This is a genomic window from Paramesorhizobium endophyticum (assembly GCF_014640615.1).
GTDB classification, from domain to species: Bacteria; Pseudomonadota; Alphaproteobacteria; order Rhizobiales; family Rhizobiaceae; genus Paramesorhizobium; species Paramesorhizobium endophyticum.
In genome coordinates, this window is record NZ_BMHH01000013.1 from 1,820 (window position 1) to 51,085 (window position 49,266).

The 49,266-nt window shown below is 58.5% G+C and carries 74 protein-coding genes, 1 tRNA gene and 1 pseudogene (1 of these 76 running past the window's edge); 37 read left to right on the forward strand and 39 right to left on the reverse strand.

Going from position 1 to position 49,266, the window contains the following annotated elements:
• From IEX53_RS15070 to IEX53_RS15080, 3 genes and pseudogenes are all read right to left on the reverse strand, one after another.
• Nucleotides 1-404, reverse strand: a pseudogene (locus tag IEX53_RS15070) (hypothetical protein); the annotation flags it as partial.
• A gap of 868 nt (nt 405-1,272) precedes the next feature.
• Complete coding sequence (locus IEX53_RS15075; protein ID WP_188825007.1) at nt 1,273-2,625, reverse strand: hypothetical protein; 1,353 nt, start codon at nt 2,623-2,625, stop codon at nt 1,273-1,275.
• Nucleotides 2,626-3,012: 387 nt separating this feature from the next.
• Nucleotides 3,013-4,896, reverse strand: a complete 1,884-nt coding sequence (locus tag IEX53_RS15080) for an ATP-binding protein (RefSeq protein WP_188825008.1) — start codon at nt 4,894-4,896, stop codon at nt 3,013-3,015.
• Between the two features lie 309 nt (nt 4,897-5,205).
• On the opposite strand from IEX53_RS15080, the gene IEX53_RS15085 reads away from it, so the two are divergent.
• The 7 genes from IEX53_RS15085 (at nt 5,206) to IEX53_RS15115 (ending at nt 10,992) form a co-directional block, all read left to right on the forward strand.
• Entirely contained in the window at nt 5,206-7,014 is a 1,809-nt protein-coding gene (locus IEX53_RS15085) for an acetolactate synthase 3 large subunit (protein ID WP_188825009.1), read from the forward strand.
• A gap of 111 nt (nt 7,015-7,125) precedes the next feature.
• Entirely contained in the window at nt 7,126-7,533 is a 408-nt protein-coding gene (locus IEX53_RS15090; RefSeq protein ID WP_188825010.1) for an endonuclease domain-containing protein, read from the forward strand.
• Nucleotides 7,530-8,102 carry an acetolactate synthase small subunit gene (gene ilvN, locus IEX53_RS15095; protein ID WP_188825011.1) on the forward strand — a complete coding sequence of 191 codons (573 nt, stop codon included), beginning with the start codon at nt 7,530-7,532 and terminating at the stop codon, nt 8,100-8,102. The genes IEX53_RS15090 and ilvN overlap by 4 nt, the downstream gene beginning before the upstream one ends.
• 60 nt (nt 8,103-8,162) lie before the next feature.
• Nucleotides 8,163-8,465 (forward strand): AbrB/MazE/SpoVT family DNA-binding domain-containing protein, encoded by a 303-nt coding sequence (locus IEX53_RS15100; protein WP_188825012.1) that lies wholly within the window; start codon nt 8,163-8,165, stop codon nt 8,463-8,465.
• Nucleotides 8,462-8,794 (forward strand): type II toxin-antitoxin system PemK/MazF family toxin, encoded by a 333-nt coding sequence (locus IEX53_RS15105; protein ID WP_188825013.1) that lies wholly within the window; start codon nt 8,462-8,464, stop codon nt 8,792-8,794. The genes IEX53_RS15100 and IEX53_RS15105 overlap by 4 nt, the downstream gene beginning before the upstream one ends.
• A 46-nt stretch (nt 8,795-8,840) precedes the next feature.
• On the forward strand, nt 8,841-9,803 hold the full coding sequence (locus tag IEX53_RS15110; protein WP_188825014.1) for a threo-3-hydroxy-L-aspartate ammonia-lyase: 963 nt from the start codon (nt 8,841-8,843) through the stop codon (nt 9,801-9,803).
• A 61-nt stretch (nt 9,804-9,864) separates the two neighbouring features.
• Nucleotides 9,865-10,992 (forward strand): ATP-dependent DNA helicase, encoded by a 1,128-nt coding sequence (locus tag IEX53_RS15115; RefSeq protein WP_188825015.1) that lies wholly within the window; start codon nt 9,865-9,867, stop codon nt 10,990-10,992.
• A 167-nt stretch (nt 10,993-11,159) separates the two neighbouring features.
• Here the strand turns inward: IEX53_RS15115 and IEX53_RS15120 are convergent, their stop codons facing one another.
• Entirely contained in the window at nt 11,160-11,561 is a 402-nt protein-coding gene (locus tag IEX53_RS15120) for a SpoIIAA family protein (protein WP_188825160.1), read from the reverse strand.
• 91 nt (nt 11,562-11,652) lie between these two features.
• Between IEX53_RS15120 and IEX53_RS15125 the strand changes: the two genes are divergently transcribed.
• The 4 genes from IEX53_RS15125 (at nt 11,653) to ilvC (ending at nt 16,608) form a co-directional block, all read left to right on the forward strand.
• Nucleotides 11,653-12,399 carry a pyridoxine 5'-phosphate synthase gene (locus tag IEX53_RS15125; protein WP_188825016.1) on the forward strand — a complete coding sequence of 249 codons (747 nt, stop codon included), beginning with the start codon at nt 11,653-11,655 and terminating at the stop codon, nt 12,397-12,399.
• 253 nt (nt 12,400-12,652) lie between these two features.
• Nucleotides 12,653-14,587 (forward strand): potassium transporter Kup, encoded by a 1,935-nt coding sequence (locus IEX53_RS15130; protein ID WP_188825017.1) that lies wholly within the window; start codon nt 12,653-12,655, stop codon nt 14,585-14,587.
• A gap of 262 nt (nt 14,588-14,849) precedes the next feature.
• On the forward strand, nt 14,850-15,476 hold the full coding sequence (locus tag IEX53_RS15135) for a TetR/AcrR family transcriptional regulator (RefSeq protein ID WP_188825018.1): 627 nt from the start codon (nt 14,850-14,852) through the stop codon (nt 15,474-15,476).
• A gap of 112 nt (nt 15,477-15,588) precedes the next feature.
• The gene (gene ilvC, locus IEX53_RS15140; protein WP_188825019.1) at nt 15,589-16,608 is read left to right on the forward strand and encodes a ketol-acid reductoisomerase; all 1,020 of its coding nucleotides are present in this window, start codon (nt 15,589-15,591) and stop codon (nt 16,606-16,608) included.
• Between the two features lie 96 nt (nt 16,609-16,704).
• Here ilvC and IEX53_RS15145 read toward each other — a convergent pair whose 3' ends face one another.
• Nucleotides 16,705-17,061 (reverse strand): BA14K family protein, encoded by a 357-nt coding sequence (locus IEX53_RS15145; RefSeq protein WP_236016217.1) that lies wholly within the window; start codon nt 17,059-17,061, stop codon nt 16,705-16,707.
• Between the two features lie 95 nt (nt 17,062-17,156).
• Between IEX53_RS15145 and IEX53_RS15150 the strand changes: the two genes are divergently transcribed.
• The 3 genes from IEX53_RS15150 to IEX53_RS15160 all read left to right on the forward strand — a co-directional run bounded on the left by IEX53_RS15150 (nt 17,157) and on the right by IEX53_RS15160 (nt 19,005).
• Nucleotides 17,157-17,879 (forward strand): NUDIX hydrolase, encoded by a 723-nt coding sequence (locus IEX53_RS15150; RefSeq protein WP_188825021.1) that lies wholly within the window; start codon nt 17,157-17,159, stop codon nt 17,877-17,879.
• Entirely contained in the window at nt 17,879-18,784 is a 906-nt protein-coding gene (locus IEX53_RS15155) for a PhzF family phenazine biosynthesis protein (protein WP_188825022.1), read from the forward strand. The genes IEX53_RS15150 and IEX53_RS15155 overlap by 1 nt, the downstream gene beginning before the upstream one ends.
• A gap of 145 nt (nt 18,785-18,929) precedes the next feature.
• Nucleotides 18,930-19,005: transfer RNA gene (locus tag IEX53_RS15160), tRNA-Lys, on the forward strand.
• Nucleotides 19,006-19,073: 68 nt separating this feature from the next.
• On the opposite strand, the gene IEX53_RS15165 is transcribed toward IEX53_RS15160, so the two are convergent.
• The 30 genes from IEX53_RS15165 to IEX53_RS15310 form a co-directional block, all read right to left on the reverse strand.
• Nucleotides 19,074-20,258: a site-specific integrase gene (locus IEX53_RS15165; protein ID WP_188825161.1), complete on the reverse strand. Its 1,185-nt coding sequence runs from the start codon at nt 20,256-20,258 to the stop codon at nt 19,074-19,076.
• A 267-nt stretch (nt 20,259-20,525) separates the two neighbouring features.
• Nucleotides 20,526-20,792 carry a hypothetical protein gene (locus IEX53_RS15170; RefSeq protein ID WP_188825023.1) on the reverse strand — a complete coding sequence of 89 codons (267 nt, stop codon included), beginning with the start codon at nt 20,790-20,792 and terminating at the stop codon, nt 20,526-20,528.
• Nucleotides 20,789-21,022, reverse strand: coding sequence for a hypothetical protein (locus IEX53_RS15175; RefSeq protein ID WP_188825024.1), 234 nt, complete (start codon nt 21,020-21,022; stop codon nt 20,789-20,791). The genes IEX53_RS15170 and IEX53_RS15175 overlap by 4 nt, the downstream gene beginning before the upstream one ends.
• Nucleotides 21,019-21,288 (reverse strand): hypothetical protein, encoded by a 270-nt coding sequence (locus tag IEX53_RS15180; protein ID WP_188825025.1) that lies wholly within the window; start codon nt 21,286-21,288, stop codon nt 21,019-21,021. Before IEX53_RS15180 ends, IEX53_RS15175 begins: the two co-directional genes overlap by 4 nt.
• Nucleotides 21,285-21,539, reverse strand: coding sequence for a hypothetical protein (locus tag IEX53_RS15185; RefSeq protein ID WP_188825026.1), 255 nt, complete (start codon nt 21,537-21,539; stop codon nt 21,285-21,287). Before IEX53_RS15185 ends, IEX53_RS15180 begins: the two co-directional genes overlap by 4 nt.
• Nucleotides 21,526-21,939 (reverse strand): hypothetical protein, encoded by a 414-nt coding sequence (locus tag IEX53_RS15190; RefSeq protein WP_188825027.1) that lies wholly within the window; start codon nt 21,937-21,939, stop codon nt 21,526-21,528. Before IEX53_RS15190 ends, IEX53_RS15185 begins: the two co-directional genes overlap by 14 nt.
• Complete coding sequence (locus IEX53_RS15195) at nt 21,932-22,282, reverse strand: hypothetical protein (RefSeq protein WP_188825028.1); 351 nt, start codon at nt 22,280-22,282, stop codon at nt 21,932-21,934. Before IEX53_RS15195 ends, IEX53_RS15190 begins: the two co-directional genes overlap by 8 nt.
• Nucleotides 22,279-22,488 (reverse strand): hypothetical protein, encoded by a 210-nt coding sequence (locus tag IEX53_RS15200; RefSeq protein ID WP_188825029.1) that lies wholly within the window; start codon nt 22,486-22,488, stop codon nt 22,279-22,281. Before IEX53_RS15200 ends, IEX53_RS15195 begins: the two co-directional genes overlap by 4 nt.
• Nucleotides 22,488-22,775, reverse strand: a complete 288-nt coding sequence (locus IEX53_RS15205) for a hypothetical protein (protein ID WP_188825030.1) — start codon at nt 22,773-22,775, stop codon at nt 22,488-22,490. Before IEX53_RS15205 ends, IEX53_RS15200 begins: the two co-directional genes overlap by 1 nt.
• A complete protein-coding gene (locus IEX53_RS15210) occupies nt 22,775-24,202 on the reverse strand; it encodes a dATP/dGTP pyrophosphohydrolase domain-containing protein (protein ID WP_188825031.1) in 1,428 nt (475 codons plus the stop codon). Before IEX53_RS15210 ends, IEX53_RS15205 begins: the two co-directional genes overlap by 1 nt.
• Nucleotides 24,203-24,213: 11 nt before the next feature.
• Nucleotides 24,214-24,447 (reverse strand): hypothetical protein, encoded by a 234-nt coding sequence (locus tag IEX53_RS15215; RefSeq protein WP_188825032.1) that lies wholly within the window; start codon nt 24,445-24,447, stop codon nt 24,214-24,216.
• Entirely contained in the window at nt 24,437-25,501 is a 1,065-nt protein-coding gene (locus IEX53_RS15220; RefSeq protein ID WP_188825033.1) for a hypothetical protein, read from the reverse strand. The genes IEX53_RS15215 and IEX53_RS15220 overlap by 11 nt, the downstream gene beginning before the upstream one ends.
• Nucleotides 25,494-25,799 carry a hypothetical protein gene (locus IEX53_RS15225; RefSeq protein ID WP_188825034.1) on the reverse strand — a complete coding sequence of 102 codons (306 nt, stop codon included), beginning with the start codon at nt 25,797-25,799 and terminating at the stop codon, nt 25,494-25,496. Before IEX53_RS15225 ends, IEX53_RS15220 begins: the two co-directional genes overlap by 8 nt.
• Nucleotides 25,786-26,070: a hypothetical protein gene (locus IEX53_RS15230; RefSeq protein WP_188825035.1), complete on the reverse strand. Its 285-nt coding sequence runs from the start codon at nt 26,068-26,070 to the stop codon at nt 25,786-25,788. The genes IEX53_RS15225 and IEX53_RS15230 overlap by 14 nt, the downstream gene beginning before the upstream one ends.
• Nucleotides 26,060-26,431, reverse strand: coding sequence for a hypothetical protein (locus IEX53_RS15235; RefSeq protein ID WP_188825036.1), 372 nt, complete (start codon nt 26,429-26,431; stop codon nt 26,060-26,062). The genes IEX53_RS15230 and IEX53_RS15235 overlap by 11 nt, the downstream gene beginning before the upstream one ends.
• A complete protein-coding gene (locus tag IEX53_RS15240) occupies nt 26,428-26,700 on the reverse strand; it encodes a hypothetical protein (protein ID WP_188825037.1) in 273 nt (90 codons plus the stop codon). The genes IEX53_RS15235 and IEX53_RS15240 overlap by 4 nt, the downstream gene beginning before the upstream one ends.
• Complete coding sequence (locus IEX53_RS15245) at nt 26,687-27,148, reverse strand: hypothetical protein (RefSeq protein ID WP_188825038.1); 462 nt, start codon at nt 27,146-27,148, stop codon at nt 26,687-26,689. The genes IEX53_RS15240 and IEX53_RS15245 overlap by 14 nt, the downstream gene beginning before the upstream one ends.
• A 3-nt stretch (nt 27,149-27,151) precedes the next feature.
• Nucleotides 27,152-27,361 carry a hypothetical protein gene (locus IEX53_RS15250; protein ID WP_188825039.1) on the reverse strand — a complete coding sequence of 70 codons (210 nt, stop codon included), beginning with the start codon at nt 27,359-27,361 and terminating at the stop codon, nt 27,152-27,154.
• The gene (locus IEX53_RS15255; RefSeq protein ID WP_188825040.1) at nt 27,358-27,759 is read right to left on the reverse strand and encodes an HNH endonuclease; all 402 of its coding nucleotides are present in this window, start codon (nt 27,757-27,759) and stop codon (nt 27,358-27,360) included. The genes IEX53_RS15250 and IEX53_RS15255 overlap by 4 nt, the downstream gene beginning before the upstream one ends.
• Entirely contained in the window at nt 27,759-27,962 is a 204-nt protein-coding gene (locus tag IEX53_RS15260; protein ID WP_188825041.1) for a helix-turn-helix domain-containing protein, read from the reverse strand. The genes IEX53_RS15255 and IEX53_RS15260 overlap by 1 nt, the downstream gene beginning before the upstream one ends.
• Complete coding sequence (locus tag IEX53_RS15265) at nt 27,959-29,080, reverse strand: recombinase RecT (RefSeq protein ID WP_188825042.1); 1,122 nt, start codon at nt 29,078-29,080, stop codon at nt 27,959-27,961. The genes IEX53_RS15260 and IEX53_RS15265 overlap by 4 nt, the downstream gene beginning before the upstream one ends.
• 211 nt (nt 29,081-29,291) lie before the next feature.
• Nucleotides 29,292-30,299, reverse strand: coding sequence for a PD-(D/E)XK nuclease-like domain-containing protein (locus IEX53_RS15270; protein WP_188825043.1), 1,008 nt, complete (start codon nt 30,297-30,299; stop codon nt 29,292-29,294).
• The gene (locus IEX53_RS15275) at nt 30,296-30,469 is read right to left on the reverse strand and encodes a hypothetical protein (protein ID WP_188825044.1); all 174 of its coding nucleotides are present in this window, start codon (nt 30,467-30,469) and stop codon (nt 30,296-30,298) included. Before IEX53_RS15275 ends, IEX53_RS15270 begins: the two co-directional genes overlap by 4 nt.
• Nucleotides 30,466-31,140 carry a helix-turn-helix domain-containing protein gene (locus tag IEX53_RS15280; RefSeq protein ID WP_188825045.1) on the reverse strand — a complete coding sequence of 225 codons (675 nt, stop codon included), beginning with the start codon at nt 31,138-31,140 and terminating at the stop codon, nt 30,466-30,468. The genes IEX53_RS15275 and IEX53_RS15280 overlap by 4 nt, the downstream gene beginning before the upstream one ends.
• On the reverse strand, nt 31,137-31,496 hold the full coding sequence (locus IEX53_RS15285) for an XkdD/Y8K6 family phage-associated protein (protein ID WP_188825046.1): 360 nt from the start codon (nt 31,494-31,496) through the stop codon (nt 31,137-31,139). The genes IEX53_RS15280 and IEX53_RS15285 overlap by 4 nt, the downstream gene beginning before the upstream one ends.
• Nucleotides 31,497-31,581: 85 nt before the next feature.
• A complete protein-coding gene (locus tag IEX53_RS15290) occupies nt 31,582-31,821 on the reverse strand; it encodes a hypothetical protein (protein WP_188825047.1) in 240 nt (79 codons plus the stop codon).
• Entirely contained in the window at nt 31,821-32,156 is a 336-nt protein-coding gene (locus tag IEX53_RS15295; RefSeq protein WP_188825048.1) for a hypothetical protein, read from the reverse strand. The genes IEX53_RS15290 and IEX53_RS15295 overlap by 1 nt, the downstream gene beginning before the upstream one ends.
• A 61-nt stretch (nt 32,157-32,217) precedes the next feature.
• The gene (locus IEX53_RS15300) at nt 32,218-32,553 is read right to left on the reverse strand and encodes a hypothetical protein (protein WP_188825049.1); all 336 of its coding nucleotides are present in this window, start codon (nt 32,551-32,553) and stop codon (nt 32,218-32,220) included.
• A 64-nt stretch (nt 32,554-32,617) separates the two neighbouring features.
• Nucleotides 32,618-32,935, reverse strand: coding sequence for a hypothetical protein (locus tag IEX53_RS15305; protein ID WP_188825050.1), 318 nt, complete (start codon nt 32,933-32,935; stop codon nt 32,618-32,620).
• 680 nt (nt 32,936-33,615) lie between these two features.
• A complete protein-coding gene (locus IEX53_RS15310; RefSeq protein WP_188825051.1) occupies nt 33,616-33,837 on the reverse strand; it encodes a hypothetical protein in 222 nt (73 codons plus the stop codon).
• Nucleotides 33,838-34,005: 168 nt separating this feature from the next.
• On the opposite strand from IEX53_RS15310, the gene IEX53_RS15315 reads away from it, so the two are divergent.
• Nucleotides 34,006-34,413 (forward strand): winged helix-turn-helix domain-containing protein, encoded by a 408-nt coding sequence (locus tag IEX53_RS15315; RefSeq protein WP_188825052.1) that lies wholly within the window; start codon nt 34,006-34,008, stop codon nt 34,411-34,413.
• A 199-nt stretch (nt 34,414-34,612) separates the two neighbouring features.
• On the opposite strand, the gene IEX53_RS15320 is transcribed toward IEX53_RS15315, so the two are convergent.
• Nucleotides 34,613-34,948 (reverse strand): helix-turn-helix domain-containing protein, encoded by a 336-nt coding sequence (locus IEX53_RS15320; protein WP_188825053.1) that lies wholly within the window; start codon nt 34,946-34,948, stop codon nt 34,613-34,615.
• Between the two features lie 85 nt (nt 34,949-35,033).
• Here IEX53_RS15320 and IEX53_RS15325 point away from each other — a divergent pair, with 85 nt between their 5' ends.
• The 9 genes from IEX53_RS15325 (at nt 35,034) to IEX53_RS15365 (ending at nt 40,203) form a co-directional block, all read left to right on the forward strand.
• Complete coding sequence (locus IEX53_RS15325; RefSeq protein ID WP_188825054.1) at nt 35,034-35,279, forward strand: helix-turn-helix domain-containing protein; 246 nt, start codon at nt 35,034-35,036, stop codon at nt 35,277-35,279.
• Between the two features lie 33 nt (nt 35,280-35,312).
• The gene (locus IEX53_RS15330; RefSeq protein ID WP_188825055.1) at nt 35,313-35,561 is read left to right on the forward strand and encodes a hypothetical protein; all 249 of its coding nucleotides are present in this window, start codon (nt 35,313-35,315) and stop codon (nt 35,559-35,561) included.
• A 1,011-nt stretch (nt 35,562-36,572) separates the two neighbouring features.
• Nucleotides 36,573-36,980, forward strand: coding sequence for a hypothetical protein (locus IEX53_RS15335; RefSeq protein ID WP_188825056.1), 408 nt, complete (start codon nt 36,573-36,575; stop codon nt 36,978-36,980).
• 30 nt (nt 36,981-37,010) lie between these two features.
• On the forward strand, nt 37,011-37,529 hold the full coding sequence (locus IEX53_RS15340; protein ID WP_188825057.1) for a hypothetical protein: 519 nt from the start codon (nt 37,011-37,013) through the stop codon (nt 37,527-37,529).
• Nucleotides 37,529-38,113, forward strand: a complete 585-nt coding sequence (locus IEX53_RS15345; RefSeq protein ID WP_188825058.1) for a helix-turn-helix domain-containing protein — start codon at nt 37,529-37,531, stop codon at nt 38,111-38,113. The genes IEX53_RS15340 and IEX53_RS15345 overlap by 1 nt, the downstream gene beginning before the upstream one ends.
• A complete protein-coding gene (locus IEX53_RS15350; RefSeq protein WP_188825059.1) occupies nt 38,110-38,472 on the forward strand; it encodes a hypothetical protein in 363 nt (120 codons plus the stop codon). Before IEX53_RS15345 ends, IEX53_RS15350 begins: the two co-directional genes overlap by 4 nt.
• A gap of 107 nt (nt 38,473-38,579) precedes the next feature.
• Nucleotides 38,580-39,344 carry a methyltransferase gene (locus IEX53_RS24405; protein ID WP_373288666.1) on the forward strand — a complete coding sequence of 255 codons (765 nt, stop codon included), beginning with the start codon at nt 38,580-38,582 and terminating at the stop codon, nt 39,342-39,344.
• Nucleotides 39,341-39,631: a hypothetical protein gene (locus IEX53_RS15360; protein WP_188825061.1), complete on the forward strand. Its 291-nt coding sequence runs from the start codon at nt 39,341-39,343 to the stop codon at nt 39,629-39,631. The genes IEX53_RS24405 and IEX53_RS15360 overlap by 4 nt, the downstream gene beginning before the upstream one ends.
• Nucleotides 39,622-40,203: a RuvC family protein gene (locus IEX53_RS15365; RefSeq protein ID WP_188825062.1), complete on the forward strand. Its 582-nt coding sequence runs from the start codon at nt 39,622-39,624 to the stop codon at nt 40,201-40,203. Before IEX53_RS15360 ends, IEX53_RS15365 begins: the two co-directional genes overlap by 10 nt.
• A 2-nt stretch (nt 40,204-40,205) precedes the next feature.
• Here the strand turns inward: IEX53_RS15365 and IEX53_RS15370 are convergent, their stop codons facing one another.
• Nucleotides 40,206-40,949: a DUF8453 domain-containing protein gene (locus IEX53_RS15370; protein WP_188825063.1), complete on the reverse strand. Its 744-nt coding sequence runs from the start codon at nt 40,947-40,949 to the stop codon at nt 40,206-40,208.
• A 65-nt stretch (nt 40,950-41,014) separates the two neighbouring features.
• Between IEX53_RS15370 and IEX53_RS15375 the strand changes: the two genes are divergently transcribed.
• Genes IEX53_RS15375 through IEX53_RS15405 form a run of 7 tightly spaced genes read left to right on the forward strand, consistent with a single transcriptional unit; the run spans nt 41,015 to nt 45,631 of the window.
• Nucleotides 41,015-42,142: a DNA cytosine methyltransferase gene (locus IEX53_RS15375; RefSeq protein ID WP_188825064.1), complete on the forward strand. Its 1,128-nt coding sequence runs from the start codon at nt 41,015-41,017 to the stop codon at nt 42,140-42,142.
• Nucleotides 42,139-43,575: a DnaB-like helicase C-terminal domain-containing protein gene (locus tag IEX53_RS15380; protein WP_188825065.1), complete on the forward strand. Its 1,437-nt coding sequence runs from the start codon at nt 42,139-42,141 to the stop codon at nt 43,573-43,575. Before IEX53_RS15375 ends, IEX53_RS15380 begins: the two co-directional genes overlap by 4 nt.
• Nucleotides 43,575-43,874, forward strand: a complete 300-nt coding sequence (locus IEX53_RS15385) for a hypothetical protein (protein ID WP_188825066.1) — start codon at nt 43,575-43,577, stop codon at nt 43,872-43,874. The genes IEX53_RS15380 and IEX53_RS15385 overlap by 1 nt, the downstream gene beginning before the upstream one ends.
• Nucleotides 43,871-44,362, forward strand: coding sequence for a 5' nucleotidase, NT5C type (locus tag IEX53_RS15390; RefSeq protein ID WP_188825067.1), 492 nt, complete (start codon nt 43,871-43,873; stop codon nt 44,360-44,362). The genes IEX53_RS15385 and IEX53_RS15390 overlap by 4 nt, the downstream gene beginning before the upstream one ends.
• Nucleotides 44,359-44,562, forward strand: coding sequence for a hypothetical protein (locus tag IEX53_RS15395; RefSeq protein WP_188825068.1), 204 nt, complete (start codon nt 44,359-44,361; stop codon nt 44,560-44,562). Before IEX53_RS15390 ends, IEX53_RS15395 begins: the two co-directional genes overlap by 4 nt.
• Complete coding sequence (locus tag IEX53_RS15400; protein ID WP_236016219.1) at nt 44,559-45,005, forward strand: hypothetical protein; 447 nt, start codon at nt 44,559-44,561, stop codon at nt 45,003-45,005. The genes IEX53_RS15395 and IEX53_RS15400 overlap by 4 nt, the downstream gene beginning before the upstream one ends.
• Nucleotides 45,002-45,631 (forward strand): hypothetical protein, encoded by a 630-nt coding sequence (locus IEX53_RS15405; protein ID WP_188825069.1) that lies wholly within the window; start codon nt 45,002-45,004, stop codon nt 45,629-45,631. Before IEX53_RS15400 ends, IEX53_RS15405 begins: the two co-directional genes overlap by 4 nt.
• A gap of 1,067 nt (nt 45,632-46,698) precedes the next feature.
• Here IEX53_RS15405 and IEX53_RS15410 read toward each other — a convergent pair.
• Nucleotides 46,699-46,884 (reverse strand): helix-turn-helix domain-containing protein, encoded by a 186-nt coding sequence (locus IEX53_RS15410; RefSeq protein ID WP_188825070.1) that lies wholly within the window; start codon nt 46,882-46,884, stop codon nt 46,699-46,701.
• Nucleotides 46,885-47,045: 161 nt separating this feature from the next.
• Between IEX53_RS15410 and IEX53_RS15415 the strand changes: the two genes are divergently transcribed.
• From IEX53_RS15415 to IEX53_RS15430, 4 genes are read left to right on the forward strand one after another with little or no spacing between them, the layout of a single operon-like run.
• Entirely contained in the window at nt 47,046-47,363 is a 318-nt protein-coding gene (locus IEX53_RS15415) for a hypothetical protein (protein ID WP_188825071.1), read from the forward strand.
• Nucleotides 47,360-47,554, forward strand: a complete 195-nt coding sequence (locus IEX53_RS15420; RefSeq protein WP_188825072.1) for a hypothetical protein — start codon at nt 47,360-47,362, stop codon at nt 47,552-47,554. The genes IEX53_RS15415 and IEX53_RS15420 overlap by 4 nt, the downstream gene beginning before the upstream one ends.
• Nucleotides 47,555-47,570: 16 nt before the next feature.
• Nucleotides 47,571-47,783: a hypothetical protein gene (locus IEX53_RS15425; RefSeq protein ID WP_188825073.1), complete on the forward strand. Its 213-nt coding sequence runs from the start codon at nt 47,571-47,573 to the stop codon at nt 47,781-47,783.
• Nucleotides 47,780-48,115: a hypothetical protein gene (locus IEX53_RS15430; RefSeq protein ID WP_188825074.1), complete on the forward strand. Its 336-nt coding sequence runs from the start codon at nt 47,780-47,782 to the stop codon at nt 48,113-48,115. Before IEX53_RS15425 ends, IEX53_RS15430 begins: the two co-directional genes overlap by 4 nt.
• Here the strand turns inward: IEX53_RS15430 and IEX53_RS15435 are convergent.
• Complete coding sequence (locus IEX53_RS15435) at nt 48,112-48,336, reverse strand: BrnA antitoxin family protein (RefSeq protein WP_236016220.1); 225 nt, start codon at nt 48,334-48,336, stop codon at nt 48,112-48,114. The genes IEX53_RS15430 and IEX53_RS15435 overlap by 4 nt on opposite strands.
• A 79-nt stretch (nt 48,337-48,415) precedes the next feature.
• Here IEX53_RS15435 and IEX53_RS15440 point away from each other — a divergent pair, with 79 nt between their 5' ends.
• Both IEX53_RS15440 and IEX53_RS15445 read left to right on the forward strand, forming a co-directional pair.
• Nucleotides 48,416-48,853, forward strand: coding sequence for a terminase small subunit (locus IEX53_RS15440; RefSeq protein ID WP_188825076.1), 438 nt, complete (start codon nt 48,416-48,418; stop codon nt 48,851-48,853).
• Nucleotides 48,771-49,266 carry the start of a DNA-packaging protein gene (locus IEX53_RS15445; protein ID WP_188825077.1) on the forward strand. 857 nt of this gene lie beyond the right edge of the window, so the window shows 496 of its 1,353 coding nt (coding positions 1-496); its start codon is at nt 48,771-48,773; the stop codon falls past the right edge of the window. The genes IEX53_RS15440 and IEX53_RS15445 overlap by 83 nt, the downstream gene beginning before the upstream one ends.

Genomic DNA, 49,266 nt, shown 5'->3' on the forward strand with positions numbered 1-49,266 from the left:
AGAATCGCGCCCGGCGACATTTGCGGCGGGGTGCCGGTGCCGCCGAGAGCGCCCGGGGCCTTGTGGGGCGGTTCGCCGTGGCCGAGAATTGCTCCCGGCGACTTCTGAGGCGGGGTGCCGGTGCCGCCGAGAGCGCCCGGAGCCTTATGAGGCGGCTCGCCGTGGCCGAGGATCGCGCCCGGGGACTTCTGGGGCGGAGTGCCGGTTCCGGCGATCACGCCGGGAGCTTTATGGGGCGGCTCACCATGGCCGAGGATGGCCCCTGGCGACTTCTTCGGCGGGGTGCCGGTGACTGCCGTGGGGAGGCGATGGGGTGGCGTCTCCTTGGCGGCGAAGGCTGCTCCGCCGAAGCCGAGAGCCATGGTGCTCGCCAAGAGTGTCGTTAAAAGTTTGCGGTGCATCATACTTACTCCAAGATGCCCTCTCCGCTTGTCCGCGCTGATCAAGCAACGGAAGGGCGAACCTCCTGGTGAAATATGGCCTAATAATGTTATAACATTTCACTATGTTATAACGTATATGTTATACTTTTGTCGGCGTCGCTCGAATCGCGAACTATTGTTTCGGTTTCAAGAAGAGCGACTATTAAAATTGAATGAAAACTTTAAACTATGGCGGATCATATTCTGACGGTACCGCCTGAAGTCCGTTTTGTGGCCGTCGTTGTCATGAAAACGGAAGGCCTGACAAGCTGGGGATGACGGGATGCTTTGCTCCGGCAACCACCGCATCTCTCCGTCGGCAGAAGCATATCTGTAGCTAGAGCGGCGATCGTTTTGATGAAAACAGTCGCGTATTCTTCCGCGTTGAGGCAGCACTACTGTTGAGGCATGGATTCCCGTGACAAGCACAGGAATGACGGCTGCTTAGCTCTTGGCGGCCATTCCTAGACCTCTCCGCCTGGCAAGAGCGGTCCTCGATAGCTGAAACATCTCCACCTCGGCATTCCTGTGCTTGTCACGGGAATCCATGCCTCAACAGCTCCGCTACAGCAACAGTGCCAAATGATATCCTAGCGTTTCCATCAAAACATGAGCGACTCTAGAGCGTTCTCGTTTTGATGGGACTGCCAAGCGTCCTGCCCTTCGAAGGGGAGCTCGAACCACGAGGGTGAAGGGCAGCCGAGGAAACATCTTCACCGTCATTCTCTACGATAAATCACATCGATAAAAAGAAGAAACAGAGCTGCCTAACCAGTGAAAATATACAGCGGAATTGAAACAGCCGGCCTAGAGGCCGGCTGTTTGTGTTTTCATTTATACGCCTGAAGCGTCAGCCGACCTTACAGGGAACCCGGCGGTTTCCCTGCCAGCAAACGGACGGCTTGGTCTTGTTATCCTTCTTCATGCTGCGCGGGATCTCGATGCTCCGTGTGGCGACGGACCTTTCACGGTTGGCTTTCGTGATTCCGCGTTCGGCGTGCCTCAGGCCACCGATATTTGCGGGATTCGTACCGATATTGTCGACCGGCGTCGTCTCCTCGCCTTGGCGCGAATAGCCCTTGACGCGGAAGGTGCCGGCGTTCAGAGGACCTTTGCCGCGCTTACGGTCATGGTCCCGGTAGCGGAAGGTATCGGCGTTGAGAGGCGACTTGCCACGCTTCATGTTCGCATCCGCGTAGCGGAAGGTGTCCGCGTTGAGAGGCGACTTGCCACGAAGCTTCGTCGCATCCTTGACGCGGAAGGTGTCGGCGTTCAGCGGCGACTTGCCACGAAGCTGCGTCGCATCCTTGACGCGGAACGTATCCGCGTTAAGAGGTGACTTGCCACGAAGCTTCGTCGTATCCTTGACGCGGAAGGTATCCGCATTGAGCGGGGATTTGCCGCGCGGATGCGTCGGGTTCTTAACGCGGAACGTGTGTCCGTTCAGCGGCGACCTGGCACCCTTGACATGCACTCCGTCGCCAATGCCGGCGGCTGCGATATCACCGGTCGGAACGCGGTGGCGGCCGATGACCTTGAAGCTGCCGCCGTTCAGAGGGCCAGCAGATCCGCGTATCGCCGGGGGTTCATTGCCGCTGAGGCTTTTGTCGCGCGTGAAGCCGTCGACCTTCACGCCGTCGCCGATCCCGGCGGCTGCGATGTCGCCGGTTGGGACGCGGTTGCGACCGATGACCTTGAAGCTGCCGCCGTTGAGGGGACCTGCGGAGCCTCTGATTGCGGGAGGCGTGTTGCCGCCGGTGACAGCCGTACCGCCGCCGATCGCTGCAGCGCCGAGCTCGCCCTGTGTGACGCGCTCGCTACCCTTTACCCTGAAGCTGCCTCCGTTGAGAGGCCCTGCGGATCCGCGGATCGCCGGAGGGGTATTGCCGCTGAGGCTCTTGTCGCGGCTGAAGCCGGTGGTGCCCACGCCGCCACCGATCGCGGGGGCTGCGATGTCGCCCGTTGCGACGCGGTGGCTACCCTTGACCCTGAAGCTGCCGCCGTTCAGAGGACCCGCAGAGCCGCGTATCGCCGGCGGCGCGGATGGTTCGGCGCTCTTGGTGCGGAAGCTCTTCCCGTTGAGGGGAGACGCCGCGCCTGATACTGCCTGCTGAGCGGGCGAAGCGTTCCTGACGCCGAAGCTCGCTCCGTTGCGCGGAGACGATGCGCGGGATGCCGCCGCTTCAGCCCGGGCGCGCCCCATGGCGCTCAGGGACCCACGATGGGAGTGGCCGCCCCCGCGGGACGCGCCGTTTCCAGTGGGAGATGCGGAATGCGATGATTGATTGTGTGAGCCGTGGTGGCCATGGTTCTGTCTGGCCAGTGCGGTTCCACTTAGACCTATGGCAAGAGCGCTGGCGAGGATTGCAGTTACGAGTTTGCGGTGCATCACGGTAACCTCCTTGATGCGGCCCCCAGTTGAGACAACGTCCCCACGCTGGCTGCTGACCTTGGCCATTCGGCCGGGATATGGCAGCGGGATTGATAACGGTGCCGGCAAGAAGAGGTTCCAGTAGCGTTCAACTTTTTTTAATTATGTTGTGAGGATGGTTACCATCTTTGCGCGCAATTCGCCCAGATCGGGCGCTTTTCAGCTCCTGTCCTGCCTGAACGAGCGGACAAGGTCGTTCGCGCGGGGCTTCTGCTTTTCCATTGCCCGGAGATTTTCTTCGCGCGCCTCGGCGTGGCGCATGCGCCAATCGGTTTCCTCCGCCAGCGTGCCTGAACGCTGGGCCGGATCGAGCGGGAGGAGGGGCGGCAGGGAGGGTTTCTGGCCGTCCTCAATGCTTGGCCGCACGCCATAATCTTTGAACTCCACTTCAGGCTCGGTGGCGCCTCCTTCGAAATGGCGCAAACGCTCGATCACACTTTCGAGCGAGACGCGCCGGTCGCCCGCACGCATCGCCTGCTGCTCGGCCTGCATGTGAGCGCCCGGCAGCTTGCCCGCAGGAATCGTCTCGAAGGTCAGGCGCATCGGCGTCGACAGCGCCTCGCCGAAGGCTATGGCCTCGCGATTGGCGATGGAGGAGAGGAAATTGGTCATGCTCTTGGCCGCGCCCGTGATCGCGCCCTTGATGATCTGCTGGTCGCGCTCATTGCCCAGCCGCATGGCGAAGACGGTGCTGCATTGCGACAGGATCGTTGGGTCAAGCTCGCCGGGACGTTGCGTGACGACACCGAGATAGACGCCATATTTGCGCCCTTCCTTGGCGATGCGGGCGATGGCCTGGCGCGTCGGCCAGAAGCCGGCGTCGGGATCGGCGGGGATATATCGGTGCGCCTCTTCGCACACGACGAGCGTCTGGATGCGTCCGTCGCTCGACACGGCAAGGTCGAAGGCGAGGCGGCAGAGCACCGATGCCACCGCATTCACCACCTCGGACGGCAGGCCGGACAGCTGGAAGACGCAGATCGGCTTGCCATCCTGCGGCACCCGGAAGATGCGCGAGATCGTCTGGCGCATGGTGTCGCCGATGGTGGAGGCGGCGAACATGAAGCGGAAGCGCGGATCGTTGACGATGGAGTCCAGCCGCGTTTTCAGGATCTTGAGGTGTGGACGCTCGGCCTTGCCGTCGAGCTGGCCGATGCGCTCGTTGATCAACGCTTGAAGGTCCGAGATGCGGTAGGGGACGGGCGTGTCGGCGGAAATCGCGCGGCTGTCGCGCTCGCGGCGGCGCAGCAGCGTCGAGGCCTGCTGGCTCTCGGCGGCGCGGAACCGTTCGCGGGCGAGTTGGATCAGGTCGCGCAGCACATCCATTTCGCCCGCGTTGGACTCGCGGCCGCGGAACAGCACGTCGGCGAATTCTTCCAGCCGGAACATCCAGAACGGCAGGTCGAGATTGGCGCCGTCGAGCACCACGGCATGGTCCGGGAAGGCGGTGGCGAACTCGTTATGCGGGTCGAGGATCAGCACGCGCACATCGGGCCGCTCGGCGACGACCTTGCGCAAGAGCAGCGTCACAGTGCTCGACTTGCCGACGCCGGTGGTGCCGACCACAGCGAAATGGCGCGAAAGCAGATCATCGATGGAGATGAGGGCCGGAATGTTGGCGTCCTGCGTCAGCGCGCCGATGGAAACCGTCTTGCGCCCACTGGTGGCATAGATGGCCGAGAGGTCGGCGGCGCGGATGCGGTGGGCGATGGCCCCCATATGCGGATATTGCGAAATGCCCGACGTGAAGGAGGATTTGCCGTCCGGTGTCGAGCGGGCCTCGCCGATGAGCTCGATATGGATGTGGATGATGTTGTCTTCATCCTTCTTCCAGAGCGCGTCCGGCATATCCACTTTGTGGATGAGGCCGACCAGCCGGTTCTCGCCGACGCGCACCGAGATTAGCTGCCCGACGGCCCAATAATCCTCCGACGCGGTGACGGAGGGGCCGGCAATCGCCGCAATGGTCGCCCGGTCGCCATCGCATTCGATGATGTAGCCCTCGGTGCGATTGCGCGCGATGACGTGCTGTTCGTTTTGCATCCGGTTTGCCCCACCCGTTCGGTCGCAGCGATGCTAGCGCTTGCGTGTTGAGAGAAAGTTAGCAGTAACGAATTCATTTTCCCGGTTGACACCCCCATTCCCTCGCTGTTACCGTCCCGGTCATGAACAAGCTCCTTATCGTAGTACGGTCGCGCGTGGGCAGGGTGGTGTAACCATCCGGCGACAGCCTCCCATGCGCGACACCAAAGGCTCCCTCGGGGGCCTTTTTTATTGCCCAAAATCCAGCTAAACGAAACTTTATTGCTCGACGCATCTCTCAAACGAAACGGAACGGTACGGGAAGAGAAAATGGACACGGCAGCAACAACCGAAACGGACACGCCTCATTCGGCGAAACGCGAGATGACCGGCGCAGAGATGGTCATTCAGGCGCTTATCGACCAGGGCGTCGAGCATATTTTTGGCTATCCCGGCGGTGCCGTGCTGCCGATCTATGACGAGATCTTCCAGCAGGACAAGGTTCAGCACATCCTTGTGCGCCATGAGCAGGGCGCGGGCCATGCGGCGGAGGGCTATGCCCGCTCCACCGGCAAGGTCGGCGTCATGTTGGTGACGTCAGGACCGGGGGCGACCAATGCCGTCACGCCATTGCAGGACGCGCTGATGGATTCGATTCCCCTCGTCTGCATTTCCGGGCAGGTTCCGACGACGCTGATCGGCTCCGATGCGTTCCAGGAGGCCGATACTGTCGGCATCACGCGCCCCTGCACCAAGCACAACTGGCTGGTCAAGGACGTCAACGATCTCTCCCGTATTCTGCATGAGGCCTTCCATGTGGCCAGCACCGGGCGTCCCGGTCCTGTCCTCATCGATATTCCGAAGGATATTCAGTTCGCCAAGGGCATCTATACGCCGCCGGAACCCAAGCCCCGCACGAGCTATCGTCCCACCATCGAGGGAGACCGGAACGCCATCGCACAAGCGGTCGAGCTGCTGGCCTCGGCGCGGCGTCCGGTCCTCTATACGGGCGGCGGCGTTGTCAATTCCGGTCCGGAGGCCTGCCGGTTGCTGCGCGAGTTCGTGGAACTGACTGACTTCCCGATCACCTCGACGCTGATGGGTCTTGGGGCTTATCCCGCGTCGGGCAAGAACTGGCTGGGGATGCTCGGAATGCACGGCACTTATGAAGCCAACATGACCATGCATGATTGCGATGTCATGCTGTGCATCGGCGCGCGCTTCGACGACCGCATCACCGGGCGGCTCGATGCCTTCTCGCCGAACTCCAAGAAGATCCACATCGATATCGATCCCTCCTCGATCAACAAGACCGTCCGCGTCGATGTGCCTGTCATCGGCGATGTCGGCCATGTCCTGGAGGATATGGTGCGGCTGTGGCGCGCCTCGGACAAGCGTCCCAATCGCCACGCCATCGACCTGTGGTGGGGGCAGATCGACAAATGGCGGGCGCGCAAATCGCTGTCCTATACGCAGCATCGCGACATCATCATGCCGCAATATGCGATCCAGCGGCTCTATGAGCTGACGAAGGGGCGCGAGACCTACATCACCACGGAAGTGGGCCAGCATCAGATGTGGGCGGCGCAGTTCTTCGGCTTCGAAGCGCCCAATCGCTGGATGACCTCGGGCGGTCTCGGCACGATGGGCTACGGCCTGCCGGCGGCCATCGGCGCGCAGATCGCGCATCCCGATGCGCTCGTCATCGACATCGCGGGCGACGCCTCGGTGCAGATGAACATCCAGGAGATGGCGACCGCGATCCAGCACGAAGCGCCGGTCAAGATCTTCATTCTCAACAACCAATATATGGGCATGGTGCGGCAGTGGCAGCAGCTGCTCCACGGCAACCGCCTGTCGCATTCCTACACCGAGGCGATGCCCGATTTCGTCCTGTTGGCGCAAGCCTATGGCGCGCATGGCATACGCTGCGAGAAGCCGGGCGATCTCGACGACGCTATCCAGGAGATGATCGACGTGAAAAAGCCCGTCATCTTCGACTGCCGCGTCGCCAACCTCGCCAATTGCTTCCCGATGATCCCTTCGGGCAAGGCGCATAACGAGATGCTGCTGCCGGATGAGGCAACGGACGACGTGGTTGCGAATGCGATCGACGCCAAGGGGCGGGAACTGGTGTAATATATGCGGAGAAGTCGCGGAATGCCCCTCACCCTTACCCTCTCCCCGTAATTCACGGGGAGAGGGTAAGGGTGAGGGGCTATCCGCAAGGCATGCGATAGGGGGTAATCCATGCGCGGTCCAAAAGAGATCGCCACTGGGCGGGCACGTTCATTGCGAAAGCAAGATAATGATGCTGAACGCAAGTTGTGGCGGGAACTCAAGGACCGGCGGCTCAACGGCTATAAATTTGTTCGGCAATTTCCGATCGGTCCCTATTACGCCGATTTCGTTTGCCGGGACAGCAGGCTGGTCGTGAAAGTCGACGGTAGCCAGCATGCGCAGAGTGAGCATGACCGCAGACGAGACGCCTACATGAAGAAGGAAGGATACGCAGTTATCCGGTTCTGGAATGTGGACGTTCTAAACAATAGCAATGACGTTCCCGAAACCATCGTGGCCGCACTTGATGGACGTTTGCACGAAGAAATAGCGGCGAGTGACTTGATTTTTACAGGATATTCCAGAGGCAAACCATGAACGCACAGAACCTAGCATCCGGATCGGCCTATTTCATCGCCAGCGAGACGGAGAAACCGGAGACGCACACGCTTGCCGTGCTGGTCGACAATGAGCCAGGCGTCCTTGCTCGGGTGATCGGGCTTTTCTCGGGGCGGGGCTATAACATCGAGAGCCTTACCGTTTCCGAGACAGAGCACGAGAAGCACCTTTCGCGCATCACCATCGTGACGCGCGGCACGCCGCATGTGCTTGACCAGATTCGTCACCAGCTCGAACGGATCGTGCCCGTCCACCGGGTGATCGACCTTTCGTTGCGCGCGGCGGAATTGGGCCATGACCGGCCCATCGAGCGTGAGCTGGCGCTTATCAAGGTGACGGGCACCGGCGAGGAGCGTGGCGAGGTGTTGCGCCTTGCGGAAGCCTTCGGCGCCAAGGTGGTCGATGCCACCACAGCGCATTTCATCCTGGAGATCACAGGCAAGAGCGCGAAGATCGACCAGTTCATCTCGATCATGAAGCCGCTCGGCCTCATCGAAATCTGTCGCACCGGTATCGCCGCAATGAATCGCGGGCCAGAGGGGATGTAGCAGCTTGAAGTTTACGGCTCTCGGCGTATATACTTCTGGATATACGCCGGAGAACCCGTCATGACTGAGCTTCGCATCGCCAAATGGGGCAACAGTGCCGCTATTCGCCTGCCAAAGGCAGTGCTGGACGAGCTTGACCTGAAGCTCGGTCAAACGGTTGAGGTTACAGTTGAAGATGGTAAAGCCGTGATCGAACCGGCAAAGTCAACGAAGCCGAAAAAGATCACGATGGAGTGGATCATTTCGGAGATGGATCGGCTTGGCCCTGAAAATGCGCCGGAGACGGTGGATTGGGGGCCAGATCGCGGCGATGAAATCATTGACGATGAATATTCGCGGGGCGAGATAAAAGAACCGCGATGATTTTTGAGGCGGGGGATATTGTCTGGCTCGAACTCGATCCGGTCTTGGGAACGGAACAGGGTGGCAGGCGTCCGGCAATTGTGCTGACTGACCGGGATTTCAACTCCCGGAACAAGCGCTCTGTCATCTGTCCTATTACACGTAATGTCACGCCCTGGCCGACGAAGGTCATTTTGCCGCCCGGTATGAAGACCGTCGGGGCGGTGCTCACCGATCAGATTCGAACCGTATCGCGCGACCATCGCGTTTTTCGCTTCATCGAGCGCGCGCCCGATGACGTGCTCGAAGAGGTCAAAGCCATTCTGGGGGCTCTGTTGCATATCGGTTGACGTACAACCCCCCTGCGATTTTCACGAGATAACAAGTGGGACACACATGCCGAACCTCCCGACCTATGAAGATGTGCTCGCCGCGTCCAGCCGCATCGAGGGACATGCGCACCGCACGCCGGTGATGCGATCGCGCACTCTCGACGAGAAGCTCGGCGCGGAGATTTTTCTGAAGTGCGAGAATTTCCAGCGCATCGGTGCGTTCAAATTCCGCGGCGCTTATAATGCGCTTTCGCGCTTCGACGAGCGGCAGAAAAAAGCGGGCGTGCTGGCGTTTTCATCCGGCAATCATGCGCAGGCCATCGCGCTGGCCGGGCGGGAACTTGGCATTTCCGCCACCATCGTCATGCCGCAGGATGCGCCCGCGGCCAAGATGGCGGCGACGCGCGGCTATGGCGCGACCGTCATTACCTATGACCGCTATACAGAGGATCGCGACGAGATTGCCGGTCGGCTGGCGCAGGAGCAGGGGCTTACGCTGATCCCACCCTATGATCATCCCGATATCATCGCGGGACAGGGAACGGCGGCGAAGGAGCTATTCGAAGAAGTCGGCGAACTCGACGCGCTGTTCGTCTGCCTCGGCGGCGGCGGACTGCTCGCGGGCAGCGCGTTGGCAGCAAAGGCGCTCTCGCCCGGCTGCACGATCTATGGCGTCGAGCCGGAAGCGGGCAATGACGGACAGCAATCCTTCCGCTCGGGCGAAATCGTGCGCATTGCGACGCCCAAGACCATCGCCGATGGCGCACAGACTCCGGCATTGGGGCATCTGACCTTCCCCATCATCCGCGAGCATGTGGAAGATATTCTGACGGTGTCCGACGCGGCGCTGGTGGAGGCCATGCGCTTCTTCGCCTCGCGCATGAAGATGATGGTGGAGCCCACCGGCTGCCTCGGCTTCGCCGGCGCACAGCAGATCGCCGACCGGCTCAAGGGCCGGCGCATGGGGGTGATCGTCAGCGGGGGAAATGTGGATCTGGGGCGCTTTTGCGAGTTGGTGGGGGAGTAGTATCACCTCCCAGACACGATTGCTCTTGCTCTTCGGCCCTGAATCCTGCCATTGACCATCCATGCAATTTTCACCCCAACAGGAAGCGGCGCTGAAGGCCGTTGCGCAGTGGCTGAAGGAAGGGCGCAAGCCGATCTTTCGGCTGTTCGGCTATGCCGGTACGGGCAAGACGACGCTTGCGCGCCATTTCGCCGAGCATGTGGACGGCGATGTGCAGTTCGCGGCCTTCACCGGCAAGGCGGCGCAGGTGCTGCGCTCCAAGGGCGCGAGCAATGCGCGCACATTGCACTCTCTTATATACCGTCCGAAGGGCGAAGAGGCGGTGGAGGACGAGACCACCGGCAAGACCAGCATTTCGCCGACCTTTTCGCTCAACCGGCAGAGCCCTGTCGCCAAGGCCAAGCTCATCGTCGTCGACGAATGCTCGATGGTGGACGAGCAGCTCGGTCGTGACCTGATGACGTTCGGCACGCCGATTTTGGTATTAGGCGATCCCGGCCAGTTGCCGCCGATCTCGGGCGGCGGGTTCTTCACCGAGCATGAGCCTGATTTTCTGCTGACCGAAATCCACCGCCAGGCGCGCGACAATCCTATCATCCGGCTGGCGCTCGACGTGCGCGAGGGGCGTGAGTTCGAGCATGGCGACTATGGTACGGCGCGCGTGATTTCCAAGGGCGACGTGACGCAGGAACTGGTGCTGGCCGCGGACCAAGTACTGGTCGGCACCAACCGGACAAGGCGGCGCTATAATCAGCGGTTGCGGGAGCTAAAAGGCTTCACCGCCGATTATCCGCAAGCGGGCGACAAGCTCGTCTGCCTGCGCAACGACCCAGCCAAGGGCCTGCTCAACGGCTCGCTCTGGAAGGTGATGACCGCCTCACGCGAGACGGTGAAGCCGGGGATCAACCTGCTGGTCTCGCCCGAGGACGAAGAGCCGGGCAGGGGAGTCGCCAAGATCAAGCTCCTGAAGGCTCAGTTCGAGGACCCGGACACGGAAATCCCCTGGCAGACGAAGAAGCGCTTCGACGATTTCGACTATGGCTATGCGCTCACCGTCCACAAGGCGCAGGGTTCGCAATGGAACGATATCGTGCTGTTCGATGAAAGCTTCGCCTTCCGGGATACGCGCGATCGCTGGCTTTATACGGCGATTACACGGGCGGCGGAGAGGCTGACGATTGTGAGGTAGGCGCAAGTGCCAAGCGTCCTCGTCCTTCGAGGCTCGCTTTGCGAGCACCTCAGGATGAGGACTACTGCAGCGCGCCGACCTCATTCACCCTCATGGTGAGGTGCGATTGGACCCTGAGGTGCGAGCGTAGCGAGCCGCGAACCATTGCCGTGAAGGGGCGTTTTCGCCTATTCGCTCACCTCTTCCGCCCCGATCCATTTCCATGCATCCGGCTCTTCCTCCGCGGTGAATGTCTTCATTTCGATGGACAGGAACGGCTTCACCATGCTGGCGCTCAGGCTGATCCACGCCGGACCGCCGACGATTGCATAGCGGCGGATGTGCTTCAGCGAGCGGGCTTGCATGGCGAAGGTCGTGTCCTTGAACGTCGCGGCCCAATCAAAGCCCTCGAATCCGTCGAGCCGCAGCAGCAGGTCGATCTTGTCATGCTGCTCGAACGCCGCTTCAAGCAGGCCGTAGAGATTCTCGATGTCGGCACCCGAAAGATGCCCCTCCACGGCAAAGGCGAAGGCGTCTTCCCGGTTGGTCGGGATGCGTCGGACGACGGGGATAGTGGTCTCTGGCCTCATCATCTTTTCCTTAACCTAAGGAACTTTTCCATGCTAACCCTACAACAGCATTTCCTATAACGCTACATCAGCACCTTCGTTGGGGAGCAGTATGACTGCAAAGCTTTCCGTCAATCTTAACGCCGTGGCCATGCTGCGCAACCGGCGCGATTTGCCCTGGCCCAGCGTCACCGGCCTCGGACGGATCGCGCTGGGTGCCGGCGCGAGCGGCCTGACCGTGCATCCGCGTCCAGACCAGCGTCATATCCGCTTCGCCGATCTCGGCGATATCAGGGCGCTGATCGACGATGAGTTTCCCGGCGCGGAGTTCAATATCGAGGGATTCCCTACGGAGCATTTTCTCGAACTCGTCGAGAAACACGAGCCGGAGCAGGTGACGCTGGTGCCTGACGATCCGATGCAAGCGACCTCCGATCATGGCTGGGATTTCGAAACCAAGGTGGATTTCCTGACGCCGATCGTGGCGAGGCTGAAGGCGCGGGCGATGCGCGTTTCGCTTTTCGCCGATCCCGATCCGAAGGGACTGAAGGCGGCGAAAGCCACGGGGGCTGACCGGATCGAGCTTTATACCGGTCCTTATGGCGGAACCCATTCCTCACCCAAGGCGGCGGAAGAAGAATTGCGCAAGCTCGGGAAGGTCGCCGACGTAGCGCTTGCGCTGGGATTCGAAATCAATGCCGGTCATGATCTGACGGTCGCCAACATTCCGCCGTTAGTCCGGCGCATTCCGGCACTGTCCGAAGTTTCCATCGGCCATGGCTTAACCGCCGATGCGCTGGAGCATGGAATGGCCGGCGCGGTGCGGCGCTTTTTGAAAGCATTGGAGCCAATTCCCTAAGCGTCCGGAAACCATGAACAATTTCAAAATCTTAGGAGATTACGTGAAATCATGCGGTCCAATGGTAATCTCGGATTTAATCGTTGCTGACGTTCTCAGACATTCGCTCTACGCATAACGGCATTGCAAGCCTTGCATTATCCGCATTTGTTTTTGCGGCACGATATGGATATCCCGTCCGCCCACGTGCCTTCAGAACATATCGGGGAATACGGGGACGCAACGAGAGACCTGAGGCAGTGAGGTGTCATTAATGAATAGCGCGCAGAACGGTGATCTGCCTGAATCTGGTCCAGCCGGTTCCGACAGCGGAATCGAGCTCACCGGGCACGAAAACGACAGTTTCCGCGTTCTGCTTCTAGGCGCACTCGGTGTCGTCTATGGAGATATCGGCACCAGCCCGATTTATGCGTTTCGCGAAGGGCTTCATGCGGCGACGAGCGACGGTACGCTGGCGCGGATGGAAATCCTCGGCGTCATCTCGCTCATTTTCTGGGCGCTGACCCTCATCGTCACCATCAAATATGTCCTTTTCGTGCTGCGCGCCGATAATAACGGCGAGGGCGGCATTCTTTCGCTGATGGCGCTTGTCCGCTCGAGCTTTCGCAAACGCCCGAGTTTCGTGCTCGGCATCGGCATATGCGGCGCATCGCTGTTCTTCGGCGATGCGGTCATCACGCCTGCGATTTCGGTGCTTTCCGCGGTGGAAGGGCTGGAGATCGTCACGCCGGAATTGACCCCCTTCGTGGTACCCATCACCGTGGTCATCCTGGTGACGCTCTTTTCCGTGCAACGCCTTGGAACAGCCAGGGTTTCGGCGGTCTTCGGACCGATCACGGCGCTGTGGTTCCTTGCGATCGGTCTTGTCGGCCTCTGGCATATTTTCGACTCGCCTTCGATCCTCGTCGCCATCAATCCGTACTATGCCATTGCTTTTCTGGCGGAGAACCCGGCCACATCCTTCGTGACGATCGGTACGATCTTCCTGGCGGTGACCGGCGCTGAGGCGCTTTATGCCGATCTCGGCCATTTTGGGCGGAAGCCGATCGTCACGGCTTGGCTCTGGATCGTGTTTCCCGCCCTGCTTCTCAATTATTTCGGGCAGGGCGCTTTCATACTGGCGCACGGACAGGCGGCGTCGAATCCGTTCTTCCAGATGATACCGAGTTGGGGCCTGCTGCCGATGGTCATCCTCGCCACGATGGCGACCGTCATCGCCAGCCAGGCGGTGATAACAGGCGCCTATTCGCTGGCGCGGCAGGCGGTGCAGCTCAACCTGCTGCCACGCCTCGAAATCCAGCACACCTCGGAAAAGCTGCTTGGCCAGATTTATATTCCGCGCGTGAACCTCGTTCTCGGCATCACGGTCATCATGCTGGTGCTCGGCTTCGAGAGCTCATCCCGGCTCGCCGCAGCCTATGGCATTGCCGTCACGGGCAATATGATCGTGACGAGCTCGCTGCTGTTCATCGTCATGGTGCGCATCTGGAAGTGGCGTATGCCCTGGGCGGCGCTGCTGACGGCGGGCTTCCTCATCATCGACCTCGTGTTCTTCGGCGCCAATATCGTCAAGCTGCATGAGGGCGGCTGGGTTTCCATCCTGATGGCGGCCGTGATCATGGTGATCATGATGACGTGGATACGCGGCAGCAAGCAGCTTTTCCACAAAACCCGCAAGAGCGAGGTGGAACTCGACCTGGTTCTGGAACAACTGGCGAAGAAGCCGCCGGTTATCGTTCCGGGCACCGCTGTGTTCCTGACCGGGGACCCCAAGAGCGCGCCGACGGCGCTGATGCACAGCCTGAAGCACTACAAGGTGCTGCATGAGAACAACGTGATCCTGACTGTGGTCACCGCGCCGACTCCGCGCGTCTCGTCGGCGGACCGCGCCCGCGTCTCGCAATATAACGAGCGCTTCATGCAGGTGACGCTGACCTTCGGCTATATGGAGCAACCCAACATTCCGCGCGCGCTCGCCATCTGCCGCAAGCTGGGCTGGAAGTTCGATATCATGAAGACGTCTTTCTTCCTGTCGCGGCGCTCGCTGAAAGCGTCACCCCATTCGGGCATGCCGCTCTGGCAGGACAAGCTCTTTATCCTGCTGGCACGCACCGCCGCCGACGCCACGGAATATTTCCAGATTCCCACCGGGCGTGTGGTTGAGGTGGGTACGCAGGTGAATGTGTGAGGGGGCTGGCCCCTCGCGCTTGAGTTAATTTCGCTTTCTCTTATCCGTGGCGCTGAAATAGCGCAGTCCCGCCGTCATCCGTGGTCCTCGGGTTAAACCCGAGGACCACGGATGACGGCGGGACTGCGCCTCTTTTCTCAACAGACTGCGCCACCGGCCACTTAAAATCCCGTATGAATCCCCTTGCATCCTCCGTTTGCTTTCGACATATTGCCGAACCGTAACGTACGGTACGGCTGGCGGGCCGCGGAGGAGAGTAGGCGTGCAGGGCAGGGTGGATGTGAATAGCGGCGATCTGACGGCGCGGCAGAAGGCTGTGCTCGACGCCGCGCTCGGCCTGCTCGTGGAGGGCGGTGACACGCTGACCATGACAGGCGTGGCGCGCCGCGCCAGCTGCTCCAAGGAAACGCTCTACAAATGGTTCGGCGACCGGGACGGCCTTCTGACCGCCACAGTGCAGTGGCAGGCATCCAAGGTGCGGGTCGTGCCGGTGGCGCGCGAGGGGCTGGATGCAAGATCGCTTTTCGCCAGCCTCGAAGGCTTTGCACGAGATTGGCTCACCGTGCTTTCCGGCGAGATTTCCGTAGCGCTCAACCGGCTCGCGGTCACCCATGCGGCGACGGGCAAGTCTGACCTTGGCCACATCGTGCTTGCCAACGGCCCCTTCGCCATGGCGCGGCGGCTGAAGCCAGTGCTCGAAACCGGGCGGGAGGCAGGGCTGCTGGCCTTTGACGATGTGGACGAGGCGTTCCGCAGCTTCTTCGGGCTGGTGGTGCGCGACATGCAGATCCGGCTGCTGCTCGGCGAGCGGCTGGAATTGACCGAGGCGGCCATTGCAGAGGACGCCAGCCGCGCCACGCGGCAGTTTTTCGCGCTTTATAAAGTCTAATCGCATGATCTTGTCCGAAAAGTCTGCAACTTTTCAGGATCATGCGTTGGAGCAAAATCAGAGACGGCAGACGACAAGAAAGCCGGTGAAACCCCAAGAAAGGCAGTACCCCATGCGCGTTTATTATGACCGCGACGCAGACCTGAACCTGATCAAGGCGAAGAAGGTCGCCATTATCGGCTATGGCAGCCAGGGCCGCGCCCATGCGCTGAACCTCAAGGATTCCGGCGCCAAGGAAATCCGCATCGCGCTGCGTCCGGATTCGGCCACCGCGAAGAAGGCGGAAGCCGATGGATTCGAGGTGGTGAGCGTTGCGGATGCCGCCAAATGGGCGGACCTGATGATGATGGCGACGCCGGACGAGCTGCAGGCCGACATCTACCGGGACCATATCGCCCCGAACATTCGGGACGGAGCGGCGATTGCCTTCGCCCATGGCCTCAACGTGCATTTCGGCCTGATCGAGGCGAAGAAGAGCGTCGACGTGGTGATGATCGCGCCGAAGGGCCCCGGCCATACGGTGCGCGGCGAATACCAGAAGGGCGGCGGCGTGCCGTGCCTCATCGCCGTCCATCAGGACGCCTCGGGCAATGCGCATGATCTGGCGCTTTCCTATGCCTGCGGCGTCGGCGGCGGCCGCTCGGGCATCATCGAGACCACCTTCAGGGAAGAGTGCGAGACCGACCTCTTCGGCGAGCAGGTGGTGCTGTGCGGCGGCCTTGTCGAACTCATCCGCGCCGGCTTCGAGACGCTGGTCGAGGCGGGCTATGCGCCCGAGATGGCCTATTTCGAGTGCCTCCACGAGGTGAAGCTGATTGTCGACCTCATCTATGAAGGCGGCATCGCCAACATGAACTACTCGATCTCCAACACGGCCGAGTGGGGCGAATATGTCACCGGCCCGCGCATCATCACGGCGGAGACCAAGGCCGAGATGAAGCGCGTCCTCAACGACATCCAGACCGGCAAGTTCACCTCCGAGTGGATGCAGGAATACCGCGCCGGCGCCGCGCGCTTCAAAGGCATCCGCCGCATGAACGACTCGCACCAGATCGAAGAGGTCGGCGAAAAGCTGCGCGGCATGATGCCGTGGATCAAGTCCAACGCGCTGGTGGACAAGGCGAAGAACTAAAAAGTAGTGAGTAGTGAGTAGTGAGTAGTGAGATAGTGGGGCTCGACGGAATATTCTCTATTGCCGAGCGCCTCTAAATAAAATTCACTATCTCACTTACCCACCAAAAGGTGATGAACACTCGCGCCGCGTACCGGCGAAGGGCTGGTAGCTGTTGTCGTTCGTTCTGTAGGAATCATAGTGGTTCCGGCACCACTGGATGTGGTTGACGCTCGGCGAATTGCTGCCGGAGCGGATATTCGGAGCGATGTTCCGGTTATCGCGCGGCGCACTGTTTCGATAGCGGGGGACACTGGAACTCCGGGTCATGCTGTTCATCACCTGCGGGGTGGCAGGGCGCAAGGGGCGCAAACCCGACTCCTGGCGGATCTCGATAGCCGATGCGGCAGGTAGCGCGAGCATCAGGCAAGCTGCGGCCAGAAGCGTCGTCCGCAATGTTCCGGGTAAAGTCATTTTTTCTATCCTTTTCATTTATATATAGGGCTCGAGCCCGCGCGCGCAATTTGTTAGCGGCGTGATTTCCAGGGGTCATGCTTTCAAGGATCACCATGCACGACATCCCCCAGAATACGGTTATCACCATTGACGGCGTGGATGTGCGCGTGGTCCCGGGTGAACTCGATTACGCGCTCTCCAACAAGACGGCGATTGCGGAGAACTGGCAGCAGGAGATTGCGGCTAATCCCTCTCTCTTCAACGGCGCGCTCTATCTTGCGCCCGAGGCGCGGCTTGAAGACGGCATTCTTCGCGCCGATTTCGTCCGCACGCTTTATGAGACGCTGCTTTACTGGCGCTACGATCCGCTGAAAACCCGTCCCTGGCATATTTTCGGCATCGGCGTGGTGGTTTCCGCCGATAATCGCCTGATCGCCGGGCGCATGGCCGCGCGGACGGCCGGAGGAGGGCGCATCTATTTTCCCGCCGGGTCCATCGACGATGACGATGTTGCCGAGGGCAGGGTGGATTATGAGGGCAATGCGTGGCGGGAAGTCCAGGAGGAAACCGGCCTCGATCTATCCCAAGCTGCGGCGGAGAAGAAAATCCATCTGGTGACCGCCAATCGCAGCATCGCCCTTTTCCGCCGCTACTATTTTCCGCAGAATGCGGCGGTGCTTGTCGAGCGGATCAGGCAATATCTTAAAGCCGATAACGATCCGGAACTGGATGCGGTCATGGAAATAAGCGGGCCGGGGCAGATGGGCGAGGCGACGCCGAGCTATGTTCGCGCTTTCGCGGATTGGCATTTCAATGAAGCGGGAGGAGGCCGATAATGGCACGGTTCTATGAAATCTTCGACGTATTCACCGGCGATGCGCTGAGCGGCAATCCGCTGGCGATCGTGCATGACGCGGAAGGTCTCGATGAGAAGCGGATGCAGGCCATCGCGCGCGAGTTCAATCTCTCCGAGACGGTCTTTGTCCTGCCGCCCGAAAACCCCCTCCATACGGCGGCGATCCGCATCTTCACGCCGGATCATGAACTGCCTTTCGCCGGGCATCCGACGGTGGGGACAGCCATCGCGCTGGCGATGCGGCGGGCGGATGACGAAACGGATGTTTTGATCGCGCTCGAAGAGACAATAGGCGTCGTGCGCTGCGGGGTGCGACTCGCTGATGATGGCGCATTTGCCGAGTTCGATCTGCCGCGCCTGCCCGAGCGGCTGGAAATCGCCGTGGAGAAGGAGTCGGTCGCAGCGGCGCTGGGTCTCGGCACACATGAGATCGGCTTCGAGAATCACGTCGTGAGCGCGTGGAGCGGCGGTGTACCCTACCTACTCGTACCGGTGCATAATCTGATCACAGCGGCCAAGATCACGCTGGATAGGGCTTTCGCGCAGGAGAGCTTGCCAGCGGTCAACGGGCGCTCCCTGTCGATCTATGCCTATTGCCGCGAGACCAGGCTTTTCGACAGCGCGTTTCATGCGCGCATGTTCGACACGGCGGGCAATATTTTCGAGGATCCGGCGACGGGATCGGCGGTCGCGGCCTTCTGTGGGGCGGTGCATCATTTCGACAGGCCGCTGGAGGGCGTCACCCGGCTCTGGATCGAGCAGGGGATGGAGATGGGCCGCCCCTCGCGCATCCGGCTGGAAATCGATGTGGAGAATCAGGATCTTGCCGGCGCACGCATCGGCGGAGCGGCGGTGAAAATGGCGGAGGGGACGCTTTTTATTTGAATATGATAAAATGCTGCCCGCATCGGTAGAAGTTTTGGCGGCTTTCGAATTTTCTTTCAAAAATCCGCATTTGGAGGCTGGACAGGTGCCGGGAGTGCCGTTATAGAACCGCTCACTTCCGGCGGCACCGCTGCCAGCCGAAAGAGGGTGCGTAGCTCAGTTGGTAGAGCAGCTGACTCTTAATCAGCGGGTCACAGGTTCGATCCCTGTCGCACCCACCAATTAAACCAATGACTTAGTTGATTTCCCGGCGTTGGTGGTTTCCAGTAAATTGGAAACGGTTTCCAATTCACGTTCCGTTCTTGTTCCTAAAAGCAGCTGGCTCAATATCCTTCCAGCGCTCTTCCATAAGCTTCATAGCGTCCCGCGCCAAGCTCCGGAGCGACACCTCCCTCCCGTAATGTTGCACCATCTGCGGCGACATATTGCAGATAGCCCCCACCTGATTTTCAGTGCATCCTATTTCCAATAGATTGATGACGGCGTTCTTCCTCAGCCCGTGGAAAACGATCCGATTTTCCCGGAAAGGCTTGAATGGCTCCTCATTCATGAGTCTCTGCCATTCGGTACGAAATCCATCAGCCGTCTTGTAAAATTTTGCACGGCCTGCCTCATGCAGCATGACGCTGTCATTGTTTGGCGCTGAATCGATCCATTTCCGGTATGCCGAATGAATTGGTATCCAGACGGTCTTTTTTGTCTTTTGGGCTTTGACCGCTATCACGCTTTCTCCAGCCTTTGGCTTTACCATCGCAATGACATCGCCCTGGCGTTGCCCGGTAAAGAATGCAGACATGGCAATACGCTGCATATGAATCGGTGCATGTTCGAATAGGATCTCGAAAGCCCAATTGGGCCAAGGCGTCCACGGCTCGCCCCCCGGTATTTTCTCGGTGTGCTCGACCGGATTTATTTTGCAGAAACCGCGAGGGACGCCCCACGACATCAGGCGAGACAGGAACGCCCGGAATTGATTTGCTGTAGCCGGCGTGTCTCCAAGAGCGTCTATGGCCTCTTGGGCATCAACCGTGGTCAAATCCACGGGAAGCATATCTCCCCAACTCTCAATGATGAGCTTACCGGACGATGTGTATCCTCGCCGCGTCGATTTCGATAGGCTCGCCCATACCGGGTTTGAATCGTGCTGAAACGCCTCCACGAGCGCCTTGAAGTCTTTCACGCCCTCGCGCCCACGCTTGATAAGTGCCTCCATCGCCTTCTCGGCTTGAGGCCAAAACTCCTTATCCTTCAGGTCTGGGAGGCGTTTCCCATCCAAAATGAAGCCTTTGGCATCCTTCTCCAAGGCTTCGCAAATCGCCAGCCGCTTGGAGAAGTCACGCTCAAGCGGCTCCGGGAGGGAGATGGAAGGCCATGCGTCTTTCGTGTTTCGAAAGCGCGTGTAGAATGTATAGACGGTTTGAGATCCGTTTTTGCGGCGTTTCGTGACTCTGTGGACGTGCTTAGGCAGCTCCACGGTTCCGCTTTTCCCTAACCTTTTCACGGAATGCAGCTCCCATACCTGATGAGCGCTCGGATGATCCGACATTTATCGATCGGTCCAGATCATCTCGATACCAAAACTTTCGGCGCGTCGTGTCAATTACCCGTGGTTGGGGGTATTGGGTGCCAACGCGCTCCAAGAAATCCTCTACGTGCCGTTCGCCGCAATACGCTGCGGCCATATCGGCCAGCATTCGCGGGGGCCAACTGCCGTAGGGGATGACGGCGGGACGACGGGTGCTCATCCTCTCTCCCCCTCTCGCAGTGCTTGGCGTCCGGCTGGGCGTAAATGTTCCGGCCTGAATTCATCGGTAATGTAGCCGTCATGAAGAAGGGTGATGCTCGGGAACAGCGTGTCGGAAGCATATACCCGGCGAAGCTCTATACCGATAATGACGCCTTCGAAGCGATCATACTCATCCGTAGCCTCACACACCACCTCATCGCCTATTCGAAAACGGTTGAGGTCCGGAATATCGATTATCTTGTTTTCTAGTGTCAGCTTCATTCCGCGCCTCCTGCCAGTGCTTGGCGACCGGCTGGCGTAATTGATGTGTGGTAGCTCCTTTGCGGTTGCCCTGCCGCATTGATGGATATGGTTTCTTGCCGTGTAGCATATCCGAGGTTCACAAGAGCGGAGAGGACGGCGATTGGCCTATCACGCAGTTCGTATGCGGCATCCGCGTCCAGCATTTTCAAGGCGCGAATAATTTCTCTCGTGTGGTGAGGCGTATTCATTCCGCGCCTCCTTTCGCCGGAGTGCCGCCTGCTTCGTCAATCTGCCAGACCTTCATAGTGATGTAGGATGTCATGTTGTTCAGCCGGATAACGCCGCGTCGTTCCAGCCTCCGGCAAGCCGTGAGGACGTGGCTTGTTTTCAAGCCTTTCCACTTCGTTCTGTGGTCCATGGCGAGGTGGTTGCGGATGACGTACGTCGGGTATGTGCCTCCGCGTCTGAGCGTAGCGAGTATGTCTGCGTCAATTTCTGCGGCGTTAACCTTCATTCCGCGCCTCCTAGCGGGCTGGCGGCGAGCATTGCGCGCAGGATACCGGTGTATCCTTGACCTCCAGAAGCTTTGAATGCTTCGGCAGCATCTATCATCGCCTCGTTCGGCTCATCCAGCGCGGCGCGGATTTCGGAGAGGATTTCTTCTGCATATTCTCGATGCCATTTCTCTGGCTGCACAAAGCACCCTCCACTTTTCCGACAAATGATCATCGCCACGCGCTCTACGAGATCGTCAGGCGTTGTCATGGCTGGCCTCCGCTGGCTCGACATATTCGGCGTTGCGGGTACGCGTGAACGCCCACGGAACGAACCGGAGATTGTGCGCCTCCTGCCATTCGTCGCAGGCTTTGCGGAGACGCGCGGAAAGGTCGCTGGCCTGGTCGCCGGTCACGCCGAACAGCGGATCGCTGCCTTCGGGATCGCATAGATCGTAGGCGCGCTCTTCGGCTTCTTCCAAGATGCTGGTCGCACCGATGTAATCAGCGAGCCTGATTTCGTCCTTTACGGCTTCGACTAGGTGGATGCCCATATCGTCGCCGTATTGGCCTCGGGCTTCTTCAATCGCTTCCTCACGCGTATCGCACGGGCCAACGTCGAATATTCCATCGTTGTCGCCTACGTACCATTTCCAGTCTTTATCAGTCATGGCTGGCCTCTTTTGCCTTGAGGATTGCGATGCATAGGGCGATGGGGATATTTGCGCCCGTGGTATCCATCGGTGCGTGTAAACCAATCCTCGCCCACGGCCTCGTTTGCGGCGTCTGCCCCCATCCGATAAGCACTGGCTGTTGGGGCAGCAGCAGTCCCAACAGCGCTATAGCTGCGTCGATGTCGGCAGTGAAAGCCGGGAATGTAGCCTCCGATGGGATGATGCCGTCTGGACGCCGGTATAGATTTGGATAGCCGGTCACCTCGGTTACCAGGCGGTCAAGCTCGTAGTTCGGTCCGGTCGCCGCCTGTAGGCGCTCTATGAGTGTAGCGGGGGTCATGGGCGCTCACCTTCCGCGTCGAGGTAGCGAATTTCCCAAGTCGGGTGGAACCGTGAAGGGTGCTTGTTGCCATCCAACTGAATGTTGAGGTAGTTAGAAGCGCTTAGGATCGTGCCGTATTTCGGCGTTTTGCCGCCCGTGTATTCGATGCGACCGCCGCGCTTTGCCGGGACGCCGTAATATTTCCTGACCCACTCCATGCTCATCACTCGCCCTCTTTCTGCGCGAGGACGGCGGGAACGGCGCGAATCTTGAAGAAATCATCTGCTGCGACCGTTGCGCTACCTAGGGCGGTTGCCAAAACCGTTATTTGATCCTGCGCTGATTTGCCTGAATATTGGCTCACAAGGTGCGCCGCCGCCGTCAAAAGCATCATTATACCATCTGACGGGTCCGCACCGGCTCTCTCACAGATCGCGCGTGTCGCCGCCTCTATGGCCAGAACACGATTCCTCGGATCGCTCGGCACTTTTCCTTTGATCTCGATGCGCATCACCGCTCCCCTCCCTTGGCGTTTGTGTTGAGGATGGCGCGGGCGCGGCGAAAATCTCCGACCGTAACAACTGGCTCTAAGTCGCTACCCCATAGTATGGGGTGGTCATCATGTACGCGCAGCGTGGGGAGACCGTGGACACCATCTGCTGTGCGGTATCGCGTAAAAGGCTCCACCGCCTCACGCAACCGCTCTGCATAACCGGTCCACCAGTCCAGACCTTTCTGTAACCGCTCGATCTCGGCGCGCGCTGCGGCCAACTCATCAGCTTTGCTTGCTGGGTGGGGTGAGAGGGCCGATGGAGCGGCAGGGAGAGGCATCCAATGGGTTGGGGCGTGATAATTTATCTCGCTGATTGGATCGTCTGGCCAACCGCCGACCATTGTATTAGCCCACCACCAATCGCCACCCTCATAGTTATCAGGGTCGAAGTATGCCTCTCCAACAATGAAATCATCTTTATCTTTCGTCGGTACGGCTATGATGACCCGTGTTTTATCCTTCGGCCCGGTCTCTATGGGTTGCCACCCATCCGCCACTACAGGCGCTGGCGCTTCACCAGACCGATCATGCTCAATGGCCTCGTCCTCGCTCATGGTGCGCCAGTCGGGCCACTTGCGCGCAAAGTTCTTTCGTTGTTTCGCCAGCAGGCGAGGCATTAAATCTTTTGCGCTGCCACCGTGCCGCCAGAACCCGTCCATCGCCAAGATCACGACATCGATCCATTCGGATAGATCGGTCGGCTCGGTCTCTATCTCGATTAACTCCTTCCGAATATGGTCGATGACACCGGCAGTCCGTGTGCCGGGGCCGAATGTGTTGCGTGACCATTCGATCTGCCGCGCGTAATAGTCCTCTATGCGTTCTACAGGCGCTGGCGCTTGGGCGATGGCGGAGAGGGTTGAAAGCCACCAATCGGCCTCGCTGTATCGTCCGTTTGCGGATGCTTGTTGCAAGAGCGGGCTTATATCGGCTGGCAAGGATAGCTCGCCATGCTCATCAAGGTAGTCTTCGATGGAAGGCAGGGCGCGCTGCGTCACATTCCAATATGCCTTCTGGGCCTCGGCCTTGAAGAGCAGTTCGGTCACAATACCGACCTGCACCGGCCCGCTCGGCTGCGGGGCCGGGTGGGTGTAGAGGGGCGTTACGGTGAACCCTTGATCTTGCCAGATTTCAGCTATTAGCTTCATGGCCGTGAATTTCCGAGTATACTCCCCACCCTCCATTTGTTCAGCACGCCACGCCACCGCCTCGTCATGGGCGAGCGCCGACCCACCTTCCCAGATGGATAGAATATCGGGGTGATACTTGATGACGGATAGCCGCTCGCTGTCTGTCAGCTTGGCGCTGGCATTCGCGGGCTCTTCCCGCCACGCCCATAGGGCGGCAAACTCTGCCGCGCGTTGGTATTTGTCACTTACCGGCATCGCGGGCCTCCTTATCCTGAAACCGAATGCACATTTGAGGGGAAACGAATTGAGCCAAGCTCTGCGTCGTGCTCGTATATAGAGACGGGGAGGTCTACAGTCGCGTCGAAGTCAACCTCATTCGTCTTGTCGTAAATAGACACATCAGGATCGCCGATGGTGAAAAATCCAAGGCGTTCAGAGGGGCATTCGTCCAAGACTTTTTGCAGTTTTTTAACCCAAGCTTTTTCTTCTTTAGTGAGCATCGCCACCCTCCCATTTCTTGCGGGCATCGCGGGCGGCGCGTTCAGCCTCGTCATGAGCTTTCGCAAATGACTGTGGTATCGGGCGGCGATTTAGCCAATCAATAGTGCTCCACTCACCTGACCAATCCGGCTCGCGCAACCATTCGTAAACTTTTGATGCATCCTCGCGCAGAGCGGCGAAATCGGCCTTCAAGGCTCGGATATTTTCGTGGATTGATCCGGCATCACCGTCAAAAAGATCGGCATAGGATTGCTGCGCGGCCTCAAGTTCCAGTATCTGCGCCCGAAGCTCCATGATGTGCTCAAACCTATCGCTGGCTATAATCCCTAGCTGTTCGCACTGCCTGTCGAGGCTCTCCTTATCGGCACGCAGCGCCGCTATCTCCGCATCCTGCTCCCTCACGCGGGCTTCGGCGGTTTCGGCGCATAATTTTCTGTCATAAGAAACGACGGCTTCGCCGTAATATTCGTCAGCCTTCCGCTCAAGCTCCTTAATCCGCGCTGCCTGCTCCGCCGTTGCTCGCTCGATCTCCTGCTTTAGCCGCTTGGTCGTGTATCGCGGCTTGCCTTCGTCATCGCCCATGAGGTTGGCGTTGACCTGCTTGAGAGCGGCAATCTCAGCATCTCGCGCCGCTATCTCGCGCTCGGCGTCGGCGGTGGGCGTTAGGGTGCGGACGCGGCGTTCATACAGTTCATCGGCGCTTACCATGCTCCGTTCGCTCGCGCGGCATCGCTCCCACTTTCCCCAATCGCCCCATGGCTCATCAGGACTGGACCGTAGCCGAGTAGACATTTCGCGCGCCACCGTCTCCAGCCCCTTGTCGGAGGGCGCGGGGTTATCGGCAACCGGCGTTGATTTCAGCGCGCGGATGGCTTCGGCATATACAAGGCCAACTTTGTTGCCTGGGTTGGTGCGCGGCAGAAGAACCTCGCACTCAACGCCGCAAAGCATGTTTTCATCAATAAGTCTCGCCGCTTCTTCCAGGGCCTGTTCGCGGATCGCGGCAACCGGCGTTGATGTGGGGGCGGCGAGCGGGCAATTCTGATCAGCCATAGTGATACCCTCCCTTTTTGTCCGCGATTGGTTGGAGCGGCCAATAGAATTTGACACCGCAAATCTTCATCGTGCCGCACGGCTTGCCGTCGAACTCGACAAAGTTCGATGCGGACACGACTGATGGGTCAATCACGTACTGGGGCGATGTGAGCCGCATGTCGTGTATAATCGCGAAAGCATCTTGCTTATCTGAAAGAAGGATGGCTGCTGGAGGCTTCATGTTGTGCCGCTGGAACGCAACGATCATCTTCCGCGTGGCGTCAACCACATCCTCAAATCGGTTATGCTCCTGCATCGTCGCCTCCTGCACGTTCTTGAATTTCAAGCGCCTCCGCTTCGATGTCTCTATAAAGGCGGTGGAGCGCGGCTAGGCGGTTGGCGTGGATTTCCTTATCTCGCCTCAACTGATCGGGGTTGCCGATGTAATCACGGCCATCTGGGTGCATTTTCCGAAGCGCACTCATCGCTGCCTCAATAGAGGTCATCGCTGCAAGGCGCATTTCGACAAGTGCGCTCGCGGTGGTGCCGCTGAAATTAAGGACGGGCTTCATTCGTTCAAGCAGCATCGTCGCCTCCATAGGTGAGGATGGCGGCGCGTTTGGTCATTTCGCGGACGGCCAACCTGTACCAGTTTGCGTCATCAGGGCCTGTCGCGTTACCGGATAACGTGTCTGATCCATAAATCCGGATGCCATCCAGCGTGTTGATCAACTCCTTCACGCGCTCGGCCAGCCTGTCCCGCTCGGCTTGGAGAGATCGGAGCGCGGTGGCGGCTTGTAACAGCGGCCCACATGGTCGAGAGTTCATCCACCTAACATGATCTGTGGCATTAAATACCTCAGCCCAATCCGGCTCACGTATCCACTCATACGCAGCTTCCATCTTCTTAATCAGGTCCGCCACTTCTGGCGCTGTAGGAGTGCTCATGCTGGCTGTCCTTCCTTGGCGGAATAGGTGAGGATGGCGGCGGCGACATCTTCGCAGGCGACCTCATAGCCATGGCTGTGGTCGCTATCGGCTCCGAGCTTCCGCGCTATATCCGCCGCGCGCTGGTCACGAGCCATGAGGGCGCGGGCGATTGATCCTTCAAGAATATCGCACCCGAGTGAGCCGGGCCGCAGATGGCATTCTGCGATCTTTCGCGCCTCCCGCATTATCTCCTCGGGGATTGCCGTGTCGGGGTTATGCTTTGGCATTTGGGCCTCCATTGGTGGAGAGGGGCGCGCTCCGAACGGTTGCGCGCCGCTGGAAGTCGGAAAAGGACAGGTCGTGGCATGCGTCAGAAACCCGGAGGTAATAGGCGTAACGGGCGGCTGATCGGGATTTCGCCGGGGCGATGCTAGAAAAGCCTTCGAACTCCACGATGTATGGCTTGTGCGGATCGACCTCTTTCAGGTGCGCCGCGAGCGCTTCCCGGCCTTCATGGGTAACGGAATAAAAAGCCATGTCATCGCTGCGCCCTGATCGCCTCCAAAAAGGTGAGGCGTCGAATTGTTTCGCTAGATCACCATCAGCTTCGGTGGCGAAATGATTGCGGTAGGATTTCTCAAGCGGGAACAGAGGGCGTCCAAGCGCATGGTCTATTAGGTCCATCGCCTTGTCTTTCAGATAGCGGTTGACTTTGGGGTTTTCTGACTCGCTCATGGCTTACGCCCTCTCTGCTGGCATGACGGGAGGGGTGGCGTATAGACGGAGGCACGAAAGGTCCTTCTCGCGGCGTTCGGCCCACTGCCTGTCCTTGGTAAAATCTACGCCGTCAAAGGGGTGTTCAGCGTTGTACCCTTCCGCCGATGCGGAAAAGCCAAGCTTGTATGCCTGTTCAAGCGCGGCCTTCATGGCCTGTTCGGATATGGTCATGGCCTCGAGCCTCCAATCACTTCACCCGTGCTACGGTCCACAACCTCGCCGGTGATGAGCTTTTTAAAACGGGAATTGCGGGAGCCGGGCATTGTCGGCTCTTTGCCGATGCCAAGGTGCTTTTTTCGGACATTGGCGATTTTGGATTTTACCGTCATCTCGGATGCGGTCTTTTTCCGGTGAGCGTCTCGCAACGCCGGGTAAAAGTTGCTTTCACGGTGTTCGCCACCAAGAATGAGCGCCAGACGATGGTCCAAATCCCATTCGTCGCTAGGCTGGATTTTCTTCCCGGTCAGGTGACATATGCCGTTCTCGCGGTCGAATACGCGTTGCCGGACGCGCGCAGGCACCTTTTGATCGTCGTTCTTTCCAATCCATTCGGGAGTTTCGCGGGCCATTATTTTACCTCCCGGTAAATGATCACGCGCTCGACCTTGATAAGAGAAAGAATGGCGTCGCTGGGCTTCTTCCTGCCTTTCAATACTTCGGACACGAAAGCTGAAGAAACGCCGCATTCCCGCGCGATGTCCGACTGCTTTCGGTTGTAGGTGACAAGGGCGCGGAGGCGATCAATAACTTCGTTCTCTGGTATCCCGGTCATGGCTTCATCCTCCGCGCATCGAGGTAGGACTTCGCTTTCGCGGGCTCGATGTCGCCCTTGATCACTCCGTCAGCCGTCTCGAAGGCCACCTTGAGAAATTCCAGGTCGTTCGGCATTTCGCTTTTCCAGGCGTTCTTGGCCTGTTCAAGAATGCCGCGGCGATCCTGTGGCTTATGGGATGAACCCGCGATCTCAAGCAGCTTCGCGGCGCATTCTTCGCGCAACGACATGGCAACGGCATCGAGATAATCAAGAGTTTCAGAGGGAGGCTCCAGCTGTTCCGTGGTTACCGCGCCGGGGTTCTCGCCTCCCTCTGCCGCCGCATCATCTGCGGATTGGGGGAGGGTGGAGACAGGGGATTCTCCACCCTCAACGCTGCCGGTGGAGGATTGGCCGGCAGGCGTGTCTTGTTCGGTGAATTCTTGAGTGCTGGCGAGCGTTTCCGTTTCCCGCGTCACGAAGTCCTGATTAAAGCCCTCGTTCGCCTGCGGTTCGCTCTGGCGCTGCTGGAGGCGCTGCATGAGGGAGGGTGTCACGTCCTTGGCATTGTCCGGGCCCTGGAACTGTTCGGCTTCGTCGCGGTCGTAAACACCTAACAGAACTTCCGGGCAGTGACGGCGCGCCCAAGAGCGAGCGGAGAAATATCCAAGCTGCTGCTGCGGATCGGACTTCCAGAGCGGGGAGTTCTTGACGGGTATCTGTCCGATAGGCGGGGAGGTGTAAGTGCATTCCTCGCCATCGAGTACGCCGGTTACGGTACAGGTCATATCGGCACCAGTCCCTTCGAACCGATATTTCAGCCGCCCCTTAATGCCGGAACGGGTATTGACGACCGCGGCGATAAGTTGGGCTTCATAGGCAATCGTCCCGTTCACGGAATATGACTTGGAGGCGACGGCGAAGGGTGACATTTGCCATTCAAGGGCCTGCATAGCCACGGCCATACAGGCCCCGGCGTTTCCACGAAGATGCTTGGGCAGCGCAATATCGGCCTTGCACATCACCTCGGCAAAGCGAACGACTTCACCCAGGTTCTGCGGTGCAATGCTCGATCCGTTGGCACCAGACGTGACGGTCACGCTGTTGATGGAGGTTTCACGCGGGGCGATCTGGTTCATTTCGATGCCTCTGGATTGAGATTGAGGTGGGAGGGGAGTGCGATGAAGAACCGGCCCCGGCTCGTCTCCATCTTGATCTGACTGATGCTCCAGTTCTGAAGCCATCCGGCGTTCTGGGGTTTATGCCCGTTGAAGACAACATCGCCGGCGAGGATAAAATCGATAACGATCCGAGGGTCGGTTATTCGACCCCCTCTGGTCCATTTTGCCATCACGCCGCCTCCGCATTTAGCTGCGTGTCGATCCGCGTCCGGGCCCAAGATGGCATTTCGACAAATGAGATGTGCTGGTCATGGCCGTCGTAACCAGGCCATTCATTGCGCTTCAGGCATTCGGAGAGGATGTTGAGGCCGCGCATGGCTTGGCGCTCTCCAAGCTCGATATCCGCATCTTTCAGGGTGACGACGCGCACATCGTAGGGTGCCGATTTTTCAACAAAAACGAACGTGAACGAGGTGAAGGCGTCCTGCCCGAGAACATCCCGCACGACCATGCGCGTGAAGGCTGCCTGGATGTGATAGCCATGGGAGAAAATCGCTTTGGATAGGCTATCGTCATCGACCGAGGCAGCGGTTTTCAGATCCACGAAATCGCCGCTGTGATTCGGGATCACATCCGGGCGGGATTTCAGCCAAATTCCGTTGCGCTGGGTGAATATGGACCGCTCGATCCGTCCATTCAAAATACCAAGGCGGATGGCTTCTTTGCGCGAAAGCGATTCCGCAATCTTCTTGATGTGGCCGATTTCGGTTTCGGTGATGACCGTTTTGCCGGCGGCAGCCTGCTTCGCCAGCCATTCCTTGCACGCGTTCGCATTGGCGTTCCACGGCTTCCAGACGCCCTTGTCATCCTCGTACTTGGCCGGGCGAAGGGAATACCGCTCTGCAAAGCCATCCTCGCCCAACAGCAGCATGTGAGCGGCTTTGCCGAAATCGAGCGCCTTGGAGCCTTCCGGTTCCTCAGCATTCGGATTGTAGGGGCTGGCATACCAATATTCGAGCGGTCGCCGCAGGATGGTGCGGAGGCTTGAGGATGAAATGGAGAAGCCATCGAACAGGCCGATCTCCCGGTGATACGTCTCGATTGGGACGCCGGCATACACGCCCGGTCGCATGATTTTTTCGCCGATCCAGACGTGTTCTTTCGCCAATCCCTTGACGATGCGGTTTACGATACTGCCGACAGGCTGCATGGAATCGGTGTCGATGATCTTGCTCATGCTTCTGTCCTCCGCTCTGCAATTCGATGGTATTCAGCTTTGAGTGTCTGCTTGGTGCGTTCGTCCGGCTCGCTTGCGATGAGTTCGGCCAGACGCTGGAGCGCGTCGTTCCGCGGGAGCCTGGCGATGCAGGCGAGTTCGACGGCAAGGTTCATCTGGTCTTGGATCATGGCCGCGCCTCGTCGGCGGGGAGGCCAGAAGACGAGATAATTTCGAGCGGGTGCGGCATATACTCGACAGGATCGACCGGGCTTTCGCCCTCAATGTCCCACCAATATCCGCCCTTGTGATCCGTCCAGACGGACTCATAAACCCGGCCATCTTCATCTCGGACCCAATAATGATCAGAGTTCCGGATGGTCATTTCCTTATCGGCGTCGTATGCCATCGTATGCTCGAAGGTGATGGTCGTGTCGGCTTCGGCAATCGGCCTCCAGAATTGAGAAAGACCGGCGTTCGGCGCAGGTAGTTCCGCCAGAGATCCAATTAGGCTCGCAAGATGTTTGAGAATGCCTGCGTCTTGGATTTTATCGATCATCTCGCCGTAACGGAGCGCTTCGGGCGAAATGGCGGAGATGGTCCTGATTTGCCCGTCGCTGCCTATCCCGGCGAAGAAATCGGGAATGCCGCATTTCAGAACAGCGGCGAACTGCACCATTCGACTGGCCGCTATCCGGTTCGTGCCCTTCTCGTACTTCTGGATTTGCTGGAAGGTGATACCGACCGACTCGCCAAGCTTCTCTTGGGAGATGCCCCGCACATTGCGGATACGGCGAAGGTTGACGCCTACAGCCTGATCAATCGCGTCCTCATCGATCTCGATCTGCGGTGAGTTGGTCATGGCTGACGGCCCTCCGCTTCGGCGATGGCTGCGCGGATCGTGCGCAGCGTGTTCCAGCATTCGTTGTCTGGATGCTGTCCGGTGCACAATTCCTCGACGCCAAGTTCTGAGGCCTTCAACGCTTCAAGCAGATCGGGCGCGGCGGCGATCACGCGGGCGTTAGCAATCTGCTCTTCCCCATCAGGCCAGTGCCAATCTCCGTCGATGACGCGCGGCGCATGGATGTAAACCCATGATTGCCCCAGACCATCTTCTGTAGGCTGGCGCGTGACTTGATGGATCGTACAAACTTCATAGCCGCGCGTTTCTGTGCCGATTTCCCACGGCCCCGGCGTATGCTTCGCTACCTCGCTCATGAAAGCGCTCCAATGCAGAGTGAAAAAATGAAAACGAACGTGGCGGCAGAGATGAGGGAGGCGATATCTTGAAGAAGGTCACGCATCAGGCGGCTTCCTTCTGGGGGCGCCATGAGCGAGCGCATTCATTGAACAGGCAACGCCGCCGCCATTCCTCCGCGATCATCTCGTCACGGATTTCCGCAATTTGCTCGTCGGTGAACCACGACAGACCGTTTCGGCGAGCGAGCGTGGCAATCGCGTCTTCGAGTTCGCTTTGACCCAAACAATTCTGCCGGGCGTCAGACCGCTTGATCTGGGCTTCGTAGCGGGCGCGGGTGTTCATCACATCGCCTCCCCGGACGCATAGGAAACATAGGCAGGTGAGGGGGTGATGTAGCCTCCCTCATGCTCGAGGGCTTCCGTCAGCAGATCGTCGTCGGCGTCGGCCAGATCGCATATTTCCGCCCCGATCAGCTTCATGAGTGGAGTGGCGGTATCCGAGAACAGCGAGACGTACTGGCTCGGCTCGCCGGACTTCGAAACGTCCACCAGAACGTCATTAGCCACGATGAAAGGCTCGCCGTTCTCCCATTCAAGGTCGAGATCGATATCGCAGTTTACTTCCTGCCAAATACGACCGTCAGGCATTTTCAGGCTGGCTGTGTAGGAGGTTTTCATGTTCGTGTTCCTCGCTAAAGACTTCGGGAAACCGCCCCGTGAGGCGGAAACCGGAGGGCTTTCAGGCAAACACCGCCTCCATGATTTTCTTGAATTCGTAGCGGTTGGCTGACAGGTTTTTGGCTGCCTGCGCGACCATGGCCTCAGCCAGCATGTCGCTGACCTTGGACGCACCCTTGATGGCAGCTTCAAGGATGGCGCTCTTCTCGCCGGAGAGGTACGTGCGGACTTCCGGGATGATCTCCGTTTTCATGAAGTCTGCGACAACTTCACCGATCTGATCACGCATCGTCCAAGAATGGTTGGTGAGCAGCCCTTCAATGAGTCTCTGGCGGACTTGAGCCTGAATGTCGGCTGCGTTTTCGGCCAAGAATTGCTTGAGGTCTTCTTCGGTCATTTCATTTTCCTCTGTTGCTAAAACCATCTGGAACGCGGCGCGGACGCCGCTGACCGGAGGGGGTTCATCCAAAATGCTTGTCTTCGAGAGCCTGGCGGGCGAGGCTGTAATCCTCGGGGCGCGCCATGACTTTCGCGATGCAGGAGATCGAATATTCCGCCTCGCGCTTTTGCCTTTCCACGGCGCTCATCTTGTTATTCGGGTTGAAGAAGACTTCCGGCTTAAGGCCGTCCTTGGGAAGACGACCGAGAACATTGGCTTTGACCGCTGCCCGAAGCTCCGCGCGGACCTGAGATGGAACCTTGCCGCGAATAACCCGAGAACCTTGGCAAAGGATTTGCTCAACGTTGGGGCCAAACTCTGCGGTGTACATGCTGCTCATCTCGTCTCTCCCATCTGTTGGCGCGGGCAGATCGGCGTTTCGCTTCTTCGTGCCGCGGTGGGTATGAGAGGTATAATATGCGCATACGTATAACAGTCAAGTGAAAAAATGCGCGAACGTATAAAGTTTCTTGCGTTGGCGTATATCGGCGCGTAAAAGAAAAGCCCCGGAGCGGTGATGCTGCCGGGGCCGAATGCGGTCTCAAGTCAAATCGGTTGTAGCAAAACAAGGATGGTTACGCAACCGAAACGACCGCTCCGGCGCGCAGAGAATCGCAAAATGTTGGGTCTGCTCGGAGGTTCCCGCCAACAAATTGTGTTTTGAGCGCTAAAGCAGCGGTCTTTCTCGGGATTGGCCCGCAGCACCGATCACCCGGCGCATGAATTCCGAAGCGGTTCCTCATCCCAGGCTGATGAGGCGGTTCCAGCGGGGTAGACGCCGCTCGACTGGTTTGGATGCGACTTGAGAGATTGAACTGCCGAAAAACCCTCATGCATGGGGACGGCGTGGCCCACCGGTGAAACGGGCAGGCAGGGATACTGGAGCTTCATAGCATCCCGGCGTGGCGCCATAAGCCAAGCCGAAAAGGGCGGAACCCCTCCGTATGAGGGTAAACGTCTTGATAGCCCGTAGTGTGCCTAGAATCAGGAAAGAGCCAAAAGCGTCAGGAGGAAGTCGCGTTACTCGCGCACAGCACGCTTTCGCCCGCGCGCCAGGATTTCAATGGCCGCTACGGTGTTTGCTGTGAACAGCTCCAGCTCGTCATCCGTCAATGATGCAAGTGCGGGCCTCAATGCATCCGCGATTCTGTCAGCGGAATCGCCTTGCGCCTTGCTCCACAGCCAATCATTAATTTGCCTGTTAACGCTTTTTTCACCTCGCGCATCATCGATGATAGCCATCAGTTCAGGCGACAAGCGCAGCCTGAATTCTTTCGGTTTTGGCTTTGGATTCCGCAGCTTAGGCATAGGCGGAGTTATGCCAGAAAGGCATTTCTCCCGAAATGGTCACACTTTGCCGCAAAGTGGGTCCATTTTAATGCTATGAGCGGCCGGCCCAAGGAATTGTGAATGGTACCCTGTGCCCACGGCGATGATAGAGATCGGCAAATCCGATGCATTCTTGTTCGGATGATATTGGATATCCGCGCCCTGTTCGTCGCACGGAAACGCCCCACCGAAGAAACGCTGGTCCAATTAGCCATCCAGCTCGGGGAATACGAAGACAAGCCAGTCAACGCTTCCGAAATATCCCACATCATCAAAATCCCCAGGACATCAGTTATCCGGCACGTCGATGCGCTTGTGGCCCAAGGGAGGGTGCGCGTTGAGAAGGATGGTCGCCGAATGATTATCAGGCCTCCAGAAATAGATTTCCCCGAAACAAAACTATTTTACCGGGAAGCAGAAAGAACAGTTGCGCGCGTATGTAGCGAACTGTCCAAAATGGACACTTTAGCGGCTAGACATAAAGAATGACGCTAGGTAACGTTTTCGCATTGCCTCAATCAAAGGTAGCGGCGGGGAGCGAAGGGGGGCGGGGCGGTGGGGACGAAAATAGATGCGAAACGGGGGCCTGAGGTCGATCAGGCGCACAGGGAAGTAATAAGCGTTTACAAGGAAATGGAAGAGATGGTGGGCTTGTTCGGGTCGTTAACACCGCAGGCTCAAATCGCCATCATTGATCAGATGCGTCGCCTTCAAGTTCTCGAAGCCGCCGCGCCATCTCCAAAAGAGCTTCCCGACTTTTCTTCGAAAGCTTCGGAAAAACCTCGATAAGTTCGTCTTCGAGAGACGTTGGATCGGAGCTTCTTGTTTTGTTGTTATCTTTGCTCACGGTTGCGACTGAATTATAAAGATCGACAATTGCGTCGCGGCGGTGGCCTTCTGGCTCCGATCCCTTAAACCAACGACTAACTGTCGCTTGAGAGGTTCCAAGGCGCTCGGCAAGCTGGACCTGGGTCCAGCCAGTTTCTTTCAGAATGGCTCGAAGATAGAAATCGATCTTTCTCATGCAAGCAGCCTAGACACAGACCGTCACAAAAGAAAAATACGAGCACGTATAATTTTTGCTTGAATTTAATACGTATGCGCATATTATGCGCGATATGAATGCACTTAAGAACATCCGCAAGAACGTTTTCAAGGTCACGCAGCAGGAATTTTCGGCTGTGGCAGGAGTGACGCAGGCCACAGTTTCCCGTTGGGAACGCGGCGTGGCTCCGTCCTTGGACGAGATGAAGGCAATTCGTGATGCGGCTGTCAAAAGGGGCATCAATTGGGATGACAGTCTTTTCTTCGACGCCCCCGCAGAAGTTTGCATCGGTGATGCGGGAGCGGCGTAACCATTCCCTCCATGAACATTCGAGGATTGAGCCATGAACAACGGACCGCCTCTGTTTTACGCCCTTGAGAGCCTCCCCGAACTGATCGGGGAAAGGCAGTTCAAAATGCTATGCGAAGCTCTGGATATTGACGAGAAGATATTCCTCTTCAAGGAATACAAGCAGTTAGGATATTCCAGAGAAGAGTATTTCGCACGCTATATTCAGAGCAGAGCAAACAGCACATTAGAGCGGCGCAAGCGCATCAACTCTGTGCCATCTGCTTTTGAGGGAATGCTTTAGTTATGGTCTCCCTCGTCTGCTCATTGAGCCATTTGGAATGGTACAGGACCGTGCGCAACAAATCGGTAACGATGATGTTGTGCGCCATGTCTGACGCCTCCCCAACAGTGCGTTCAATGCGCGGATATGCCTTGGCGTCGTCAGAGAGAGGGACGCTGACGGATGACGTGAAATATCCGATTTGGCGGAAACGGATAGAGAAGTCTACTTCCCAAGCGTTTCCACTGTCATTTCTGGTTACATTCCTGACCGTTATTTCTGGTTCCAAGGCCATTCTTATCGGCTCCTTCGCGGACTGTGTGTTTCGATTCTCGCAAAATCATCATGCTGCTTCCGCGAAGAGCCGTCCATTTCGAATTCCTACCGTGCCCCAAGCCCCCGCCCAAGCGGTAGGAAAGCCCGATGCGAGCCCCCATCGCATCGGGCGCCAGATCAACCATGCCCCGCACCTTCCAGGCGCTCCCGGCGGAGAGCGCGGCATACCAAGCTCGGAACCCGGCAGCGAAAAAAGCGATGGGCTCGTCATTCCCATCGTCGGGCATGGGCGCGAAAGCGCTGTCACAAAGACGGGATGCAATTCCGAGCGATCCGCCAACCAATTCTGTTTCTCCGCCGCGGCTGCTCCCCTCGCGGCGGATGAGAGGGCCGGGACGGCAATGCGTCGTCCCGGCCACCCCCTGAGCAAGGCGGTGGATGTGCGCGGTAAGCCTTGCTCAAACGTCATTGTTTTCACCTCTTCCAACCGACTGGCGGGATGTACCCACGCGCCGTCTCGAAGGGGTCATCGTCATTCGCGGGCCGCTGGCGTTTCTCTGCGCCTTTGGCTCGACGGATTAACTCCCGCTGCCGCGAAGCAAATTCCAGTGTCAGCGGAAGTTCCAGTTGCTCCGGCGATACAGGTTCCATGCGTTTCGTCGGGGCTTTCTTCATCTCAACCATCCTTCACCGCTTTCGAACCGACCGAAGGTGGCTCGCTCTACAGGGACAAATGTAGAGCGAAGGATTTTCTCAATGTCGGAAAAACAGGGGCGCCAGACGGAAATCTCACGGCGCGAGACGGAAATGTACCGAGTCAACGTCATCCAGTCTGAAATGGCGAATGCCGTCCGCTTCATAGGCGGGGAAGGCAGCGCAAAAGACCAAATCACCAGGGCAGCGCGTGCGGCTGGACTGCCCATCACGGTGGTTGAGCGTCTTCGTTGGAAGAAGATCAAGCGCGTTCCAGCCGATATCGCGGATGCGATCCGAGAAGCGGTGGAGCGGCACAAAATCGAGGAGCAAAACCGTGCCAAGCACGAGCAATTCATCCTCAGCAAGCGCCTGGAGGTCCTTGAGGCGCAATTGCTGGAACTCAATCCTGATCGCTACGGGCCGGAAATTGATGCGCTTAGGCGGCAAGTTGACCGGCTACGGGGCTGAAATCATCTTTTACGTGGAACGGAGAGGGTAATGGCAGAAGCAGGACATAATTCTGAACTTACGCCCGATCAACGCATAGCGCTGCGGATGGATATCCTTAAGCAGCTTCTCAGCGTCGAAGAGGACATGAAACCGCTACGTGATCTCAAGAAGAAGATCAGGGCCGAGGCGAAGGGCTATGGCTTTAAGCTATCGGAAATCGACACGGGCATGCGCCTTATGACGATGGAAGATCAATCGATATTCGTCGCTGAGATCGAGCAGCTTATCGAGATCGCGCAGGCCTTCAATGCGCTTCCGCCGGGCGAGCAGGGCAATTTGTTTCCGGATCGGCGCCCCGCCGATGAGAGAGCCTTTGCCGCTGGCAAGCAGGCCGGTCTTGAGGGCAAAAATTGCGAGGCTCCCGCCGGATACGATGCTCCAAAATGGACGGACGGCTGGCACGAAGGGCAGCGCATCATGCGCGATGAGCTTCAGGTCGCCATGGAGAAGCGGAACACCGCATTGGCCGACAACGATCCCGGCTTCCCAGATGAGGAGGCTGCTTGATGACCGTCGCTTATTCATGTCGTCATACAGAATCCAATCCCCGGTACCAGGCGGCAGTTCGCGAGCAACAGCGGCGCGAGCGTGAGCGCCGTGAGGCGGAAGCCGCTAAACTATTGCCGGCGCCTGTCGTCATCCAATCATCTCCCAAAGCCATCCATGAAGCCCAGAGCGAAGCCGTGGAGCGGTCCACGGCGCGCTGGGGCATATCTACCCCGGTCGATACCGTTCCGGCAATCATTGCCCGCGTGGCCCACCAGCACGGCTTTACCTATGACGATATCATTGAGCAGTCGCGGGTGAGAAAGCTGGTCGCCGCACGGTTCGAAGCCATGGCGGCGGTGCGGACGGCCAAGCCTCTCATGTCTGTCCCGGAAATCGCCAAGTGGTTCAAACGGGATCACACGACGGTCATCAGTGCGCTCCAGAAGATGGGCTTCAAGGTGTGCGGAGCGGAGCGCCCGGTATATGACCGGGACACGATCATCCGAATGCGCGACTTTGGCTGGACAACTGCCGAAATCTCCATGCGGTTCCGCTGTTCGGAACGCACCGTTCGCAAGCTTCTCAGGGAGGGCGCGCGATGAGTGCTTTTACGGCGCAGAACGATCTTTTCGATAAGGCCCCGGCGAGACGGGCACTTTTCGGAGACAAGAAGAAAAAAGCCGAACCAGCACAACACATTATCGAGTTTCCCGGCGGTGCGGTTGAGGTTTCAAGGCTCGATGACGGCAGCTATTGGGCTCACATCATCATTAATCGAAGACAGGCGCTCGCGGACTTGGCCCCCGGCATGGGGTCGGCCTTCGGTAAGGTAATAGATAGCCGCGTGGATTGGGATGAACGCAGACTTGAAGCGATCCCCAGCCTTCCCGACGCCGCCAACCTTACCCAGATCGCCGTCCGGATCATTCCTGAGGGCGAGAAGTTCGGGGGCGCTCAATGATCGACGGACCCACGCGCGCAATCAACATCATCACTGTGTTTTTCGTTTATCTCGCCGTCGCGTTGTTCGTCGCCGCGCCGGTACTGGAATGGGTGAGGGGATAGGGGATGGCGCAAAACACCTCACACGCTGTCATGGCCCAGCGGGCAGAGCCGCACGATAGCCTTGATGATTTCCCGACCCAGCCGTGGGCGACACGAGCCTTATGCGAACATGTAATCTTCCGAATTGGCAAGCCAGAGTGGAACTCATCGTGCCCAGACACAGTGCTCTACAGGAACGCGCATCGGACGGATGATATTGTCTGCCGGAATGGAGCTATCGTCCCACCGCATTTCCCAATTAATGGGCTCACTGCTTGGGAGCCATGCTGCAATCGCGGCCATATGTCTGAACCTCTCAAAGAGTACTTCGGATTTGTCCATACCTCAGACATTTATGACTATAGGGCGGAATATGCGGGCCAGGACCGCGTTGTTGATTTCCTTTGGCCCGGATCTGAACCCGCCGACATGGAATTCAATGGCATCGATTGGATAATTGCCAATCCTCCATTCCGGCTCGCCGAACAATTTATCACGAAGGCTTTGCAGATCGCATCAGTCGGCGTGGCGATGATCGTCCGCACGTCTTTCCTTGAAGGTGTTGGAAGGTACGAAAACCTGTTCAGCCAGACGCCCCCAAATGTCGTCGCCCAATTCAGCGAACGTGTTCCCATGGTCAAAGGACGCCTAACGGAAACAGGATCAACTGCGACGGCCTATTGCTGGTTGATTTGGCAGCAGAACGCTTCCGGCGTGAAATTGGTCTGGGTCCCGCCATGTCGAAAACGATTAGAGCGTGCGAGCGATTACTTGGAGGCAGCCGAATGACCCCGCGCCAGCAAGCCAAATCAATCACCCAATCGCTGGAAAACCCGCTGGACCGGGCGCTTGTCGATTACTTCGAGGAACGACTTGGAAAATGGATAGAGAGGCGCACAGCAATGCGGGCTTGTGGCTTTGATAGTCCCGATGACCAGCCAGTCGGTGCGTATGTCCAATTCCAGTGCTCGTTGCTCCGCGCCAACAGGGCGTTGCTTCCGCACGGATTGCGCATCTGCCAATCTCAGGACGGCGAGCAGATATACAGCATGGGGAGGGCGGACGGATGCCGGTAATCCTAGGGCTAGACATAGCAACAGTCACCGGATTTGCCCTGTACGATACCGAGGCGTCGCTTTCCTCCATCAAAACGGGGCTGATCAAGGCCGACGGCATTGACGCCGAGCAAAAGGCCGCGTCCATCGCACTGCAAATGGTCAAGCTGATCGCCTCTACCAAGGGCGCCGACGGCCAGATCGGGATAGATTTCATCGGCATCGAGCAGCCCATGCGCAATGTCGTGTCGTTCAAAAAGACCAAGCAGACGCTCGCCGGGCCGGTCGAGGAACAGACGATCAATCCGAACGCCTTACAACTCTCCAGCCTTTCCGGCGCCGTGGTCGGGATCATCGCCGCCTATCGGTTGCCTTGGGTGACGATCCCGTCCTCAACCTGGCGGAAGCATTTTTTGAGCATGGGCCGCGCCGCCGGATACGACCGGGCCGCATGGAAGCGCGCCGCCGTTGAACGCTGCCGGGCGCTTCGTATCACGGTCAAGAATGCCGATGCGGCCGAAGCCGTCGGGATCGCGATGGCAACAGAAGCCAGTCAGGCATTTCGGATGATGAAGACGGGGAGGGCGGCGTAATGTTACTTTCTAGTGTTCTCGCCGTCTGCGACTTGGCTGGTACTTGGTGCAGCCATGTTCAGAGTGCCAAATGGATCGACGTCCTCATTCCAGTCCCCTTCGTCAGTGAACAACAGGGGGCCGTCCTCCAAGACGCCGGCCTTGCTGACAAAGAGCTTGGCTCTTTGGACGGTCTTGCCAAATGTTTCATAGCGGATGGTAATGCCGAAGCATATTCGCGCTTCGGTCTTGAATATGGCGGTGACCATATCATGGCTGAGGCGCAACTGAAGGCTCCCGCTAAACGGCTGATCTGGTACTACAAGTCCCACTGGATGTTTTGCATGAAAATGCGTAGCGCGGGGCGAATCGCTAGGCAGTCCAACCCAGAGTGCGGTTCCGACAATGAGTTTTCTTGCCGGCGTTTGCCCGAAATTTCTAATCGAGTAGTCTACCGAGTGCTCAAAAGCACTCTTCGTATCGGTCAATTCGACCGACTCCTCTGCAACATAGGCTCGCAACTGCGCTTCGCTCGAATGGCGCATATGCTGGAGCGTGGCCCAAAGCACGTAAATTGTCACAGCCGCACCTGCTGCGGCCGCCCATCCGCTGAGGGCGCCTATCCATTCTCGCACGCATGTTGTTTCGATCCCTGCGCACCAAGTTGTCCTAACCAGCGCAAAATCCAACAGCCAGAGCGCTACGAATGCGCCTATTCCTGCCGCTGCAATGCAAACGACAATTATACTGTCATTGCCTTTGAACATGTTGACCGCCCCCGCTCAATAAACGGCGTCGATAGCACAGGGCCTGCAACTTTGGCGAGGGCCCTATGAATGTGGCTCTACGTCCCGAACACCTCAACATCCTATCCCTCTGCACCGGAGGCGCTGGCCTCGATCTCGGCGTCGAGCTGGCAATTCCCAGCGCTCGAACAGTCTGTATGGTGGAGAGGGAAGCCTTCGCCGTCGCGCACCTGGTGTCAGCGATGGAACAAGGTCTCATGGCTCCGGCACCTATATGGAGCAATGCCCGAACCTTCGAGGGCCGACGCTGGCGTGGAACAGTGGACGGCCTCATTGGCGGCATCCCGTGCCAGCCGCACAGCCTCGCCGGACGTAAGGGCGGCCAGCACGATGAACGCGACCTATGGACAGATGCGCGGCGCATCGTCGTCCAGTCGCGCCCGTGGTTCGTCCTTATCGAGAACGTCACCGGCATGCTCTCGCCGGGGGATGACGAAATCGCTGGAGCCGAACGGGTTTGGCGAGACCTACGCAAGTTGGGTTTTGCGGTTGAGGGCGGACTGTTCACTGCGGCGGAAGTCGGCGCGAGCCATGAGCGGGAGCGCATCTTCATCCTCGGCGTGGCCGACGCCGGCGACCCGCGACCACAAAGGCGCGAACAGTTCCAACCACTTGGAGAACGGAACGGGAAGGAAGCATCTCGATCAGTTGCCAAACTTTGTGGAGCACCTTTGGTATACGCCCAATGTCCCGAATGGAGGGCGGACGCTTGCGGAGGATACCAGCCCGACTGGGATCACATCGAACGGAACCAAGCGGCAAGTGGGGCTGGAGAACCAAGCCCGATGGTGGGCGACACCTACCTCATCGGAGAATGCCAATCGGACGACGCAGATAGCGCCATCCCACGGCAAGACGCATGGTTTGGTATTGGCGGGACAAGCGTCGGACTTTTCCCGCCAGGCCCAAGCGACAGTGAGAACTGGCAATCCATCCTTGAAAGAGCGCCGGAGCTTGAACCCGCTTTTCGTCGAGTGGCTGATGGGCTGGCCTCCCGGCTGGACATTGGGCGTGTGGACCGACTTCGCATGCTCGGGAACGGAGTTGTGCCACTTCAAGCGGCGTATGCGGTCCGTGTTCTTGCAATACGGCTTGCCGCCCGAGGCTGCACCGGCGCAGCTAGCCTTGTTCGGATGATGGAGGACCACTCTTGAACGCTCACGCAACAGACATTCGACCATCTCTCCCCGACGCCATTGAAGCCGAACAGGCGCTTTTGGGTGCCATCCTCATCGACAACGCCGCGTATTGGCGTGTCGCCGCCTTTCTCAAGCCCCAGCATTTCAGCGAGAGAATCCATTCGCTGATCTATGAGACGGCGGCCACGATGATTTCCGAGGGTAGGGCGGTCAATCCGGTCACGATCAAGCAATATCTTCCGACTGACCAACCCATCGGTGACATGTCGATCGCCCAATACGTGGTGCGGCTGGCGACCAATGCGGTGGGCTCGTTCAGCATATATGATTTTGGCCGGGCCGTTCTTGAGATCTGGGCACGGCGGGCGCTTGTCTCGCTCGCCCAAGACCTGGAATCGCTGGCGCGCAACATGCCGGTCGATATGACACCGGAAAAGATCATCTCCTTGACGGCGGATCGGCTGACACAGATCGCCCAAGAGGGCAACGAGCGCGCCGGATCGCTCAAGTATGGCGTCCTGCTTCCCAAGGCTGTCGATCGCGCCGCAAAGGCGAGCACGGACAAGCAGGCGCTTATCCCATGGTTCCTCCCGGAAATCAGTCAAGTCGCCGGCGACATCCGCCGCGGCAACCTCATCGGGTTCATGAGTGATAGCGGGGGCGGCAAAACCTCGTTCTCCCTCCAGCAATGCCGACACGCCGCGCTTGAGGGTTTCAAATCGGCATTCTTCTCAATCGAGATCACAGATGAGGAAGCAGCGCTTCAGGCCGCGGCACAGGCGAGCCGGATCAGCCTCGGGCGCTTGGATGGCTGGACCCTCAACACAAAGGAGCAACAGAGCATCGAGGCGGAAATGCTCCGGTCGATGAACATGCCGTTCGATATCGTTCCGTTCGCCGAATGCACGTTGTCCGATGTGCGGATCAAAATCGAGGCAATGAAAAAATCCGTCGGGTTGGATCTGGTTGTCATCGACCACGCGAAGATGATCAATCTGCCCGGTAAGCCAAACGAGATGTTCGCGGAACGGATCAACGGGCTTTATCGCGGACTTAAGGCCATCGCCAAATCGTTGGACGTGGCAATCGTCATCCTGATCCAGCGCAATGAAGAGTGGAAGGCGCGGATGAAAGCCGGCGGCTCGCCGCGCCCGACCATTGGGGACGCCTATGGCGGTTCCGGCGTCCGGCAGAGCCTCGATGTGTGGTTCTCGCTCTATCGGCCCGAACCAATCCTGAAAGAGGCGATTCCAAACGAACGGAACGATACGCGGCGGGACGAGCTTTGCCGCAAGTACGAGGAAAGCAGGGGCAGGGCGTGGCTGATCAACCATAAGCGCCGGCGCGGCGAGCCAAGCCAGCAACGTGAGATCAAGTTCGAGGCAGAATACACGCTGTTCTCGTCACAGGCGGCGGACATGCCGGCGGCGTTTGAGGGGTTCTTCTGATGAATTGCTACAGTGGTTACACCCGCGAGGTGCCGGGCGGATATTGGGCGATGTTGCGCTTTGCTCGGGACGGCAAACCCAAGCCGGTTATGGCCGACGGCGGCAAGCCTTTGGTTTATGGGACAGAGCTTGAAGCACAAAAGGCCGTCACGCGGCATCTCTTGGACTATTTCAATGGGGATTTCCGCCGGGACGGCGTGACCATCTCTCCGGCAATGTCGGCGGCTGATGCGCTGTTCCCGACACTATATCGCAAAGGGAGAGCAATCCCGGTGGAACGGAGGGCGTCGGCGAAATGAAAAAATACCCCAACCTTTATCTCGACCTCGATGGCGTGATGGCAAACTTCGACGCCCATTTCCCGGCCACATTCGGCCTGGATCATCGAGGCATGGCAGACGATAACATGTGGGCGACCATTAATTCGCATCCATCCTATTTCCGGGACATGCCGATATTCGATGGAGCCAAGGCATTTTACGATCGCATTTCATGGCTGGATCCGATCATCCTCACGGCATGCCCGAAATCGAATTATCAGCACGTGGCGCGCCAGAAGCGGGAATGGGTGAGAGAACACCTTTCGTCATCGTGCCACATCCTCCCGGTCATGGGCGGCCGCAACAAGCCGCTATTCATGCATTCGCGGGGCGATATCCTCGTTGATGACTTCGAGCGCAACATCAAGGCGTGGCGGGAAGAGGGTGGCTTCGGCATCCTTCATACCGACTTTGCCAAGTCGCGGGACGAAATCGAGCGTGAAATTAGGAGGAGTGCGGCGGCATGATGCTCTTCTGTTACGAGCGAGAGCCCAACGGCCAATGGACGCCAGTTGTTTACCGCACCAACTTTGGCGAGCCGAAGCTTTGGCCTGCCGACCGCGAGCGCACCGAACTGGTGGAAGTGCCGGAAGAATTCATCGGAGCGGACGGCGAGCCAAAATTCGGGGCGCTCAAGGGGCGGTTCGCGCCGCCAGCGGAGGGATGATGATCGATCCCCGCGTAAAAGCCATCTGCGAGGAATATGGGGTCAAGATCATCGATCCGCGCCGCTATCCCGAGATCGGGGAGACGCGGGCCGCCGCGACCATGGAGCGCATTCTGCGAAATTTCGGGGATGAGCATTTCCGCCTTGTTATGTCCACCTTGGCCGAGACCGCGAATAATAAGCCGCTTCTCGATGAGTACGGGTTCTGGATGGCCTCAGACCTCATCCATGCTTGCCGGGGCATTATCGACAAGGACGCGTCGGCTTGGCTCGAATTATGGGACGCTCTCCCGCTGGGGCAGCTTCAATATATCGCCCAAGACCTTTCGGGCATCACCCCGCAACGACATGCCCTCAGCGGGATGGTATACGAGCGTATATTCCGCCGGTTCGGCCCGAACGCCGCCCAGCTTGATCTATTAGACGACAGGAGAACAGCATGACGCCCCTTGGTATCTCCGAACTGTTTATCCGCGCCGCAGAGGTGGACCATCGCTTGCCGGACACGGCCAGCCCAAAGACGTTAAAAGCTCAGAACCTCCCATATGTCCACGATCAGGCCGACCAGAACGGATGGGGAGAGGAGCGATACCAGGAGGAGCGGGAATCGTTCTTTCGCAGCCGCCTTTCCCATGAGCAGGTTTCGGAGTGGGAGCTTTGCAACACTCTCATCCTTTTCATAGAGGACGAGACGCGCCGTCGGTGCCTGTGGCATTGGGCGATAGCGCAGGCTGGAGGGAAGCCCTTCTCGGTCTGGTGCCGGGCTGAAGGCTTTCACGTCGAAACCGGTAGACGGCGGAAAAATCGGGCCATCTTAGAACTTTATGCCGCTCTTGTTCGCAACGGCTTGATAAATAACGAAAATACCTATTTCGAGATGTTGCGTGTTGGGCCTGAAAACGGGCATATTCACGTCAACATCGGAGACGACGCGCCCAACAAACAGCCGGTCACATGGAGGGATGATTTTGCCCTCGTAGATGATGAGACCATTCGGGATTTGGATTGGGCCGAAGCGAGGAATAAGCGCCGCCGCCAGAAATATGCGGCACGGAAAAAGGCGGCATAGAAATCCAAGAGGGGCCTTTGCCGCAAGGTGGTAAGGGCATGAGGGCATCGGGACCAGAGCGCTGGTGCTCCCTGATGCACAATCCGGTCAACGTTGCAGTGGGTAATGACCATTGACGGTCCGGCGGGAATAAACTCCGCACCAGCTACCGGCCCCACCCCGCGGACCTGGGCATGTCACAAAAAGGCCCCTCGATTTCGCAAGGCAAGAATACCAGGGGAAGCCGCTGCGCCCCGACCTTAAGAAGCGCTGGATACGCAACCAGTGCCAGCGGCCAAGTCGGGAGGGTAGCCCGGCACAAATTCGAGGCATTGCCTCAACGGAATGCGAGGCGGCGGAACCGTATGGATCTGCATAGGTTGTCTTCCACCGGCAGCCGTCCCGCCCGCACCAAATGCGAAGCGGCGTCCTAGTGATGCTGCGTGAAAGGACGGACCCGGGACTGGCCCCGCAGAGCCAAGCCGTATCCGCTTCGCACGAAATGAGAGGCGCGGTTCCAAGGGATTGGGGTTTCCTGATCGCGAGGTAACGTTGCAACGCCGTGCCTCGCACATCTGTCATCGCTTTCGGGATCGGTACTATCAGGCACCCGAAAGGCGCTGGCAACTAAAGAATGCCCGGTCTTCCACACCGGGCATTCAATGAATGCGAGGTGTGGTGTAAACGGAGTAGGGGAGGCTTGTATGCTTCCTCGGTGTCGGGTCAAACCGACCGCCTCGCATGTAGCTGACGGCCAGCTTATAGCCGCAGTTGGAGAACGGGTCTGGAAAAGTCCTTGTAGCCAGACGGCTCGAAAGAGCGCCGACTAGGGCAGATATAACCCCCCGAGCGAAAGAACGTTGGGCGGGATGGGCAATACGGCTCATCCCGCCAGCGAGTTCGGCGGAAGAAATCAGGACGGCGGCGCTGAAAGCAGAAGCGCGGTGACTGTCCCGGCGGACCTGTGCACGGGTGCCAGACCGACGAGCCATTGGCTCGCTGACAAAATATCGGTTAAACCGCCAGCCGGGATAGCGTCCGGCCCGTCTTGAGCAACTCTTTCAAAAAATGCAAGAGTTCAGCCTCGCTTATTTCGGCCAAGGAGCGATCCCCCTAATCAGCGCGGCACATGCCAGCGCGATATAGAGCGGGATTTCCGCAGCGCCGTCTTCATAGCGTTGGGGCATGTTTCTGGAGAGGCCCAAGGCTTCCGCCGCCTGCACACGGTTGAAGCCCATCCGCTCGCGCCATGCAGTAAAGTCTTCCGGTTTCATCTCGTTTTCCCGTCTCAACGCATAGGCAATATGCACATATTGATGCGTTTTCGCGAGAGATAAATCCCATGTTTGTGCATTTTATTTGCGGCTGCCTTCGGGCGGCATAAATTTCTGCACGTCAAGATATTCAACGACATCAACGAGCAATGGAGAGTTCCATGAAGCGCAGATCATTTCTCGCGATGCTAGGCTTTGCGCCTGTAGTGGCTGCTGTGCCGGCTGTTGCAGCCCGCGACATGTCTGCTAGCGGCGTATTTCGAATGAGCGTTCCGGTTTCGACGCCGGGCTTGGAGAGCGCCAACATCGGCACCCTGACGTTTTCGGATATCCCGATGATGGTCAGTCCAGACGGCAAGCTTTGCATGACGGTAGCGCGTCTCCGCGACGAAGTAGTCGAGGGCGCAGACGACGTTCGCCGCAAGTACATGGATGCCATTGAGGCCGCTACGCTCCCAAGCGTGGAAGCATCCGCATGAACGCGAACCTGATCGCCATGTCGGCAATGCTTGCCTTCATCTCATCGGCTATTTCAAATGCCCAGCTGTACGATCTGACCGGCGACGGGTGGTATCTCGTCACCTTGATCATCACTCTCATTGGCGCTGTTGCGACTGCGGCAGCGTTAGCGATCCCAAGCTTTGGGCGAACACGTAATCCAAAGTGCTGACCGAAGGATGATGACGATGGAAATCAAAGCAAGTGACATTCCATTCAAGGGTGACGTGTTCATCGACGTGGGCGCGGCACCTTCGCAGGCACACATTCTCAACCCGTTCTCCGGCGAATGGGAAGAGTTCGCCAGCCTGCATCACGCCTATGCGGCGCTGTTCAAGGCCGCTGCCCAACGCATTGAGCTACTGTCCGTCGAGTTGGCGCGCCTAGAGGCAGTCGCATGATCAAAGAGATTCTCGCCTTCCTTGGCGTTGCCCTGACCCTTGTGAGGCCCACTGCTATTATTGCCGCGCTCGACGGATTGGCTTTATCCGCTTGGGTTATCGTCAGGTATCGCGGTACGAAGCTTCTCGCTGTTTGTGCATTCGTCGCCGCGATATGCATCGCATCCATGGGGCAAGCCGCCGTACCGCGTCCAGACCGGCCAATGGTGCTTTCAGCCGAACAGCCGATTGCGATCCAGCCAGCGCCGACCAAAGTCAAAACCAAGCGGTGCTATTCGCAGGTCTATCGGTTCGGGGATGATGTGCTGACTGTGGTGAGGTGTGAGGGCTAGCGGCCGGCGATCTTGCGAAGCTCATCGTTGATGCGGCTTTGCCAACCGGGGCCGCCAGATTTAAAGAACTCGATGACCTCTGGATCAATCCGCAGGGTTATCAACTGCTTCGCATTGCCGTTTGCCCGGCGCTTTTTGGAAACGTCAACGGCCCCTGCTTCCGAGGGGGTAGGTAAAATCGACACCCGTTCTGGCTCTTTTGCTGCAATCCTGATGGCCATGGTCCCTCGCATTTGCGTAACTACACAAGTTTAGCACAATGCAAGATGTGTAACTACATAAATCCACAGGTAAACGCGAATGCCACTGAGTGACAAGCAGCAGCGCTTCGTCGCTGAATACCTGATCGACCTCAACGCGACACAGGCAGCAATCCGGGCCGGATACAGCGAAAAGACAGCAAACCAGCAAGGCCCGAGATTGTTGGTGAATGCTGGTATTGCCGCTGCGATAGCGGAGGGGGCCGCGAAACGCATCAGGAAAGCCGAAGTGACGGCGCAGGAAGTGCTTGACGGCCTTTACCATGAAGCGACCCGTGAAGGTGAAGGAAGCTCCCACGGGGCTCGTGTGTCGGCATGGGGGCTATTGGGGAAATACCACAAATTGTTTGTTGATCGGATCGAGGCTGATGTCTCGGGCGACATAACGGTGACGGATGCCCGATCAAAGCTTCAATCTCTCCTATCTCGCCAAGCAGTCGCCAAGCCAACAGGCGGCGATACTGGCGGGGCTGAGTGACGAGGATTGCCGGGCGCTCCTGCATGACTGGAGGTTCCTAGCCAGGCCGCAGCAGGTCGCCCCAGAAGGGGATTGGCAGACGTGGCTTATCCTCGCCGGTCGAGGTTTCGGAAAAACCAGAACCGGGGCTGAGTGGGTTCGCGAGCAGGTAAAGGCTGGGGCTTCCCGCATAGGGCTTATCGCCCCCACCGCTTCGGATGCCCGTGACGTTATGGTCGAGGGTGAGAGCGGTGTTCTCTCGGTCTGCTGGGCTGGCGACAGGACGATAACCGGCGAAATGCTCGGGCGACCGCGCTATGAGCCATCCAAACGCCGCCTGACCTGGGCGAATGGCGCCATCGCAACATTGTTCTCGGCAGAAGAGCCGGAACGCCTTCGCGGCCCGCAGCACGATGCCTTGTGGTGCGATGAGT

What these genes read in the sequence shown, in the direction of transcription:
- IEX53_RS15075 (WP_188825007.1), bottom strand. Translation starts at nt 2,625, where the DNA reads ATGGGGCGCGCCCGGGCTGAAGCGGCGGCATCCCGCGCATCGTCTCCG.
- IEX53_RS15080 (WP_188825008.1), bottom strand. Translation starts at nt 4,896, where the DNA reads ATGCAAAACGAACAGCACGTCATCGCGCGCAATCGCACCGAGGGCTAC.
- IEX53_RS15085 (WP_188825009.1), top strand. Translation starts at nt 5,206, where the DNA reads ATGGACACGGCAGCAACAACCGAAACGGACACGCCTCATTCGGCGAAA.
- IEX53_RS15090 (WP_188825010.1), top strand. Translation starts at nt 7,126, where the DNA reads ATGCGCGGTCCAAAAGAGATCGCCACTGGGCGGGCACGTTCATTGCGA.
- ilvN (WP_188825011.1), top strand. Translation starts at nt 7,530, where the DNA reads ATGAACGCACAGAACCTAGCATCCGGATCGGCCTATTTCATCGCCAGC.
- IEX53_RS15100 (WP_188825012.1), top strand. Translation starts at nt 8,163, where the DNA reads ATGACTGAGCTTCGCATCGCCAAATGGGGCAACAGTGCCGCTATTCGC.
- IEX53_RS15105 (WP_188825013.1), top strand. Translation starts at nt 8,462, where the DNA reads ATGATTTTTGAGGCGGGGGATATTGTCTGGCTCGAACTCGATCCGGTC.
- IEX53_RS15110 (WP_188825014.1), top strand. Translation starts at nt 8,841, where the DNA reads ATGCCGAACCTCCCGACCTATGAAGATGTGCTCGCCGCGTCCAGCCGC.
- IEX53_RS15115 (WP_188825015.1), top strand. Translation starts at nt 9,865, where the DNA reads ATGCAATTTTCACCCCAACAGGAAGCGGCGCTGAAGGCCGTTGCGCAG.
- IEX53_RS15120 (WP_188825160.1), bottom strand. Translation starts at nt 11,561, where the DNA reads ATGAGGCCAGAGACCACTATCCCCGTCGTCCGACGCATCCCGACCAAC.
- IEX53_RS15125 (WP_188825016.1), top strand. Translation starts at nt 11,653, where the DNA reads ATGACTGCAAAGCTTTCCGTCAATCTTAACGCCGTGGCCATGCTGCGC.
- IEX53_RS15130 (WP_188825017.1), top strand. Translation starts at nt 12,653, where the DNA reads ATGAATAGCGCGCAGAACGGTGATCTGCCTGAATCTGGTCCAGCCGGT.
- ilvC (WP_188825019.1), top strand. Translation starts at nt 15,589, where the DNA reads ATGCGCGTTTATTATGACCGCGACGCAGACCTGAACCTGATCAAGGCG.
- IEX53_RS15145 (WP_236016217.1), bottom strand. Translation starts at nt 17,061, where the DNA reads ATGACTTTACCCGGAACATTGCGGACGACGCTTCTGGCCGCAGCTTGC.
- IEX53_RS15150 (WP_188825021.1), top strand. Translation starts at nt 17,157, where the DNA reads ATGCACGACATCCCCCAGAATACGGTTATCACCATTGACGGCGTGGAT.
- IEX53_RS15155 (WP_188825022.1), top strand. Translation starts at nt 17,879, where the DNA reads ATGGCACGGTTCTATGAAATCTTCGACGTATTCACCGGCGATGCGCTG.
- IEX53_RS15170 (WP_188825023.1), bottom strand. Translation starts at nt 20,792, where the DNA reads ATGAAGCTGACACTAGAAAACAAGATAATCGATATTCCGGACCTCAAC.
- IEX53_RS15175 (WP_188825024.1), bottom strand. Translation starts at nt 21,022, where the DNA reads ATGAATACGCCTCACCACACGAGAGAAATTATTCGCGCCTTGAAAATG.
- IEX53_RS15180 (WP_188825025.1), bottom strand. Translation starts at nt 21,288, where the DNA reads ATGAAGGTTAACGCCGCAGAAATTGACGCAGACATACTCGCTACGCTC.
- IEX53_RS15185 (WP_188825026.1), bottom strand. Translation starts at nt 21,539, where the DNA reads ATGACAACGCCTGACGATCTCGTAGAGCGCGTGGCGATGATCATTTGT.
- IEX53_RS15190 (WP_188825027.1), bottom strand. Translation starts at nt 21,939, where the DNA reads ATGACTGATAAAGACTGGAAATGGTACGTAGGCGACAACGATGGAATA.
- IEX53_RS15195 (WP_188825028.1), bottom strand. Translation starts at nt 22,282, where the DNA reads ATGACCCCCGCTACACTCATAGAGCGCCTACAGGCGGCGACCGGACCG.
- IEX53_RS15200 (WP_188825029.1), bottom strand. Translation starts at nt 22,488, where the DNA reads ATGAGCATGGAGTGGGTCAGGAAATATTACGGCGTCCCGGCAAAGCGC.
- IEX53_RS15205 (WP_188825030.1), bottom strand. Translation starts at nt 22,775, where the DNA reads ATGCGCATCGAGATCAAAGGAAAAGTGCCGAGCGATCCGAGGAATCGT.
- IEX53_RS15210 (WP_188825031.1), bottom strand. Translation starts at nt 24,202, where the DNA reads ATGCCGGTAAGTGACAAATACCAACGCGCGGCAGAGTTTGCCGCCCTA.
- IEX53_RS15215 (WP_188825032.1), bottom strand. Translation starts at nt 24,447, where the DNA reads ATGCTCACTAAAGAAGAAAAAGCTTGGGTTAAAAAACTGCAAAAAGTC.
- IEX53_RS15220 (WP_188825033.1), bottom strand. Translation starts at nt 25,501, where the DNA reads ATGGCTGATCAGAATTGCCCGCTCGCCGCCCCCACATCAACGCCGGTT.
- IEX53_RS15225 (WP_188825034.1), bottom strand. Translation starts at nt 25,799, where the DNA reads ATGCAGGAGCATAACCGATTTGAGGATGTGGTTGACGCCACGCGGAAG.
- IEX53_RS15230 (WP_188825035.1), bottom strand. Translation starts at nt 26,070, where the DNA reads ATGCTGCTTGAACGAATGAAGCCCGTCCTTAATTTCAGCGGCACCACC.
- IEX53_RS15235 (WP_188825036.1), bottom strand. Translation starts at nt 26,431, where the DNA reads ATGAGCACTCCTACAGCGCCAGAAGTGGCGGACCTGATTAAGAAGATG.
- IEX53_RS15240 (WP_188825037.1), bottom strand. Translation starts at nt 26,700, where the DNA reads ATGCCAAAGCATAACCCCGACACGGCAATCCCCGAGGAGATAATGCGG.
- IEX53_RS15245 (WP_188825038.1), bottom strand. Translation starts at nt 27,148, where the DNA reads ATGAGCGAGTCAGAAAACCCCAAAGTCAACCGCTATCTGAAAGACAAG.
- IEX53_RS15250 (WP_188825039.1), bottom strand. Translation starts at nt 27,361, where the DNA reads ATGACCATATCCGAACAGGCCATGAAGGCCGCGCTTGAACAGGCATAC.
- IEX53_RS15255 (WP_188825040.1), bottom strand. Translation starts at nt 27,759, where the DNA reads ATGGCCCGCGAAACTCCCGAATGGATTGGAAAGAACGACGATCAAAAG.
- IEX53_RS15260 (WP_188825041.1), bottom strand. Translation starts at nt 27,962, where the DNA reads ATGACCGGGATACCAGAGAACGAAGTTATTGATCGCCTCCGCGCCCTT.
- IEX53_RS15265 (WP_188825042.1), bottom strand. Translation starts at nt 29,080, where the DNA reads ATGAACCAGATCGCCCCGCGTGAAACCTCCATCAACAGCGTGACCGTC.
- IEX53_RS15270 (WP_188825043.1), bottom strand. Translation starts at nt 30,299, where the DNA reads ATGAGCAAGATCATCGACACCGATTCCATGCAGCCTGTCGGCAGTATC.
- IEX53_RS15275 (WP_188825044.1), bottom strand. Translation starts at nt 30,469, where the DNA reads ATGATCCAAGACCAGATGAACCTTGCCGTCGAACTCGCCTGCATCGCC.
- IEX53_RS15280 (WP_188825045.1), bottom strand. Translation starts at nt 31,140, where the DNA reads ATGACCAACTCACCGCAGATCGAGATCGATGAGGACGCGATTGATCAG.
- IEX53_RS15285 (WP_188825046.1), bottom strand. Translation starts at nt 31,496, where the DNA reads ATGAGCGAGGTAGCGAAGCATACGCCGGGGCCGTGGGAAATCGGCACA.
- IEX53_RS15290 (WP_188825047.1), bottom strand. Translation starts at nt 31,821, where the DNA reads ATGAACACCCGCGCCCGCTACGAAGCCCAGATCAAGCGGTCTGACGCC.
- IEX53_RS15295 (WP_188825048.1), bottom strand. Translation starts at nt 32,156, where the DNA reads ATGAAAACCTCCTACACAGCCAGCCTGAAAATGCCTGACGGTCGTATT.
- IEX53_RS15300 (WP_188825049.1), bottom strand. Translation starts at nt 32,553, where the DNA reads ATGACCGAAGAAGACCTCAAGCAATTCTTGGCCGAAAACGCAGCCGAC.
- IEX53_RS15305 (WP_188825050.1), bottom strand. Translation starts at nt 32,935, where the DNA reads ATGAGCAGCATGTACACCGCAGAGTTTGGCCCCAACGTTGAGCAAATC.
- IEX53_RS15310 (WP_188825051.1), bottom strand. Translation starts at nt 33,837, where the DNA reads ATGGCTATCATCGATGATGCGCGAGGTGAAAAAAGCGTTAACAGGCAA.
- IEX53_RS15315 (WP_188825052.1), top strand. Translation starts at nt 34,006, where the DNA reads ATGGTACCCTGTGCCCACGGCGATGATAGAGATCGGCAAATCCGATGC.
- IEX53_RS15320 (WP_188825053.1), bottom strand. Translation starts at nt 34,948, where the DNA reads ATGAGAAAGATCGATTTCTATCTTCGAGCCATTCTGAAAGAAACTGGC.
- IEX53_RS15325 (WP_188825054.1), top strand. Translation starts at nt 35,034, where the DNA reads ATGCGCGATATGAATGCACTTAAGAACATCCGCAAGAACGTTTTCAAG.
- IEX53_RS15330 (WP_188825055.1), top strand. Translation starts at nt 35,313, where the DNA reads ATGAACAACGGACCGCCTCTGTTTTACGCCCTTGAGAGCCTCCCCGAA.
- IEX53_RS15335 (WP_188825056.1), top strand. Translation starts at nt 36,573, where the DNA reads ATGTCGGAAAAACAGGGGCGCCAGACGGAAATCTCACGGCGCGAGACG.
- IEX53_RS15340 (WP_188825057.1), top strand. Translation starts at nt 37,011, where the DNA reads ATGGCAGAAGCAGGACATAATTCTGAACTTACGCCCGATCAACGCATA.
- IEX53_RS15345 (WP_188825058.1), top strand. Translation starts at nt 37,529, where the DNA reads ATGACCGTCGCTTATTCATGTCGTCATACAGAATCCAATCCCCGGTAC.
- IEX53_RS15350 (WP_188825059.1), top strand. Translation starts at nt 38,110, where the DNA reads ATGAGTGCTTTTACGGCGCAGAACGATCTTTTCGATAAGGCCCCGGCG.
- IEX53_RS24405 (WP_373288666.1), top strand. Translation starts at nt 38,580, where the DNA reads ATGGCGCAAAACACCTCACACGCTGTCATGGCCCAGCGGGCAGAGCCG.
- IEX53_RS15360 (WP_188825061.1), top strand. Translation starts at nt 39,341, where the DNA reads ATGACCCCGCGCCAGCAAGCCAAATCAATCACCCAATCGCTGGAAAAC.
- IEX53_RS15365 (WP_188825062.1), top strand. Translation starts at nt 39,622, where the DNA reads ATGCCGGTAATCCTAGGGCTAGACATAGCAACAGTCACCGGATTTGCC.
- IEX53_RS15370 (WP_188825063.1), bottom strand. Translation starts at nt 40,949, where the DNA reads ATGTTCAAAGGCAATGACAGTATAATTGTCGTTTGCATTGCAGCGGCA.
- IEX53_RS15375 (WP_188825064.1), top strand. Translation starts at nt 41,015, where the DNA reads ATGAATGTGGCTCTACGTCCCGAACACCTCAACATCCTATCCCTCTGC.
- IEX53_RS15385 (WP_188825066.1), top strand. Translation starts at nt 43,575, where the DNA reads ATGAATTGCTACAGTGGTTACACCCGCGAGGTGCCGGGCGGATATTGG.
- IEX53_RS15390 (WP_188825067.1), top strand. Translation starts at nt 43,871, where the DNA reads ATGAAAAAATACCCCAACCTTTATCTCGACCTCGATGGCGTGATGGCA.
- IEX53_RS15395 (WP_188825068.1), top strand. Translation starts at nt 44,359, where the DNA reads ATGATGCTCTTCTGTTACGAGCGAGAGCCCAACGGCCAATGGACGCCA.
- IEX53_RS15400 (WP_236016219.1), top strand. Translation starts at nt 44,559, where the DNA reads ATGATGATCGATCCCCGCGTAAAAGCCATCTGCGAGGAATATGGGGTC.
- IEX53_RS15405 (WP_188825069.1), top strand. Translation starts at nt 45,002, where the DNA reads ATGACGCCCCTTGGTATCTCCGAACTGTTTATCCGCGCCGCAGAGGTG.
- IEX53_RS15410 (WP_188825070.1), bottom strand. Translation starts at nt 46,884, where the DNA reads ATGAAACCGGAAGACTTTACTGCATGGCGCGAGCGGATGGGCTTCAAC.
- IEX53_RS15415 (WP_188825071.1), top strand. Translation starts at nt 47,046, where the DNA reads ATGAAGCGCAGATCATTTCTCGCGATGCTAGGCTTTGCGCCTGTAGTG.
- IEX53_RS15420 (WP_188825072.1), top strand. Translation starts at nt 47,360, where the DNA reads ATGAACGCGAACCTGATCGCCATGTCGGCAATGCTTGCCTTCATCTCA.
- IEX53_RS15425 (WP_188825073.1), top strand. Translation starts at nt 47,571, where the DNA reads ATGGAAATCAAAGCAAGTGACATTCCATTCAAGGGTGACGTGTTCATC.
- IEX53_RS15430 (WP_188825074.1), top strand. Translation starts at nt 47,780, where the DNA reads ATGATCAAAGAGATTCTCGCCTTCCTTGGCGTTGCCCTGACCCTTGTG.
- IEX53_RS15435 (WP_236016220.1), bottom strand. Translation starts at nt 48,336, where the DNA reads ATGGCCATCAGGATTGCAGCAAAAGAGCCAGAACGGGTGTCGATTTTA.
- IEX53_RS15440 (WP_188825076.1), top strand. Translation starts at nt 48,416, where the DNA reads ATGCCACTGAGTGACAAGCAGCAGCGCTTCGTCGCTGAATACCTGATC.